Source organism: Desulfobacterales bacterium, from assembly GCA_029211065.1.
Lineage (GTDB): Bacteria > Desulfobacterota > Desulfobacteria > Desulfobacterales > JARGFK01 > JARGFK01.
The window spans coordinates 14,623-72,293 of the sequence record JARGFK010000005.1 but is presented as its reverse complement, the minus strand read 5'-3'; the positions used below and the strand labels follow the sequence as shown (position 1 = coordinate 72,293).

At 51.4% G+C, this 57,671-nt stretch carries 42 protein-coding genes (1 of these 42 running past the window's edge); 23 read left to right on the top strand and 19 right to left on the bottom strand.

The annotated features are described in order from the left end of the window. From P1P89_02365 to nuoE, 17 genes are all read right to left on the bottom strand, one after another. A protein-coding gene (locus P1P89_02365; protein MDF1590334.1) for an ATP-binding protein crosses the window boundary here: on the bottom strand, window positions 1-781 show its beginning. Its footprint begins 989 nt before the window's first position; 781 of the gene's 1,770 nt are visible here — the first part of the coding sequence; its start codon is at window positions 779-781; its stop codon lies off the left edge, out of view. A gap of 174 nt (window positions 782-955) precedes the next feature. Further along, window positions 956-2,236: a radical SAM protein gene (locus tag P1P89_02360; protein ID MDF1590333.1), complete on the bottom strand. Its 1,281-nt coding sequence runs from the start codon at window positions 2,234-2,236 to the stop codon at window positions 956-958. Window positions 2,237-2,462: 226 nt separating this feature from the next. Continuing rightward, window positions 2,463-4,361, bottom strand: a complete 1,899-nt coding sequence (locus tag P1P89_02355; GenBank protein MDF1590332.1) for a GAF domain-containing sensor histidine kinase — start codon at window positions 4,359-4,361, stop codon at window positions 2,463-2,465. Window positions 4,362-4,591: 230 nt separating this feature from the next. Next, on the bottom strand, window positions 4,592-5,602 hold the full coding sequence (gene hypE / locus P1P89_02350; GenBank protein MDF1590331.1) for a hydrogenase expression/formation protein HypE: 1,011 nt from the start codon (window positions 5,600-5,602) through the stop codon (window positions 4,592-4,594). A 94-nt stretch (window positions 5,603-5,696) separates the two neighbouring features. After that, window positions 5,697-6,887: a hydrogenase formation protein HypD gene (hypD, locus tag P1P89_02345; GenBank protein ID MDF1590330.1), complete on the bottom strand. Its 1,191-nt coding sequence runs from the start codon at window positions 6,885-6,887 to the stop codon at window positions 5,697-5,699. 71 nt (window positions 6,888-6,958) lie between these two features. After that, window positions 6,959-9,253 (bottom strand): carbamoyltransferase HypF, encoded by a 2,295-nt coding sequence (gene hypF, locus P1P89_02340; GenBank protein MDF1590329.1) that lies wholly within the window; start codon window positions 9,251-9,253, stop codon window positions 6,959-6,961. A gap of 3 nt (window positions 9,254-9,256) precedes the next feature. Next, entirely contained in the window at window positions 9,257-9,484 is a 228-nt protein-coding gene (locus P1P89_02335; protein ID MDF1590328.1) for a HypC/HybG/HupF family hydrogenase formation chaperone, read from the bottom strand. 355 nt (window positions 9,485-9,839) lie between these two features. Then, the gene (locus tag P1P89_02330; GenBank protein MDF1590327.1) at window positions 9,840-11,327 is read right to left on the bottom strand and encodes a response regulator; all 1,488 of its coding nucleotides are present in this window, start codon (window positions 11,325-11,327) and stop codon (window positions 9,840-9,842) included. A gap of 232 nt (window positions 11,328-11,559) precedes the next feature. Continuing rightward, window positions 11,560-13,575: a cache domain-containing protein gene (locus P1P89_02325; GenBank protein MDF1590326.1), complete on the bottom strand. Its 2,016-nt coding sequence runs from the start codon at window positions 13,573-13,575 to the stop codon at window positions 11,560-11,562. 34 nt (window positions 13,576-13,609) lie between these two features. Then, window positions 13,610-14,020 carry a response regulator gene (locus P1P89_02320; GenBank protein ID MDF1590325.1) on the bottom strand — a complete coding sequence of 137 codons (411 nt, stop codon included), beginning with the start codon at window positions 14,018-14,020 and terminating at the stop codon, window positions 13,610-13,612. Window positions 14,021-14,225: 205 nt separating this feature from the next. Continuing rightward, a complete protein-coding gene (locus tag P1P89_02315) occupies window positions 14,226-14,693 on the bottom strand; it encodes a hydrogenase maturation protease (GenBank protein ID MDF1590324.1) in 468 nt (155 codons plus the stop codon). Window positions 14,694-14,695: 2 nt separating this feature from the next. Next, window positions 14,696-16,126: a Ni/Fe hydrogenase subunit alpha gene (locus tag P1P89_02310; GenBank protein MDF1590323.1), complete on the bottom strand. Its 1,431-nt coding sequence runs from the start codon at window positions 16,124-16,126 to the stop codon at window positions 14,696-14,698. A 13-nt stretch (window positions 16,127-16,139) separates the two neighbouring features. Next, a complete protein-coding gene (locus P1P89_02305) occupies window positions 16,140-16,682 on the bottom strand; it encodes an NADP oxidoreductase (GenBank protein ID MDF1590322.1) in 543 nt (180 codons plus the stop codon). Window positions 16,683-16,730: 48 nt separating this feature from the next. Further along, window positions 16,731-18,752 (bottom strand): molybdopterin-dependent oxidoreductase, encoded by a 2,022-nt coding sequence (locus P1P89_02300; GenBank protein MDF1590321.1) that lies wholly within the window; start codon window positions 18,750-18,752, stop codon window positions 16,731-16,733. Between the two features lie 58 nt (window positions 18,753-18,810). Continuing rightward, complete coding sequence (locus tag P1P89_02295) at window positions 18,811-21,852, bottom strand: NADH-ubiquinone oxidoreductase-F iron-sulfur binding region domain-containing protein (GenBank protein ID MDF1590320.1); 3,042 nt, start codon at window positions 21,850-21,852, stop codon at window positions 18,811-18,813. Window positions 21,853-21,930: 78 nt separating this feature from the next. Continuing rightward, a complete protein-coding gene (locus tag P1P89_02290; GenBank protein ID MDF1590319.1) occupies window positions 21,931-22,314 on the bottom strand; it encodes a (2Fe-2S) ferredoxin domain-containing protein in 384 nt (127 codons plus the stop codon). Window positions 22,315-22,335: 21 nt separating this feature from the next. Continuing rightward, window positions 22,336-22,845, bottom strand: a complete 510-nt coding sequence (nuoE, locus tag P1P89_02285; GenBank protein ID MDF1590318.1) for an NADH-quinone oxidoreductase subunit NuoE — start codon at window positions 22,843-22,845, stop codon at window positions 22,336-22,338. Between the two features lie 696 nt (window positions 22,846-23,541). On the opposite strand from nuoE, the gene P1P89_02280 reads away from it, so the two are divergent. From P1P89_02280 to P1P89_02240, 9 genes are all read left to right on the top strand, one after another. Continuing rightward, entirely contained in the window at window positions 23,542-23,967 is a 426-nt protein-coding gene (locus P1P89_02280; GenBank protein ID MDF1590317.1) for a response regulator, read from the top strand. 4 nt (window positions 23,968-23,971) lie between these two features. Then, the gene (locus P1P89_02275) at window positions 23,972-25,684 is read left to right on the top strand and encodes an ATP-binding protein (GenBank protein ID MDF1590316.1); all 1,713 of its coding nucleotides are present in this window, start codon (window positions 23,972-23,974) and stop codon (window positions 25,682-25,684) included. A gap of 12 nt (window positions 25,685-25,696) precedes the next feature. Continuing rightward, window positions 25,697-26,128, top strand: coding sequence for a response regulator (locus P1P89_02270; GenBank protein MDF1590315.1), 432 nt, complete (start codon window positions 25,697-25,699; stop codon window positions 26,126-26,128). A 123-nt stretch (window positions 26,129-26,251) separates the two neighbouring features. Next, window positions 26,252-26,707 (top strand): response regulator, encoded by a 456-nt coding sequence (locus P1P89_02265; GenBank protein ID MDF1590314.1) that lies wholly within the window; start codon window positions 26,252-26,254, stop codon window positions 26,705-26,707. A 113-nt stretch (window positions 26,708-26,820) separates the two neighbouring features. Then, entirely contained in the window at window positions 26,821-28,401 is a 1,581-nt protein-coding gene (locus P1P89_02260; GenBank protein MDF1590313.1) for a DASS family sodium-coupled anion symporter, read from the top strand. Between the two features lie 223 nt (window positions 28,402-28,624). After that, complete coding sequence (locus P1P89_02255) at window positions 28,625-29,851, top strand: response regulator (protein ID MDF1590312.1); 1,227 nt, start codon at window positions 28,625-28,627, stop codon at window positions 29,849-29,851. 5 nt (window positions 29,852-29,856) lie between these two features. After that, entirely contained in the window at window positions 29,857-30,297 is a 441-nt protein-coding gene (locus P1P89_02250; GenBank protein ID MDF1590311.1) for a response regulator, read from the top strand. 164 nt (window positions 30,298-30,461) lie between these two features. Further along, on the top strand, window positions 30,462-32,597 hold the full coding sequence (locus P1P89_02245; GenBank protein MDF1590310.1) for an ATP-binding protein: 2,136 nt from the start codon (window positions 30,462-30,464) through the stop codon (window positions 32,595-32,597). After that, a complete protein-coding gene (locus P1P89_02240) occupies window positions 32,597-34,003 on the top strand; it encodes a sigma-54 dependent transcriptional regulator (GenBank protein ID MDF1590309.1) in 1,407 nt (468 codons plus the stop codon). Before P1P89_02245 ends, P1P89_02240 begins: the two co-directional genes overlap by 1 nt. Window positions 34,004-34,372: 369 nt before the next feature. Here the strand turns inward: P1P89_02240 and P1P89_02235 are convergent, their stop codons facing one another. Continuing rightward, window positions 34,373-35,908, bottom strand: coding sequence for a PAS domain S-box protein (locus P1P89_02235; GenBank protein MDF1590308.1), 1,536 nt, complete (start codon window positions 35,906-35,908; stop codon window positions 34,373-34,375). Between the two features lie 879 nt (window positions 35,909-36,787). Further along, window positions 36,788-37,045, bottom strand: coding sequence for a CBS domain-containing protein (locus P1P89_02230; GenBank protein MDF1590307.1), 258 nt, complete (start codon window positions 37,043-37,045; stop codon window positions 36,788-36,790). Window positions 37,046-37,739: 694 nt separating this feature from the next. Here P1P89_02230 and P1P89_02225 point away from each other — a divergent pair. The 14 genes from P1P89_02225 to P1P89_02160 all read left to right on the top strand — a co-directional run bounded on the left by P1P89_02225 (window position 37,740) and on the right by P1P89_02160 (window position 57,533). After that, window positions 37,740-39,071, top strand: coding sequence for an SLC13 family permease (locus P1P89_02225; protein ID MDF1590306.1), 1,332 nt, complete (start codon window positions 37,740-37,742; stop codon window positions 39,069-39,071). A gap of 484 nt (window positions 39,072-39,555) precedes the next feature. Next, entirely contained in the window at window positions 39,556-40,602 is a 1,047-nt protein-coding gene (locus tag P1P89_02220; protein ID MDF1590305.1) for a sulfite exporter TauE/SafE family protein, read from the top strand. 161 nt (window positions 40,603-40,763) lie between these two features. Further along, window positions 40,764-41,312 (top strand): hypothetical protein, encoded by a 549-nt coding sequence (locus P1P89_02215; GenBank protein MDF1590304.1) that lies wholly within the window; start codon window positions 40,764-40,766, stop codon window positions 41,310-41,312. A 357-nt stretch (window positions 41,313-41,669) separates the two neighbouring features. Next, window positions 41,670-42,515 carry a response regulator gene (locus P1P89_02210; GenBank protein MDF1590303.1) on the top strand — a complete coding sequence of 282 codons (846 nt, stop codon included), beginning with the start codon at window positions 41,670-41,672 and terminating at the stop codon, window positions 42,513-42,515. Window positions 42,516-42,796: 281 nt separating this feature from the next. Continuing rightward, entirely contained in the window at window positions 42,797-44,476 is a 1,680-nt protein-coding gene (locus tag P1P89_02205; protein MDF1590302.1) for an ATP-binding protein, read from the top strand. Window positions 44,477-44,887: 411 nt separating this feature from the next. Further along, the gene (locus P1P89_02200; protein ID MDF1590301.1) at window positions 44,888-46,276 is read left to right on the top strand and encodes a hypothetical protein; all 1,389 of its coding nucleotides are present in this window, start codon (window positions 44,888-44,890) and stop codon (window positions 46,274-46,276) included. Then, window positions 46,254-47,306, top strand: coding sequence for a histone deacetylase (locus P1P89_02195; protein ID MDF1590300.1), 1,053 nt, complete (start codon window positions 46,254-46,256; stop codon window positions 47,304-47,306). The genes P1P89_02200 and P1P89_02195 overlap by 23 nt, the downstream gene beginning before the upstream one ends. Before the next feature lie 281 nt (window positions 47,307-47,587). Beyond that, window positions 47,588-49,624: an AsmA family protein gene (locus P1P89_02190; GenBank protein ID MDF1590299.1), complete on the top strand. Its 2,037-nt coding sequence runs from the start codon at window positions 47,588-47,590 to the stop codon at window positions 49,622-49,624. Between the two features lie 125 nt (window positions 49,625-49,749). Further along, window positions 49,750-51,486 carry an FHA domain-containing protein gene (locus tag P1P89_02185; protein ID MDF1590298.1) on the top strand — a complete coding sequence of 579 codons (1,737 nt, stop codon included), beginning with the start codon at window positions 49,750-49,752 and terminating at the stop codon, window positions 51,484-51,486. Between the two features lie 405 nt (window positions 51,487-51,891). After that, window positions 51,892-53,694: an ATP-binding protein gene (locus tag P1P89_02180; protein MDF1590297.1), complete on the top strand. Its 1,803-nt coding sequence runs from the start codon at window positions 51,892-51,894 to the stop codon at window positions 53,692-53,694. 13 nt (window positions 53,695-53,707) lie between these two features. Next, a complete protein-coding gene (locus P1P89_02175; GenBank protein MDF1590296.1) occupies window positions 53,708-54,127 on the top strand; it encodes a response regulator in 420 nt (139 codons plus the stop codon). A gap of 133 nt (window positions 54,128-54,260) precedes the next feature. Next, a complete protein-coding gene (locus P1P89_02170; GenBank protein MDF1590295.1) occupies window positions 54,261-54,728 on the top strand; it encodes a response regulator in 468 nt (155 codons plus the stop codon). A gap of 515 nt (window positions 54,729-55,243) precedes the next feature. Then, window positions 55,244-56,995 (top strand): ATP-binding protein, encoded by a 1,752-nt coding sequence (locus P1P89_02165; GenBank protein MDF1590294.1) that lies wholly within the window; start codon window positions 55,244-55,246, stop codon window positions 56,993-56,995. Between the two features lie 79 nt (window positions 56,996-57,074). Continuing rightward, window positions 57,075-57,533 (top strand): response regulator, encoded by a 459-nt coding sequence (locus P1P89_02160; protein ID MDF1590293.1) that lies wholly within the window; start codon window positions 57,075-57,077, stop codon window positions 57,531-57,533. The last annotated feature ends 138 nt before the right edge of the window (window positions 57,534-57,671 follow it).

The following is a 57,671-nucleotide window of genomic DNA, read 5'->3' as shown; positions in this document are numbered from 1 at the left end:
TTTCCATGCCCGGCACATAGGCGGCCGGTTCCAGCAGATCGCCGAAGCCGGGGGTAACGGCCTGATGGATGCCGTCCCGGTTGATAAGATAACCGCTGGCGGGCTTGCCGTGCCTGGAATCCTGCAACAGGTTCTGCAGCTTGTCCGGATAAACGCTGGATCGAATCACATAATAATTCCCATCCACAATCTGTTTCACACCGATGGTAAAATGGGGCTGCCGCCGCAGTCCGAGATAAAGATCCGTAATAATGTAGCTTTTTGACTGACTGATCAGTTCCTTGTACCAGTTTTCCTGGCTGTAATCCTTGTTGCGCAGATGCGGATAGGGGCCGGCATAGCCGGTCTGGATGCCGCTGGAATCTATCAGACCCACATCCACAAAAGCATCGTCGGACCGCATGAGATTGGCCAGATACGATTCCATCATTGTCTGGCTGGGTTCCAGGTTAAAGGCTTTTAAATGGAACAGGTTGAACACATTCACGATTCTTTTCTGCATGAACAGATCGATGGTGTTGCGCTGGCTGTCCGCCACCGCAGAAAGCTGCAGTTTGCTGCTTTCGCGGACATTGGCGTGGAATTCATAGTTGAAATAAATCGTTATCAGGGTGATGGGTATGAGGTAGGCAATCAGCAGCCCCATGAAGAGGGCGTGCTTCAGACGGCGGTGGTAATTTTTGTCCGGCTTCGGATCCGTAAAGGGTTTCGGATCGGATGCATGATTTTTTTCAGTCGTCCGACCAACAGATCCGGAAACACCTGATTCAGATGTTGTCATGCGATATCTCAAAACGGTTGCAGGGTGTCGTTACATAAAATGGCACGATAATACCAAGAGGTGCTTTTTATAACGAAACTCCGGAAAATATCAAGGAGATTCCGGACCCGTCCAAAAATTCGCAGCAAAACAAACCTGCCCCCGATCGTTTGTTCTCAGGCTTTTTCCCCGCTGCTACATGAACCAGTTTTGACGTCCCTTTATCCAGCCTTTAACGGTTTCTATAGTCCACATTTTCAAATCGTCGGCCATATAAAATTTAGGGAAAAGGAGATCTTCATCTGCCGTTATCATGCCGTCTTTAACTGCCTGCCGTACAAGCGGGGTGTAGGGATAAATGCGGATACCGACGGTTATCCTTATGGAGTCGGTATGGAGCGAATCGGCAAATGCAAGGCTTTCTGTTATCGTATCCTTATCTTCCCCGGGACTCCCCAGCAGTAGAAACCCCATTATATGGATATGATATTTTTTTAAGAGATCGCAAATATATCGAACCTCATCCGGGCTGTAGCACTTATTCATGTTTTTAATTATCCGGGCCGAACCGCTCTCAAACCCCAGGCTGACCTCCTCGCATCCGGCCAGCGCCATCTTTTTGACCAGATCCTCGTCCACTTTCCAGGGGTAGAGGATGCAGCGCCATTTCACATTGATTTTTTTCGCGATCATCCGCTCACAAAGCTCCCTGGCGTAGGATTTGGGAAAGTTGAACACATTGTCGACAAAGAAAAATCGGTCAAACCCGGCCGCAACATATTGTGACAATGAATCAACCACCTGTTCCAAATTTCGCTTGTGCAAAACCGGCCCTTCAATCATTGGCGTCGAGCAATAGGAACATTTCATCGGGCACCCCCGGCGGGATTGAAACGGCAGCCATATCTGCTGGCCTTGGAGGTTGGCCGGGGCGCTTAAATGCGCGCCGGGAAGCGGCAGTGGAAAATCGTCCAGATTGAATTTAAAGTTTATTTTGCCCTGAAGGCCCTTTTCCGGCAGGTATAAACCCGGTATTCCAGCAAAGTCCTCTCCCCTTTCAAGTCTTTCCAGCAGTTGAACAAAAGCATGTTCCCCTTGCCCCTGGATTCCCATGTCGGCCCCGAGATATTCAAGGGCGCTTTGAGGGAAAATGCTGTACCCCGCCCCCCCGATGATAAAGGGGCAGTCGGTCTGCTCGCGGCAAAAGGAAACGATCGATCTAACGGGTTCCAGCAGGAACTTGGGCTCCGCTATGTTCTGATCGTCGATATTCCGAACGGAAATCCCGATGGCGTTCGGCCTAAACTCTTTTATGGATGCTGCAAGGACTTCCCTGACATCTTCACGCGCCATTAAATTCAGCAGGGCAATATCATGTCCGGCCATCTGCGTCGCGCTAGCGATACACCCCAGCCCCAGCGGCAGAACCGGCATGTTCATCAATTCGGTATTCGCGGAAATCAGCAAGACTTTCATCAGCTTATGCTCTCCATGGCTATCCCCTCGCGGCGCCCGTCGCCCGCAGATCCGCCCTGCCTACAAAAATGAACCGCCAAGACGCCAAGCACGCAAAGGTTATTTCAGTTTTTTACTGATCGGGTGAAACGATCAGCAAAAAGGCTACCGTCCTGCGGGGCGGATAGCTGCGCTATACATGCTTTGCTCTTACTCAACAACTTTGCGCCCTTCGCGTCTTCACGGTTCAACCCTTATTCTTGCCGGGAAAATTCACCACAAACAGCGAACCCAGCCCTTCTTCGCTTTCAACAATGATCCGTCCGCCGTGCTGATCGACGACTTCCTTGACAAGGGCCAGACCCAGGCCGGTTCCGTGTTCATCTATTGCACGGGCGTTCTCGGCCCGGAAAAATTCAGAAAAGAGCTGCACCCTGGCCGCCGCCGGAATCCCGATGCCGGTGTCGCTGATTTGGATTTTTACCGATCCCTCGGCCGCGGCCGAAAATTCCACCCGTACCTTCCCCCCGGACGGCGTGTACTTGACGGCGTTTGAAACCAGATTTTCCAGCACCTGTTCAACCATATCGCCATCGCCCTGAATGATGGGTAGGGCTTCCGGGACCTGCATCTCAAAAACAAGCCCCTTCTGCCTGGCCTCCTCCTGAAACGTCCGTTCCATCCTCCCGGCCAGAAGGTTCATATCCACCGGTTTGTATTCCGCCTTGCGCCGCTGTTCCCGGCTTCTTGCCAGCACTAGAAGCTCATTGATCATCGCCAGCATCGTACGAACCCGCCGATCGACCCGCCGCAGGTATTCACTTTGGTCCGCGTTCAGCTCGCCCTGATACCCGCCCCGGACCACGTTAAGGATGCTTATGACCGCCGCCAGCGGCGACCGCAGATTGTGCGCCACCCGCATCATGAATTTCGTGCGTTCCTGGATCAGTTTTTCGATGGACTCGTAGGCTTGCGCATTTTCAATGGCCACCGCCACCAGGCCGGCCGCCTGTCTGAAAAAGTCGACTTCTTCGGGCGTAAACCGTTCGGGTGATTTACAATAGGCCCCCAAAATGCCGATTACTTTCTCTTCAACGATAAGGGGGACGAACAGGACCGACTGAATCCGGGCGGCGGCAAGATCTTCCCCGAACTGGAACATTTCCCGCCGGGTCAGGTGTCCGGTTACAAAGGGCTTGCCCTCAATGATCTCTCGGTTCAGCGGACTTTTGTCCACCGCCACGACTTTACTTTTAAATACATCGGCCACCAGTCCGTCGGCCGCCACAAAGCGGAGTTCTTTACCGTCTTCGCTGAGGAGCTTTATGGAAATGCCCACCACGCCCATCACCTGGCCCAGCTCCGCCGTGACGATTTTCAGCACTTGATCAAACTTGCGAATCGAACCGATGGCCTGGGTCATGGCATACAGGGCGTTCAGTTTCCGGTTCAGGCGTTTAAACGCTTCGGACAGATCCACCAGGTTGGATATCCGCTTTCGGAGCATGGTCATGATGGAGGAAGTGAAAAAGGCCGTAATGTAAACCGACGCGCTGAAAAATCCCAAAATGATCATCACGTGCGCAGGCAGATCGATCAGATTGAACGACTTGCCGGAAAGGGCCAGGGGGTGGTGCGCCAGCAGTCCGGTATGCTCGGCCGTAGTAATAGCGATCATGCCGGCCACAACCATGGTTGCAAAACCGTAGCTCGCCCGCGGCGGCAACAGGATCGAGGCAAAAATGACATGGAAGATAAAAAAGAAAATCAGCGGGCTGGCAATGCCGCCGGTAACGTGAATCAGCACAAACATCGCACCGAAATCCAGCCCGAACTGCCAGCGGGTCAGGTTCCGAATGTACTCCCGCTGCTTGACAATGTTCTCTACCTGGGTGCGACTCTTGAAATGAAATACCGTATTATAGATAAATATAAACGTTGCGACGATAAAGAAGGTCCCCAGTGAAAGACCGAAGCCGATTCGCTCGGCAACCACGGCCCCTATCGCAATACTGGGCGGCACAAACCAGCGAAGCTTGATGAACCAGCGCGTCCGCTCTTTTAATTCCTTGAAGACAACGCGTTTCTGTTCATCTATCTCCTCAGGCAAATCCCATTTTTCCTGATTCATATTGTCTTGAGACATATGGCAACTCCTTTTCAGGGGTCAGGTTTCAGCTTTCAGGTGTCGGGGCAAAGCAGTTTGCCCCTTTCTCTTCCTGACACCTGTTTCCTGACTCCTGACTCCAGATAACCGATCCCCGACGCCCGGTCCCCGATCCCTGTAACTACAGTCCATTGCCGACTGCCTACTACTTACTGCTTATTGCCTACGTGTCCTTCCCTGCTCCCTGGTCCCCGATCCCTGACGCCTGACTAGCATATTCTCGGAAGCTGCTCTCCGGTCAGCATGTCCACGATTCGAATACCACCGATGCGGGTCTTTAAACAAACCATTCCGGGATTGTCTGAAACCACCTCTCCAATGATACGCGCATCCAAGCCGTTTGGGTCCGCCTGCATCGCCCCAAGAATTTTTTCGGCATGCGCCGGACCGACAAACGCAAGCAGCTTGCCTTCATTGGCGATATAGAGCGGATCGAATCCCATCAGTTCGCATATCCCCAGGACTTCATTCTTAACCGGAATTTTGTCCTCATGGATGACAACCCCCACATGTGAGCGATCAGCGATCTCATTTAAGGCGGTCCCGACGCCGCCACGGGTGGGGTCCCGCAGCACATGGATATCCCGGCTGACGCCAAGCATCCTTTTTACCAGAAGGTGCAGCGGCGCTGTATCGCTTTTAAGGTCAGACGCAAAGGTCATCCCTTCTCGCTGGGTCATAATAACGACACCATGCTCCGCAATGCTTCCGCTCAGGATAATCACATCCCCAACGCGGGCATGCCGGCTGCCGACGACCACATCTTCAGGAATAACGCCGATGCCGGATGTATTAATGAAAATCCTGTCGGCAGCCCCTTTGGGGACCACCTTGGTATCCCCGGTCACAACGGTTACTCCGGCCGCCGCCGCCGCCTGACTCATCCCCACGAGAATTTTTTCAAGATCCGCAACGGCGAAACCCTCTTCGATCAGCAATCCCACGCTGAGATATTGCGGGGTGGCGCCGCACATGGCGACATCGTTGACGGTCCCGTTGATCGCCAGATCACCGATGCTGCCGCCGGGGAAAAAAATAGGATCCACCGTAAACGTGTCGGTTGAAAAGGCAAGCCGTTTACCCCCCAGCTCCAATTTGGCGCCGTCATCCATTTGCGAGAGAACGGGATTGTCAAAAAGGGGCAGCATCATGTCGGAAATCAGGCGGTGTGACATTTTCCCGCCGCTCCCGTGGTCTAAAAGAATTTTAGCGTTGGCCATCATAAACTCCGGTTCAGCTCAAGGTTTTAGCGAGCATTCTTTTTAATTCTTATCCCAATCTGTTGAATAGGGTTCAGGGGCCGGGGGTCAGGTTTCAGCTGTCGGTGCAAGGCGATTTGTCCCTTTCTCTTCCTGACACCTGATCCCTGACACCTGGGCCCCGGCTTCTGGCCCCTGATCCCTGACCCCCGATCCCTGACCCCTGGTACCTATAATATGCCGCACAGGTCCCCTCACTGGAAACCATGCACGCACCCACCGGATCTTCGGGCGTGCAGACTTTTTGATACAGCGGACACTCCGGCGGAATCTTCCGGCCGGTAAGGATCTCTCCGCAGCAGCAGCCCTTGGGTTCCACCGATTCCGGCACTCTAAAATCAAGCATCTTTTCCGCGTCCAGATCGGAGAATGTCGCCCTGATCTTGAGCCCGCTTTCCGGGATGGTGCCGATTCCACGCCAGGCGGCATCCCGCACCTCAAAAACGTCCTTCATGATCTGCTGGGCCTTTGTGTTTCCGTCAACCGTAACAACCCGGCGATAATCATTGGAAAGCTCAGCCTTGCCGCTTTCGATCTGCCGGATTAGCGTGTAGATGGCCTGCAGGATATCGACCGGTTCAAATCCGGCAACCACGCAGGGGACCCGATATTTCTGAAAAAAGGGAACATACCCCCGGGTACCGATGATGACGGAAACATGGCCCGGCAAGATAAATCCGTCAATGCGTACATCCTGGTTTCCCATCAGTGCAAAAAGCGCCGGCGGAACGCATTTGTGCGCCGAAAAAACAAAAAAATTGTCCAGTCGCATTTCCCGTGCCGCAAGCAGGGTTGCAGCTATGGTGGGTGCGGTTGTTTCAAAACCCACCCCCGGAAAAACCACTTTTTTATCCGGATGCTGTCTGGCAATCTTGAGTGCGTCATCCGCGGCATAAACCATCCGGATGTCCCGACCCTCGGCGCGTTGCTTCTGCAGGGATGACGATGTCCCCGGAACCCGCATCAGGTCGCCGAAGGTTGCGATGATTACTTCATCCAGCCCGGCCATCCGGATAAACGTGTCGATCTCTTTTTGAGTCGTGACACATACCGGGCATCCCGGGCCCGACAGCAATGCGATGGTTTTCGGGAGCATGCCGCGAATTCCGTTCCTGAAAATAGAGACGGTGTGGGTGCCGCACACCTCCATCAGGCGAATCGGCCGTTTGCTCGCACGCCTGATGTTGTCGGCAATACGCCCGGCAATTTCCGGATCCCGGTATTCCTCCATGTATTTAATGCCCATCGGCTCCCTTTCCAATTCAACATTCGATGGTGGACGTTCAATGTTCGGCGTCCATTCAGTAAAAGTCCCCCTCACCCTCCGAGCACTGCAGCGGCGATCACGGCCTGCCCCAGGGATATGCCCCCGTCATTGGCCGGTACCTGGCGATGGCTGTAAACGTCAAACCCTTTATGGCTCAGGGCCTGTTCTAATCCACTTAAAAGTATCGCGTTCTGAAAAACCCCTCCGCTCAGCGCAACCCGGTTCAGGCCGCTGTCGGCTCTGATCGCCCCGCACAGGTCGGTAAACATCCGGATCAGGGTCAAATGGAACCTGGCGCTGATTTCCGCTAGCGGCAAACCTTCCTGGACATCCCGCACAACGGCCCGAATGATGGGTTGCACCATCACCTGATAGATTTCTTCCGATTTCCATTCATAGTCATAAAATACGGGCGTCTTTTCTGATGCCGCCATCTCCAGTTCCATAGCCGCCTGGCCTTCAAAAAACACATGCGTTCGGATCCCCGCGATGGCGGCAACGCCGTCAAAGAGACGACCCAGGCTGGAGGTGGCGGGCGAGTTGATTTTCTTAGTGATCATCTCAATGATTCGCACGATCCGGTTCTCATCGATCGCTTTAAACAGCGGAAGGTCCAGGTTCCATAAAGCCTCGCCGAAAGCGGCATGGAGATAACTGACCGCCATTTTCCAGGGTTCTTTAATGGCGGAAGCACCGGCCGGCAGGGAAACGGTCGATAGGGACGCAGCCCGTTTGAAACCTGCCGGACCCGCGATCAGGATTTCACCGCCCCAGATGCTGCCGTCCGTTCCATAACCGGTTCCGTCAAATGCAAGACCGATCACCTCTCCCTCCAGCCCGTTTTCGGACATACAGCTCACAACATGGGCATGGTGATGCTGAACCTGAAGCTTTTGGCCCTTTTCCTGTTCCTGCACATAGCGGGTGCTCAGATAATCCGGATGGAGGTCGCAGACCAGGATTTCGGGATGGATATCCAGTATCCGCTGCATATGCACAATGGTCAATTTAAAAAAATCATATGCTGCCAGATTCTCCAGATCTCCGATATGCTGGCTCAGAAAAGCCTGATTTCCTTTGGTGAGACAGACCGTATTTTTTTGTTCGGCGCCGCAGGCAAGCACAGGCGGGACCCGGCATTTTAAAAAAACAGGCGCCGGCACAAAACCTCTTGAGCGCCGCATAAAGCGGGTGTCGCCCGCTGTTCGTTTGACGATGGAGTCATCACTGCGCAAATAGATTTCTCTGTCATGGGTTAAAAAATAATCGGCAATATCCGCCAGGCGCGCAAAGGCGTCGTCATTATCGATGGCGATGGGTTCCTCGCTGCGGTTTCCACTGGTCATCACCAGGGCCGTAAAGCCGCAGTTTAAAATCTGATAATGGAGGGGGGTATAGGGAAGCATGACACCGAAATACGTGTTGCGCGGAGAAACCTGTTGCGAAAGGGGATTGGGAATCCGCTTGCGCAGCAGAACGATCGGGCGCTGCGGCGATGTCAGCAGGTTTTCTTCCTCGGCATCGACATGGGCGTAAACAGCGATATCCGACAGATCGGTTGACATCAGCGCCAGCGGTTTCTCTTCACGAAGCTTTCTTTGCCGCAGGCGGGTTACGGCCTCATCGTTTTCAGCATCGGCCGCTATATGAAACCCACCCAAACCCTTGACGGCCAGAAGATATCCTTCTTTTATCAGCGCCGCGGCATGTTCGACGGGATTGGGCGCATCCATCTTTTTTCCGGCACGATCATAAAGGGTGACCTGGGGACCGCACACGGCGCAGGCATTCGGTTGCGCATGGAATCGCCGGTTGCCGGGATCGTCGTACTCGGACTGACAGCTGCGGCACATTTTGAATTTCCGCATGGAGGTGTTGGGACGGTCATAGGGGATATGATCAATAATCGTATAGCGCGGCCCGCAATTGGTGCAGTTAATGAAGGGGTATCGATACCGCCGATCCGTGGGATCGAACAGCTCCTTAAAACAATCGGCACAGATGGAAACATCCGGGGAAATCAGAGTCGAAACGGTTTTTTGGTGTTGGCTTTTTGCGATGGTAAATTTGCGAAAATTCTTCAAGGGTTCATCGCTTGTCACCAGATCGGTTATGCGGGCCAGCGGCGGGCAGCTTTGGATAAGATCCCTGCCAAAGGACTCGATGTCCTCACGGAAACCCTCAACATGCAGGGAAACCCCGGATGAGGTGTTGGCAATCTCGCCTTTCAGCCGGTACCGGTTTGCCAACCCATAAACAAAAGGACGAAAGCCGACCCCCTGGACGATGCCGTTTACCCTGAACTTTCTTGCAATGCATTCCGGCACCATGCTTTTGACGGCCATAAATCACCCATCAAACTCCATCGCAGCGACTTTCCGTAATATTTTCAACGATTCCAGTGCTTCTGATTCGTCAATTTTTCGGATGGCAAAACCGGCATGAACGATCACATAATCGCCGACCCTGGCATCTTCAATGAGGATCAGATTCGTCTCTCTGGTAACGCCTTCAACGTCGATGATCCCCATATTGTTTTCAATCTTCACGATTTTTGACGGTATTGCCAGACACATATTTATTTATTCCTTGAGACAAACCTCGATCGGCCAGTTAGTTTTTGATATAGCCGGTTCAAGGGTTCGGGTGTCAGGTGTCAGGGTTCAGGGCAAAGGAATTTGGCCATTTATTTTTCCATCCCCCGATTTTCCTGGTCTGACTGTTCACTTGTCACTCGTCACTTGTCACTCGTCACTTGTCACTCGTCACTTGTTACTCGTTATTGTTATTCCTTCTCAGCCTCAACCTCAACATTTTCTCTTTCCCCCGACCCCTGATCCTTAATCAGTTGTCACCGCAATGCATTGCTTACTGCTTACTGCTTACTGCTTACTGCTTACTGCCTACTGCCTACTACTTACTGCCTATTGCCTACTTGTCCTTCCCCTGCCCCGGAAGCCAGACCGTGAAGGTGGTGCCTTTATCAAGTTCACTTTCAACTGCGATGCGTCCATGATAAAAATCCACGATGCGTTTGACGATGCTTAACCCGAGCCCGGTGCCGGTAATGAGACTGGTCGCCTCTCTTTTTTCGCGAAAAAATTCCGAGAACAGACGGCTTACGCCATCCTTGCTGATACCGATGCCGGTGTCCGCGACGGAGATCCTCACATAGGGACCGTCCGGCTCAGCCCAAATTCTCACCTGGCCGCCATGTCGGTTATATTTGACGGCATTGCCCACCAGGTTGTTCAGCATCCGTATGAGTTCTTCCCGGTCCGCCGGAACAGCGGGCAGACCGTCAGGAACCTGAACTTCAAGGCGGATCTCGTTCCGGTCGGCAAGGGGCTCTATGAGTTCCTTGATTTCTTTTAATACCCCCCCCATATGTTGCGGGGTGATTTCACGGCGGACGGTCCCCCCCTCCATCCGTGCCATGTCAAGCAAATCACCGACCAGATCCATCAAGGCATGAATACGCTGCTTTGAGCGCTGGATGATTTCGTGCTGCTTTTGACTGTCCTGGACAAACCCGCCGTCGATTGCCGCCAGGTAACCGTCCACGGCCGCCAGAGGGGCCCGCAGTTCATGGGCCACCATATTCATGAACTGGGCCTTGACCTGTTCCACGCGTTTCATGTCGGAAATATCCCTGAGGACCGTAACGGTGCCCAGGAACCGACTGGAAGTGAGATCAATCACCGGAGCCACATTTGCCAGAACCCAGCTTTCTTTTGATTCAAGACTGAGCCGGATCTCATTTGACAGACGTTTTTTCCGGGCTGATGCAGCGGTAATCATCTCGATCAAATCCTTACATTCCAACACCTCTTCCGTTTTTAACGGCGCCCGGATGGATTGAAGGCTGGAAAACATCTTACGCGCTGCCGGATTGTAAAGCACCAGTGCCTGTTCAGCGTTGCATACTATCACTCCGTCGGTCATGCAGTCAATGACGGTGCGAAACTGACTCTTTTCCGTTACGAGTTCAAGCATCCGCCGGCGCCGTTCGGCTTCCAGCCGATTGCGCTCGCGAATAAGACGCACCCGTTCCAAAGCCCGATCCGTCAAACGCAGCAGGTCGTCCGGAGCAAAAGGTTTGGCGATAAAGTCGTACGCTCCGCGCTTGGTGGCTTCCACCGCAGATTCAATGGTGGCATAAGCCGTTATCATGACAAAGACGGTTTCAGGGACCAGCGCCTGGCCCTGGAGCAGGAACTCAAAACCGCTGATGCCCGGCATGCGCAAGTCAACCAGGACCAGGTCGATGTTCGGCTGCTGCTGCAGAAGTTCCAGTCCTTTTTCACCGTTCTCGGCCATCAGGACGATGTGGCCCTGGGAACGCAGCACCCGTTCACACCCGCGTCGGATGCCGGGTTCATCATCCACCACCAAAATTTTGTGGGCTTCAGCTTGCATGGATTAAAATCATTCACATCCCCTTTATAGCGTTGCACCCAGAGTCTACCCACATTGGAATCCGAAGCACCAAATTAGAAATACGAAACAAATCCAAATGACCAAAATTCCAAGGTTCCAAACCTGCTATCGATCGCATCTAATACGTTTGGGCCTTGCGTTTTAAACATGCGGTCATTCGAATTTCGAATTTGTTTCGAGCTTCGATATTCGGATTTCGAATTTAGGACCTCTAAACAACTCTTGTTGGCATATTGGGTTGAACTTCGATATTATCCGCCGGCTCTTCTATCAGGACGTCCGGCAACGGCAATTCAAAAATGATGTCCAGCCATTCATGATACCTGCTCTGCGCATGGATAGCGCCCCCGTGGCGTCGAATGATTTCACGGGTGATAAACAGCCCCAGACCGGTCCCTCGGCCCGGCTGAACTTTTGCAGCGGTTTGCAGGCGTGAAAATTTTCTGAACAACCGATCGATTTGATCAGCCGGCACCCCCGGACCGTCATTCCATACATGCAACTCAGCTTTATCGCCCAGGCGTTTTCCCCACAGTTTTATGACCCCGCCGTCACGGCCATAGCGGGTGGCGTTGCCGAGCAGGTTCTCGTAAACAATTTCCAGAAGCGCCGGATCGGCCTGGACGAACAGGTCCTCCGGAAAATCCACCTCTACCCGCATCCCTGTGGCCTCCAGCCGGCCCCGGAAATTACTCAAGACCGGACGAATCACGTCCGATTCCAGATGCACGGGTCTCGCCCGCACCTGTAATTCGCCTTTTTCTATTCGCGAAAGATTGAGATAATTGAGAGTCATCTCTTCGGCCCGGTTGATGGCCGTGACGACATCGTTGAGGGCCTCTTTCTGTTCTGCGCTGACGTTTCCGATGTAGCCGTCATGCACGGCCAGCAGGTTGATTTTCATTGCCGCGATCTGGTTCTTGAGTTCATGGGTGATAAATTCCAGGGCGTCCAGATAATTCTGAACCCACTCTTTGAGTTCCGTTGCCGTTTGCTGCAGATCATCGCGGCTGTGCTGCAGTTGCCGGTCGCGTTCCTTCAGAGAGCTGACCATCTGATTGAATGCGCTGGTCAGACGGTAGATCTCGTCTCTTTTTGCTTCCGTCGAATAAGATAACTGGTAATTGAGATTGCCGCGCGCAACCTCGTCCGCCCCGACGGTCAACTGGGTAATGGGGCGGGCCTGCCGGGCGCTCAGCCAGAGCGAAAGGGAAACGGCGCATAAAAACACCAGCACGGCCACAACGCTGAACAGGGTCATCGCCTGCCGACGCATATCGTCATAACGTTTTTTCAAGACCCCGACGTACAGCATGCCGACGATTTCTTCGTTCAGGTTCCGCAGGGGTTCGTAAGCGGAAATGTACCAGCTGTCCACCACAAAGGCCGGACCGGTCCACATGTGGCCTTCATTCAGAACCTTATCATAGACCTCAGCGGAGACGCGGGTGCCGATCGCGCGCTTTCCGTCCGGGCCGACGACATTCGTCGTGATCCGGACATCGCCCTGAAATATCGTCACCGTTCCCATGTTCTTTCCGCCGTAAGTGGCGGCCGTAAAGACGTTTTCACGTACAAAGTCAACGAAGTCGAAGTTCTGGTTGATGACGGTTCCCACCCGGACAATGCCGGTCAATTCCTGATGATCGTCCAGAATAGGGGCGGCGGCTTCAAGCACCATGGCCGAAGTGATTTCCCGGGGTCCCCCGGGTTTTGCATGCGGAGTCGACAGGACGGGAATTTTGGTACGCGCGGCCAGCGCGTCGTTCTTGATGGTTAAGGTTTCTAAGGGGAGAATCGAAATACCGGCAGCCGATTTTCTAGTTTGAAGAACGCAGGAAATGACGGGGCTGATGGAAGCCTGGGCGCCCAGGTTATCGCCGGAAGCAGTGGTCAGGATCGTTCCGCGGCTGTCTAAAATATGCAGGAAATCATATTCCAGCTTGATGCGCAGTCCATCCAGAGTGTGCGTATCAACCGCCTGATGGGAAGACAATTTCTCGGAAATGTCGCCTTCGGAGATAACTAGGCAGGCTTTGAGGGCTTCATCGAGCCGTCGCTCCCACATGGCCCGGGCTGTCTTTAACCCTAAAACCACCCGGCGCTCGGCCTCTGATATGACCATCCGCTTGATCAGAAAACTGCCGGCCAGAATGGTGAGGGCGCCTGAAAGCACGACGACCCCGACAAAGGCGCCCAGCAGCCTCACCCTCAACGGCAAGTCCATTATAATTCCTTCATTCGCCCCGGATTGTTGCGCACTACTCGCTTTTCTCTTTGAGCAGCCGCTCAATCGCAGAGAAAAGTTTTTCCGGCTGGATCGGCTTTTCGAAGAACATCGTGACCGGCCAGTCCTCGCCCATAATGTGCTGAAAATTCTCCGGCCCCTGTTCCACCATTTTCTGCGGGAATGAGGTCAGCATGAGTATGGGAATTTTTTTATATTGCGGGCTGCGTTGGAGCTTATAGGCAAGATCGAAACCTTCTGTGTCGGTGGACATCATGACATCCAGAATAATAAGGTCCGGGATTTTCCGCTCCATTTCCGCATACCCTTCCTTACCGTTATAAGCAGCCCGAACCTCGTACGCTTTACTTTCAAGGACAATGCGCATCGAATCAACCAAATCCCTGTCATCGTCGATAATAAGGATGTCTGCTGTGTTTTCCATGGGTTACTCCTAGTGTAATCGGTTCAAGGTTCAGGGTTCACGGTTCACAGTTGCAACGTTCTTCAGGAAAGTTTGTCAACGTGTATCTTTAACGATGATCCCTCAACCCTGTTTGGGTTTCCGGGTTAAAGGGTAATAGCTCCTTTAACTTCGGTTAGTTTCTTCAGCTGTGAACCGTGAACTGTGAACCCTTTAACCCTAATTTTTAATTCTTCTGGCAGATAAACTCTAAAATTTCAAGACTTACCCGATCGGCTGTCCTGGCAGACTCCGGGCTGAGCCCCTCGCCGAATCCAAAATCACTCCCGTGTATCGAAACCAGCCAGGCGGAAGCAGCACGACTGTAAAGCGCCTGCATAAGGCCCAGGAGGAAGGCCGGATCGACATGATGGGTCAGATAGGGAAGCACCTGCATTTCAGGGTAGAGCCGGCGCCATTTCCGTCCGCCCTCCGGGTTGTCGATGGTCGCGTCAACAAACAGGATCTGATCGGCCTCCCGCAAATCTTCAACCAGATCGGCCCCGAGCTGGGGCACTGCCAGAAGGCGCACCCCTTTTTTCTGTTCTAAAGCCCCTTTCAGTTTCTCCACGACATAGGGACCAATGCCGTCATCCCGGCGCTGCCGGTTCCCGTATCCGACAATCCAACACGCCTGTGCTTCAAGGGTCGACACGGCTAATCCCTCCGCAATTCATGCAGAATCTCGCCGCTATGGCCGAAAATCTGGATTTTCAACGCCATCTGGCCAAGGGCATGGGTAGCACATGACAGGCAGGGGTCATAGCAGCGGATCGCGCCTTCCACACGGTTTAGCAGCCCTTCCCGAACATCGCCCTTGTGGATATATTCCTTGGCCACCAGCTCAACCGATCGATTTATGGCGATATTGTTGTGGCCGGTGGCCACAATCAGGTTGGCCTTCTCAATAGCCCCGTACTTGTTGACCCAGTAGTGATGGATCAAGATTCCCCTGGGCGCCTCGATGACACCGACGCCCTCGGCATTGGACGGGTTCGTCGTAATTCGGATCTCAGTCCCACAAACGCGTTCATCTTTCAGGATTTCCTCGGCTCTTTCCAGGCAATTCAGGAGTTCGATCTGGCGGGTGTAATGATACAGCAGGGTGCAGCCCCAGAGTCCGTCCCGGGTCAGGGCCAGGTAGTTCCTGAACTCTTTGTCCGCCCGAGGGGTGCTCATGCCGTCAGCGGCATTCAGCCTTGCCAGGGGTCCCACCCGGTAAGCGCCCTGGGGATACCCTTGGCTTTTGTAAAATGGAAACTTCATATAAGACCAGGGTTCCACATGCTCCCCGATAAATGTCAGATAGTCCTTGGGTTCGAATTCAGCCAGCACCTTCCTGTCGGGGTCTGCGATCCGAATTCTGCCTTCGTACATGTTGGGGCATCCGTTTTCATCCATGAGTCCCACATAATTGGATCTAAAATTGGCAAACCGTTTGACTTCCGCCAGATTTTTCTCTCCCCAGCCTTTAACAATGTCCAGAGCCGTTTCACAGGTGCTGTAAGCTTCGGCAAAACCAGCCAGCAGCCGGTCGCGGTCTTCACGGTGCAGGGTATTGGTGACCCCTCCCGGAATGGCGAATGCGGGATGGACTTTTTTGCCGCCCAGGGCCTTGATGATCTCCTGGCCGAACTTTCTCAATTGGATGCCCTTTACGGCGATTTCCGGAAATTTCGCCACCACTCCCACCACATTGCGCTGGGCCGGATCCGAATCCCATCCCAAAAGGAGATCAGGACTTGCCAGGTGAAAGAAATGCAGGGCATGGGACTGAATGAATTGTCCCATGTGCATTAATTCTCTGAGGAGTTTGCCGGTTGCGGGAATTTCGATCCCCAGGACGGCGTCGCAGGCCTTGGCCGATGCCAGCTGATGGCTGACCGGACAGATGCCGCAGATCCGCTGGGTGATGATGGGCATCTCTTCAAAAGGCCGCCCCTCGCAGAACTTTTCGTATCCTCTGAACTGGGTTACATGAAAATAGGCATCCTGCACCTCGCCGGCTGCATCGAGGTTGATGGTCACTTTCCCATGCCCCTCCAGCCGGCTGATGGGATTGATGGTTATCTTTCTTAGAGTCTTCATATCGGTCGTCTCCTCAATCAAAATGGATCAGCTCTATTGGAAGAACCGGCAGCCGTCCCTGTAAGATTTCAGTTAAACTATGTGCAATGGCTTCCGGCGAGGGCGGGCACCCCGGTACATATACATCCACGGGGACCACCTCATTTACCGGGAGAACCTTGTCCAGCAGAACAGGAAGTTCTGCATGAATGGGCAACACGCCGTTCACCGTGCTTTCGGTCTCAATATAACCCCGCCTGAGAATTTCTTCCGTGGGAATCCAGTTCCGCATCGTGTTGACCCCTCCGAATACCGCGCAATCTCCCCAGGCCACAAGAATCTTGCACTTCTTTCTGAGGTGATGGGTAATTTCCAATTGTTCCTGATTCCCGACGCCGCCTTCGATAATTCCGACCGTTACTTCCGGAAAATCAAAATCTTTAAAATCGGTAATGGGTGTCACCGTTAATTCGATTTTACCCAGGATATCCACCAGGCTTTCGTCCAGATCCAGAAAGGACATATGACAGCCGGCGCATCCCTCCAGCCACACGGTTGCTACCTTCGGTTTTGCCATGAACGACCTCCATTGTTAACAGCTAAAAACTGTTTGGTTAAGCAATTCCTATTTTTTGATTTCGTGTTCGGCCTTTTTGGAAAGGTTTTTCCAGGATTGATACTCCGGTTTAAAGCCGACGCGTTCAGCCAGATTTTTGAATATCTCCCATGAATCCATTACCCCCGCCGGCGCCTGCAGCGTTTTTTGCTTATAGGCGGTTTCATGGCCCTCCACGGAAGTAAAGGTTCCTTCCTCCTCCAGCCATGCGGGTTTGGGGATCAGTGCATCGACCTGGTCGGCCAGGGATTCAGGAAAGTAGGGGCTGATCGCCGCAACAAAGCCTGCGCTTTTGAGTCCTTCCAAAGCCGCAAGATACGAATCGTCCGGTTCGCCGAGAAGGACCAGGCCCGCTTTCCATTTGCTTTTGCCGGGTACTTTGTTCGAAGATGAAATTCCCATCTTCCAGGCGCCGGCGCTGTTGCCGCGGGGTTTTAGGATGATCAGCCGCAGGGTGTTGTCCGGATAAAGCCCCTTCTGCTTTGCCAGACTCGCGATATCAGCCAAGACGGCGGGATCCTCAAGACCGGTAAGTTTTTCGCCCACGACAAATAAGGGGTTTACCGAATCGGAAAAGGCTTTAACCACTTCATGAAAAGCCTTGACGGCATCTGCATCAAGACCCGCCTTCTCCAGGAGTTTACCCCCATCGCCCGACCCCTTTATGCCGGCCTTCAGAGCTCCTATCAGCAGGGGCAGCGCCCCATCCGCCACGGGAATATAATACGTAGCATAGGGTTGAATCGGATCCGTCTCCCCCAGAACAGCCACTTTTTGACTGCGTTGCAAGATCCCCTTGCCCAGGAGGGTTGAAATCATCGGCTGGCTTTGGGAGGGGGCTGCGCCCAGCAGCATGACCATATCGGCTTGCGGGATCATTTTCCATGAGGCTTCCCTGAAAGCTTCCTTCCCTTCCTTATAGACTCCGGCAACGGTCCTGAAATGGGCCCCGTCAAAAGTGTCCACATAGACAGCCGAGCATCCCTGCGTCATGAAATCTCTGAACAATACCAGTTCTTCATTGGATGCCGCACTGGAAGCCAGCCCGAATATGGCTTCGCCCCCCTCTTTCTTTTTAACGTCATTCAGCTTTCCGGAAACCAGTTTAAGAATTTCATCCCAGGTCGACTTTTCCCAGGTGCCATTGCCGGAACGCACCATGGGACTGTCCAGGCGTTTTCCCGTATTTTTCAATGCTTCAAACCGGCCTTTGTAGCAGAGCTGGCCCCGATCCGGACGGCCGTTATCCCCCGTGAGCTTGCCTTCAATGTTGAGCAGGTTATTGTCCTTGACAAAGTTAACGGTCGGACACAGCAGCCCGCACTGGGAGCAAACGGTATCGAGCGGCTGCCAGTCCTTTGAATGCCCCTTGACCGCATAGTGGCTGCGGTAGCGGTTGACCATCGCACCGGTGGGACACACCTGCATGCAGATGCCGCAGCCGTAGCAGCTGGATTGTTCACGGGTTTCGTCTAAATCCATACCGATGAGGTTTTTCGGTCCGCGGTTCTGGAAATTCAGCACCGACGCGCCGACAATCTCCTTGCAGGCGCGCACACACCGTCCGCACAGGATGCAGCGATTATGGTCGATGGCCATATATTCACTGGTAACATCCGTGGGAAACTTATTAAAGGAAAATGCAACCGTCAGATGATCCATCTGCAATTCATAGGCAAGTTTCTGAAGTTCACAATCCCCGCTCTGGGGACAGAACATGCAGTTATGGTTCCTTTCGGCAAAGATAAACTCCATCATGGTTCGGCGGCATTCAAGGATATAATCATTCGTGGTCACCACCGCCATGCCGCTTCGCACCGGCATCACGCAGCTGGCGATCAGCTTGGGAGAGCCGTCGACTTCAACCACGCACATCCGGCATCCGCCCCAGTTTGAAAGCGCCTCATGCTGGCAAAGGGTCGGAATGTCAATTCCGTTTTGCCGGGCCGCTTCAAGGATGGTCAAGCCGTCATCAACCAAGACCTCTTTGCCGTCTATCGAAAGCTTTACCTTATTGACCTTTGTTTCCATGGTATGTTCTCTCCATTTAAAATATCATATAGTCGTCAAGAATATCTGCCTGGCACGCTTATTCAATCTGGATATCGCAACGCAGGCAGCGGCTCGCTTCCGTCAGCGCCGCTTCCTTCGACAACCCCAGTTCCACTTCCCTGAAATCCTTAATTCTTTCCAGACAAGCCACTTCGGGAATGCAGACACGCGGAATCTCCTCGGTTTCTTCCTCCAAGACCATGGGAATTGGGATTTCCTCTTCCACGGGAACGTAGAGCGCTTCTCCATTTTGCAGGCGAACGGCCGCATCGATCTCGGCGGCGGCATGATGCCCGGCTGCCACAGCGCCGACCACCGTATCGGGACCGGTGACCGCATCGCCGCCTGCAAAGACCATCGCAGCGGCGGTTGCAGTCTTTGAACCCTTTACGACTTCAATGAGCTTTCGTTTGGTCACGCCGATCCCCGCCTGCCCGGCATCAAACGGGAAGATTGCTTCCTGACCGATGGCCAGAATCACCTGGTCCGCCTCCAGACTGAACTCGCTGCCGGTGAAGGGCACGGGTTTTCTGCGACCGCTTGCATCAAATTCACCCAAGGTCATCCGCTGGCAGATAACGCTTTGCAGCCGGCCGTCCGCCCCCTGGAATCGAACGGGGGCTGCCAGATATTCAATCTTGATTCCTTCGGCTTCAGCCGCATGAATCTCAACTTCCTGGGCCGGCATGTCTTCGCGCAGGCGCCGATACAGAATAGTCACCGTTTCGGCGCCGAGCCTCAGGGCCGACCGGGCGGCATCGACAGCGGAATTTCCGCCCCCGACGACGGCAACGTGTTTTCCCACCTTGGGATTTCTTCCCAGATTCACTTCCCGCAGGAACTCGATCGCCCCTTCGACGCCTTTCAGTCCATCCCCCTCTACGCCGGAACGTGCGCTGCGCTGGGCGCCGATAGCAAGATAAACCGCATTGTAGGCTACCCGTATCTCATCCCAGGAGACGTCCAAGCCCACCTTGGTATTGTTGCGAAACTCAATGCCGAGGGCCAGGATGTCGGCGATTTCTTGATCGAGAATCTCCCGCGGCAACCGGTAGGCGGGGATGCCCCAGCGCAGCATGCCGCCGGCCTGCGCATATTCATCGAAAAGGGTGACTGCATAGCCCCGCAAAGCCAGATCTCTTGCCGCCGTCAAACCCGAAGGACCGGCGCCGATGACCGCGATCTTTTCTTTGCGGGTTAACGGCGCTTTTTCCTGGCGCGGCCGGGCGGCATTATCGGTAATATAGCGCTTCAGATACTTGATGCCGACGGCTTCATCCACTGTGGACCGGCGGCACTTGGTTTCACACTTATGGTCGCACACCCTGCCGCAAATTGATGGAAACGGATTGGTTTTTAAAAGGACCTTATAGGCATCTTCCAGGCGATCGGCCTTGATTAAAGCCAGGTAGCTGGGGATGTCCATGTTGATCGGGCAGGCATGCATGCACGGGGTCTTGAAAAAGGCCTGACAGACCACCGCCGGGCAGCGATTTTCCCGAATGTGGGCCTCATACTCCTCACGGAAGTAGCGCAGGGTGGAGAGCACCGGGTTCGGCGCCGTTTGCCCCAGCCCGCAAAGCGCCGTGTTTTTAATGACATTGGCCCATTTTTCAAGTTTTTCGATGTCCCCTTCCTTCCCCTTGCCGTTGCAGATATTGGTCAGGATCTCCAGCATCTTCTGTGTACCCGCACGGCAGGGGGTGCATTTCCCGCAGGACTCGTCCTTGCAGAAATCCATGAAGAACCGGGCCATATCGACGGCGCAGGAGTCTTCGTTCATGACGATGAGCCCGCCGGAACCCATGATGGCCCCGAGTTCGGCGACCTTTTCGTAATCCACGGGCGCATTCAGGTGCTGTATCGGAATCATCCCGCCGGAGGGTCCGCCCAACTGGGCGGCCTTGAATTTCTTGCCCTTGGCGATCCCGCCGCCGATGTCATAAACGATCGTGCCCAGGGGGGTGCCCATGGGCACTTCCACAAGGCCGATGTTATTCACATCGCCGGTAAGGGCGAAAACCTTCGTCCCTTTGCTCCTCGTCGTACCCGCGCCGGCATACCAGGCGGCGCCGCGAAGGATAATCTGGCCGATGTTGGCAAGGGTCTCGACATTGTTCAGGATGGACGGACGCTGCCACAGACCCGAGATAGCGGGGAAGGGGGGGCGCGGTCTCGGCATGCCTCGTTTTCCCTCGATGGAAGTCATGAGGGCCGTTTCTTCGCCGCAGACAAATGCCCCGGCGCCCTTGTAAATCTCCAGCTCGAAATCAAAGCCTGTACCCAGGATGTCCCTGCCCAGCAGACCCGCTTCCCTGGCCTGGTCGATGGCGATATTGAGACGGTGGATGGCAAGCGGGTATTCGGCGCGGCAGTAGATGTAGCCTTGATGGGCGCCGATGGCCTTGGCGGCGATGACCATCCCTTCCAGCACAGCGTGAGGGTCGGCCTCCAGTACGCTCCGGTCCATGAAGGCGCCGGGATCCCCCTCGTCGGCGTTGCACAGGACATACTTGATGTCTCCGGGCGACTGCGAGGCAAATCTCCATTTAAGTCCCGTGGGAAACCCGGCGCCGCCGCGCCCGCGCAGACCGGAGTCCAGGACCTCCTTAACGATCTCTTCGGGCGTCATTTCGGTCAGGGCCTTGGCCATTCCGGCGTAACCGTCGCAGGCGATGTATTCCTCGATGATTTCCGGATCGATGATGCCCCGATTGCGGAGAACGCGGAGATCCTGCAGGGCGAAAAACGGAATCTCCTGCATCGTGGGAATGACCTCGCCGGTTACGGGCTCCTTGTAAAGGAGACGCTCCAGCACCCGGCCCTTGAGTAAATGTTCCTCGACCAGCTCCGGAATATCCCCTACCTGGACCATCATATACATGACGCCCTCGGGATAAACGACCATGACCGGTCCCATGGCGCAGAAGCCGTTGCAACCGGTCTCGACGACCTTGATCTCACCGGCCAACCCTCTCTTATCCAGTTCTGCGAGGAGGGCCTTCTTGACTTCGAGACTGCCCGACGCATGGCAGCCCGTTCCTCCGCAAAGCAGCAAATGTGCGCGAAACACCTTCATGATGGATTTCCTCCTGTATCTTCGAGAATATGGCGTATCGATGCCGGTGCGGCGCCAACCGCCCCCGGGCTATTATACCTATTTTACGATCTCGGCTCCCCGGGCCAGCACGAACGGGGTCTGGATCTCGCCTTCCAGAACGTGGCGCTTGAAGATCTGCCGCATCTTGTTGGGGTTCACATATTCGTATTTGATGGGCTCCTGCCCGGTGATTTCAACGGTTACGAGGGGTTCCCGGCTGCACAACCCCATGCAACCCGATGTGGTAACGGCCACATCGGATACGCCGGTTTCTTCGATCGCGCGCATCAGCGCGTCCATCACCTCGCGCGCCCCCGAGGCGATTCCGCATGTTCCCATGTGGACGGTCACCCGTGCGCGGCGATCCCCTTGACGCAGGGCCGTTTCCGCATGCACCCTGTCCTTGATCTTTTTCAAGTCCGCAATTGTCAGTTTTGCCATCGCTCCCACTCCTTAAATGGATTAAATGTAAGGCTCCAGGATGTCCTTGACCTTGGCCGGTTTGACCCGCCCGTGGACGTCGTTGTCCACAACCATCGCCGGACCCAATCCGCAGGCGCCCAGACAGCGCACCGTCTCGAAAGTGAACCGTCGGTCCGGTGTGGTTTCGCCATCCTTGATGCCGAAAGCCTGTGCCAAGCTTTCCGCAATGCGCTTGCCGCCGCGGACGTAACAAGCCGTTCCCAGGCAGGTCCGGATGGTATGACGGCCCCGGGGTTTTATGGTAAAAAATGAATAGAAGGTAACGACCCCATAGATCTCGCTGAAAGGAATCTTGAGACCGAAGGCGACTTTGCGCTGGATGGCCTTGGGTAGATACCCGATCGCTTCCTGAATCTCCTCCAGAACAGGGATGAGGGCGCCCGGCTTCAACTGATGATGTTCAATAATGGCATCTACGGCCGCCAATTGTTCCGGGCTGAATTCCTGCAATTCATCTCGCTCTTGTGCGACTGAGGTATTCGCTGACATGGGTTTCTCCTCTTGGTTGTTCAGATTTAAAAAAATAATTATTTTCAAAAGGTTCCGGTTTGTCGACCGGCAGGCCGGTTTACCGCTATCCTCTCCCGGCTGCCGCCGTCACCCCATCCCGAGCCTTTCGCCTACGGCGTCTGGCTCCTGCCGGCCGACCCAACCGTGGTGATGATAATTCCTAAGATGGAAATTGCCTTTTCCCTTTCATCGAAATACCATTCAAAAACCATGCCGATCCGGATGCCTTTGCGACTTCGTTTTATTATTATTATAACTTTTTGATATCATACATTAAATTTTTAACGCCGGTGTCCTTGACCCGATACCGGCTCGGTCGCCGGCCGGGAAGTGTCTATTCCTGGGAGACAGCCTGACATGAAAATAAGACCCGGCGGCTTTTGCGTCGCCGGCAGACCTGAACCACTCCCCGGCAACTTCCCCTTGCCCGAAATTATGGACCCGGAAAAATGAACGGGGCCTTGCCGTCTTACCGGACATCCTTTTTTTCAGACCGGTCCCTGTTTTACATTCTGTAAAGAAACCCGACACAACCTGTCGTCATCCATACTCAAAAAAATTTTTAAATAAATATTTATTATTTATTTACAAACGGTTACAATCGAATTCATTCTTGAAACAGGCTGGCACAAACCTTGCTGACAGCATTTACAAACACTCTTGCAAGGACTGCCTGTGGAAAGAAAATACACCATCTTAATTGCGGATCGGAATCCGCATGTGCGTGAATTTTTAAGGCGTGAAATGACGGCAGCGGGATATCGGATTATATTGGCGGATAAGGGCCGAGACGTTGTCAAACAGGTATATCAGAACGCGCCCGTCGATCTGCTGATACTGGATCCTGATTTGCCGGATGTGGAGGAGTCCGCCGTGCTCAAAAAAGTTCGCAACCGTATCCCGACGCTTCCGGTAGTCGTGCATACATTGATATCCGATTATGAAACCCACAAAGACCTTGCAAACGCAGCCGCGTTTGTCGAAAAAAGGGGAAGCAGCATCGAAAAACTCAGAGAGGTCGTTTCAGATATCCTGCAGCAGTCGAGCGTTAGGACGGCAGCAGCATCACCCCATAAAAATACAGACACCGGCGGATCCTAATAAAATGAACCGAAAAGACACCCCCAATAATCTTTATTACCACTCATTGACACGTAAGCTGATCCTCATCGTCATCATTGTTTCCCTTACCCCCATGATTCTGGTCATCGGTATTATTCTGGAACAGTTCCGGTCCTCTCACCATGAAAAAGTCCGTGCCCATCTCAAAGAACTGGTCCTGAAGCATAAGCAGCATATTGACGGATTTTTAAATGAAAAGCTGAGCGACCTGCGTTTTACTTCAAAATCCTTCAGCCTTGATGAACTGCGCAATGAAAACTTTTTGCGGGGGAAATTGACCGAGCTGAAAAGAGAATACAACGCTGTTTTTGAAGATCTCGGCCTGATCAACGCGGACGGTTTTCAGGTCGCTTATGCCGGACCGTTTGGATTGGCAAACGCTCTTTATTCTCAATCCGACTGGTTTAAAAAAGCCATCAAAAGCGATTTCTATATCAGCGATGTCTTCCTGGGATTGCGGGGAATCCCCCACTTTATTATCGCAGTCAAACAGAACCGGCAGGGGGATGATTGGATTTTGAGGACCACCATCGATTTTAAGTCCTTTAACTCTCTGGTGGAAAGCATCCGTATCGGCAAAACCGGCTCGGCTTTTATTTTAAATAAAGCCGGCGAATTCCAGACAACGTCTCAAGCCGATGCCGTCGCTGATAAAGAAACGTACCTGCACTTTATCGATAGCGTTGCCAAAAGCAAAGACGGCATTGATATAATTGAAAAAAAAGACGAGGCCGGCCGGAAAAGAATTTTTGTAGCGGCATCCCTCAAGCACGGGGACTGGCTGCTGATATACCGGCAGGACGCTGCCGACGCCTACGCCGATTTCAACCGGACCCAAAAAATCGCCTTGGCTATTTTTCTGCTGGGCGCGCTGGCCATCATCACCATGGCATTCCTGGTATCGAAACGCATGGTCAGCCGGATTGCCAAGGCAGACCGCGAAAAGGAGATGATGAACCAGCAGGTCATCGAAACCGGCAAGCTGGCTTCCATCGGCGAGCTGGCCGCCGGCATCGCCCATGAAATCAATAATCCGGTCGCCATCATGGTGGAGGAAGCCGGCTGGATCCAGGACCTGCTGTCGGAAGAAGAATTCGGGCAAAGTCAAAACCTGGAGGAATTCAACCGGGCCCTCAAGCAGATCAACACCCAGGGCAAACGCTGTAAGGAAATTACCCATAAGCTGCTGAGTTTTGCCCGCAAAACCGATCCGCGGGTGCACGAAGTCCAGATCAACACCTTGATCCAAGAGGTGGTGGGCATTTCCGATCAGCGCGCGAAATACAGCAATGTAACCATTCATACCGATCTTACCCCGGATCTGCCGCTCACCGAAGTCTCGCCAACTGAATTCCAGCAGGTTTTTCTGAACCTGATCAATAATGCTTTGGACGCCATGGAAAAAAAGGGGGGTACGCTCAATATCAGCAGCCGGCTGGAGGAAGATCGCGTGGTGGTCACTGTATCCGACAATGGGCCGGGAATCCCCCGAGAGTATCTTGCCAGGATATTCGACCCCTTCTTTACCACCAAAGCGGTGGGCAAGGGGACCGGTTTAGGCCTGTCCATCTGCTACGGAATTGTTAAAAAAATCGGGGGTGAAATCGACGTCCGCAGCGTTCTGGAGGAGGGCACGACCTTTGACGTCAAGCTTCCGATTTCTAAAAAAACGGAAATAATAAGCGATGCAAAATGAAAGGAGTATCTTATGCCGATAGCCCATGTACTTCTGGTGGATGATGAAGTCCCCTTTGTAGAGACCATGACCAAACGTCTCGCCAAAAGAGATCTTCAGGTCATTTCGGCCTTTAGCGGAAAAGAGGCTTTGGAAAAACTCAAGGAAATCTCCGGGATTGAAGTGGTCATTCTGGATGTCAAAATGCCGGGGATGGACGGTATTGAAACATTAAGGGAAATCAAAAGAAATTTTCCTTTAACGGAAGTCATCATGCTCACCGGTCATGCCACTGTTGAAACAGGTATCGAAGGTATGAAGCTGGGCGCATTCGACTACCTGATGAAACCCTGTGACATTGAAAACCTTCTCACCAAGGTAAAAGAATCCGCCGCCAAAAAAAGAAGCCATGAAAACAAGATCATCGAAGCGCGGCTGAAGGAAATTACGTCACGGCGTCCCTAAGACATAAGAAAAAATGCGCTGATGTTTTAAAATCCCTCCCGGCCTCCCTTTGCCAAAGGGAGGAGCATAATTTCCCCCTTTTTAAAGGGGGTCGGGGGGATTTCTTAAAGCGGGAGTTTGATAATGTCCCCAGATAAACCGCATCTTATCTCAACAGAACCGATCAGACTGCTGCTGGTGGACGATGAAAAGGGCTATGTCAACGTGCTCAGCAACCGCCTGTCACGTCGCAATATGCTTGTCACCAAAACCTATAGCGGCGAGGAAGCCATTCAGGTTGTTCGCAGCAGTGACTTTGACGTTGCTGTTCTGGACCTGAAAATGGAGGGCATGGACGGTATTGAAGTTTTGAAGATTTTGAAAAAAATGGATCCGAATCTGGTGGTGATCATGCTGACCGGACATGGCTCCGAAGAAGCCGCCCGGGAAGGAGTTGCCGCCGGCGCCTTTGACTATCTGACCAAACCCTGCGAACTGGATGACCTGCTGGCCAAGATCCAGGCAGCTTACAGGAGCCGGAAATCGGAGGAAGGCGGGAATAAGGGACCAGTGGCCGGGGACAAGGGATCGGGGGTTTGATCTTAATTGTTGATTGTTGATTTTTGATTGATAGGTTTTTACAATCGCCAATCCTGAATCATCAATCGACCATCGCCTGACACCTGAATTGTTTAATATACAAAGGAGAATATATGTTTTTAAAGTCAAAAGGATTCCAACTCTTTATCGCGCTTTCACTCGGTATCATCGTGCTGCTGCTGCCCCGTCCGGTGGGTACAAAATTCAGGATCACCGGAGATCCGGGCCAGGTACTATTTGAAAACATCCGTCAGCATTTCAGCCTTTTGACCGTTGAAAAAGATCCGGCCAAGGGGTATATCGTCGAAGCTTTAAATCCGGATTCATCCGGATCAAACGAAGAACTGCTGCGCTCAAAGACCGCCGAGCTTAAAATAAAAGGCCTTGCATATGATTACATCAACGGGCTTTCTCCCAAGGCCAAGCGGTTCCTGGCCGTTCTGGCCGTACTGATCTTTCTTTTTATTTCCGAACCGATCCCCCTTGAAATCACCGCCATCTGTATCGGCGTCTTTTTGGTCGTCATGCAAATCAGCAATGTCAAGGACGCCTGGGCGCCGTATATGCACCCGGTGGTTGTCTTTATCATGAGCTGTTTGATCTTCGCCATCGCGCTGGACAAGGTCGATCTCACCAAAAGATTTGGATATTTTATCATCAAGAAAGCCGGAACCAGCGTCGTGCGCTTTACATTTATTCTCTCCATCGGTTTGGGTTATGCATCGGCTTTTATGCACGATGCCGCCGCCGCTGCCATCGGCATCGTGACCATGCTGCCCCTCATGCGAGCCGCCGGGATCGAGCCCCATACCAACACGGCAAAGTTTATGATGCTCTCCCTCCCCTTTGCATGCTCCAGCGGCGGCATGGGAAGCCTGGTGGGAGGCGGCCGCTGTATGGTGTCGGCAGCGTTTCTCAAGGAATTCACAGGAATAGAGATCACATTTTTTGACTGGATGAAGTATGCCATGCCGGCAGCCCTGTTGACCGTACCCGCGGCCGTGGCAATCGTTTATTTTGTCTTCCGACCCGATCCCAAGTACAAACTTCCCAAATTCGACGAAGAACTTGGCCCCTGGACGCCTATGGAGATAAAAACGGTGAGTATTATTGGAATGACCTTCCTGCTGTGGCTGACCAAAGGGTATCACGGCATCGATTATTCCATCACCGGCATGCTGGGCCTTACGGCCCTGGTCCTTTTCAACATCTTAAAATGGGAGGATATTCACACCAACCTGGAGTGGGGAACCGCCCTGTTTATTTTCGGCGGCGGCATTTCCCTGGGGCTTGCCATGGATTCCTCGGGAGCGGCCGCTTATTTCGCCTACCTCTTTTTTCCTTATGTCCAGGGAGGCGGCTGGCTCCTTCTGTTCATCGGCGTCGGTGTCTTCGGCGCCCTGGTGACCAACGCCATGGCAAATGTGGCGGCGGCCGCCCTGATTCTTCCCATCGTCATCCCCATGGCGCAGCTAGAAGGGGTCAATCCCACCATTCTGGCGCTTTGTCTGGGAATGGCGACCTCTTTTGCCATGCTCCTGGTGATCGGATGTCCGCCCAATGCCATCGCTTACAGCTACCGTTACTTTAAATCGTCCGATTTGACCAAGGCCGGGTTGGTCGCCACACCGCTCCTGCTGGGAATACTGATTCTGGTGGCCGGCGTCTGGTGGAAAATACTGGGATTGGTGTGAACGGTTTGCGAGTTGCGAGTTACAGGACTCAAGTGAAAGCTTATTGCAATGGTTAATGGTATCGCGCGGAGACGCAGAGACGCAGAGAATGGCCCAACATGTCAAAGCGACAATTGCAGCTGATTTGCTTTTGCCGAACATCGCGCACCCGGCCCGGGTGTTTTACTGTCTTTGAAGAAAAATATCCTCAGCGTCTCTGCGTCTCTGCGGGAGAAATCAAAACTTGAAACACAACGAACTGTTAGATAATAACCATCATATGGACACCGACATCCGACTATTGCTGGTTGACGACGAAGCCGACTTTCGCCGGGCGCTGGTCCGGCGGTTCGGGCGAAGAGGGCTGAATCCCGAACAGGCCGGAAACGGACAGGAGTGCCTGGCCGTTCTGGCCGACCATCCGGTTGATGTGGTCGTCATGGACATAAAAATGCCCGGGATGACAGGGATTGAGGTGCTGGCCCAAATTAAGGAGAAGCACCTCCAAACCGAAGTCATCCTGCTGACCGGCCATGCCTCCACCCAGGACGGTGTCGACGGAATCAAATCCGGCGCTTTTGATTACCTGACCAAACCCATTGAATTCGAACATCTCCTGAGCAAAATTCAGCAGGCTTATGAAAAAATACTGCGTGAGGAGGAAAAGCGCAAAGAGGCCGAGTTCAGAGCAAAAATGGAGCAACAGATGGCCGCAGCCGAACGCCTGGCGTCGCTGGGCACACTGGCTGTTGGTGTCGCCCATGAAATCAACAACCCGCTGGCCATTATCCGGGAATCGGCCGGATGGCTGACGCTGCTCCTCAAAAGAAAAGAGCTGGCGGAATCACCCTTTAAAAAAGACTTTGAACTGGCGCTCCAGAAGATCGAGAAGGGAGTCGAGCGCGCCAAACGCATTACCCACCAACTGCTGAGTTTTGTCCGCAAACAGGATTCGTCTTTTTCGCACATAAACCTGCCGGAGCTGGCGGATGAAACCATCGGACTGGTTAGGAAGGAAGCCCTGGACAAAGGGATCGCCGTGGAAGTAAAAGCCGAATCTTCTGTCGACAGTATCTGGAGCGATCCTTACCAACTGCGCCAGGTGCTGCTCAATCTACTGTCCAACGCCGTTCATGCCACCGGAAAGGGCGGCAGCATCACGGTGACGATTGAATCCCTCAAGGGCGGCCTTCAACTGACGGTGCGAGATACCGGCACAGGGATTCCCAGGGAAAACCTGAAACATATTTTTGAGCCGTTTTTCAGCACCAAAAATCCGGGGGAAGGCACCGGTCTCGGCCTGTTTGTCACCCGCGGAATTTTGGGCCGCCTGGGCGGCTATATCGAAGTTGAAAGCAGCCTCGGTCAGGGAGCGACCTTTCGTGTGTGGCTGCCGCAGCGGCATGAACCCCGGATGGAATTGCCGGAAGATACGTATGCCGATATACTACAACAAATAAAAGGAGAATAACTGACATGATCAAAATACCGACCAGGGTATTGCTTGTGGATGACGAAGTTGACTTTGTGGAAATGCTCAGCCTCCGGTTGAATGAGGTCGGTGAAAAGGTAACACCGGCCCACAGCGGGAGGGAATGCCTGGATATTCTGGGACAAAAGGTCATCGATGTCGTCATTCTGGATATCCGCATGCCGGGGATGGATGGGATTGAAACGCTGCGGGAGATCAAAAAAAGATTTCCGCTGGTGGAAGTGATGATGCTGACGGGTCACGGAACCACTGAAACGGCGGTGGAAGGGATGAAACTCGGGGCATTCGACTACCTGATGAAACCGGCCGACTTTGATGAATTGCTGCTGAAACTGGAAATCGCCCGCAAACGAAAAGATGAACAGGAAGAGCGCATCAGAAAAGCGGAAGCCAGACTGCTGCTGAGAAAAAGCGGGGATATTTAGTAAAGAATCCTGGCCCAGGGTGTCAAGTTTTGGCTACCCCCGGAGGGAATTTGTTTGTAATTTGGTCTTTGGAATTTGTATTTTTAAACACAATAATCCAAGGCAAATCCGGTTAACTTTGAACTGACCCTGACGGCTCGGTTTTCTATGCTGGAATAAAATTAATGCAACCACCGGGAATCCATAAAAGAATTTTCATCACAGTGACCATTGCGACGCTTGTCCTTTTGGCGTTCGCCCTGGTGATGGGCTTAAAGTCAACCCGTCAGACGCGTGACCTGGTTACCGAACAGTTCAACCAGCAACAACTGATTATTGCCCGCAATGTAAGTCTTTTAATTGAAAGAGAACTGGACTTTTTAAAAAAGGAAATTAAACTCTTAAGTAAAGATATTTCCGCTGAACCATTTGAACCGACGGCCAATCTGGAAATAATCCAGAAAAGCTTCCATCGCGTCATTGAAAGCGGTGTTTGGCGCATAGAAGTCGCCGATCTTCACAGCCGCAACAGCTATCGCTACTTGCCGTACAGTCGTTGGTCTGTTACCGAAGATGCCGATGACATTCAAATCAAACTGCCGACATCGGATCAACCGGCCGGCAGCGATGCTGTCATATCGCAACCGCAAATTAAGCCGCACGGCATCATCCTCACCCTCGCTTTGCCGCTTGCCGGCGATGCATCAAAACTGTTAATATTCAACGTTAACGTTTCATGGTTGCTGACTCCCTTTCTCAGCAGCATCCGTTCCGGTAAAACCGGCTATGCCTGGGTAATCGATCAAAACGGAATCTTCCTTTTCCATCCTGTTTCCGATTTTGTAGGGAAAAACGCCTCCGAAGTTAGAAAAGAAAAAGACCCCAGTTTATCCTATAATGTTATCAATTTTATTCAGCAAGAGAAAATGCTCAAAGGCTTGGAGGGTGTTGACTGGTATATTTCCGGCTGGCACCGCGGCATTATCGGAAAAGTCAAAAAGTTGATCGCCTATACCCCCATTGCCGTATCCGCTAATCCGCCCCAGCAGTGGTCGGTGGCGGTGGTCGCCCCCGTTGCAGAGGTTGAAGGCGCCCTGAAAAAAGGAGCTTTATGGCAATTGCTGCTGCAGGGGTTCGTTCTGTCCGTCATTCTGCTGGGCGCCGGCACAGTTCTGTTTGTTGTCTTGCGGTGGTCGCGAACCCTTGAAAAGACGGTTGCACAACGAACCGCAGAGCTGAAAAAATCAGAAGAAAAATACCGTTCCCTGGTGGAAAGCGCCGAGGACTTTATCTTTACGGTGGATGCTGACGGCCGGTTTCAATCCATGAACAGTTTTACGGCCAATTTCTTCGGCGGCTGGCCTGAAAAGTTTTTGGGCAAACCCCTCAACAGTTTATTTCCCGATGAAATCACCGAAAAGCAGGTTAAACTGGTACGCCAGGTCTTTACGCTGGGAAAAAGCGCCCGGGATGAATTTAAAATAAACTTGGGCGAGACTGAAATTTGGCTTAGCGCCAATTTCATGCCCATCAAAAATGAAGCCGGCGAAACCGGATCGGTCTTATGTATCGCCCGTGACATCACCGAAAGCAAAAATCTGGAGAACCAGTTGATCAATGCCGAAAAACTGGCATCACTGGGGACCCTGGCGGCCGGAGTCGCCCATGAAGTCAATAATCCTTTAGGCGTTATTTTAGGTTTCTGTGACATCCTGCTGCGCAAAACGGAAAAAAACTCGCAGAATTACGAAGATCTGAAGACCATTGAACGGCAGGGGTTTCATTGCAAGGAGGTTGTTGAAAACCTGCTGAGTTTCGCCCGTTTTGGGGAAGGCGACTATGAGTATTCGGATCTCAATCATTGTCTGACGGAGATCATCAAAGTCGTGCGGCATAACCTGGAGATGAATAATATCGAGCTGATCACCCGGTTTGCAGACAATATCCCGCTGGTGAAAGGAGAATTTCGACAACTGCAGCAGGTCTTTTTAAATCTGATCAACAATGCCGTTGCGGCCATAGAGAACGGCGGCGTCCTGCAGATTAAAACAGATTTTGAAAAAGGCAGCCGCAAAGCCGTTGTTCAATTTCAGGACGACGGCATCGGTATTCGTCCCGAAGATATGGATCATATTTTCGAACCCTTTTTTACAACCAAGCCGGAAGGGGCCGGAACCGGACTGGGCCTGTTTGTCAGCTACGGCATTATTTCAAAGTACGGCGGCTCCATTGATTGTGTCAGCGCCACCGAAACCAACCTCGGCAAAAAAAAGGGGACGCTTTTTACCATTAAATTGCTCACGAAACCGCGGGAGGAATAATGGTCGGTAAAATTTTAGTTGTCGACGATGAAAAAGACATGCTGCTGCTGCTGCAGCGGATTATTTCCGAAGAAACCGACCATGAATTGCACACCGAAACCAATCCATTCCGCGCCCTTGATTTGTTTAAAAATAATCATTTTGATCTGGTGATAACCGATTTAAAAATGCCCAAAATGGACGGCATCAAGCTGCTGGAAGAGGCTAAAAAGATCCGGCCCAAGACCTCGGTGGTCATCCTGACGGCGTTTGCCACCATCGATACTGCGGTGGAAGCGATCCGAAAAGGCGCTTATGACTACATCACCAAGCCGTTCCGGCGTGAACGCATCCTCCTGACCATCGACAAGGTCATGAAATGGCAGCAGATGGTCAGAGAAAACCTGGAACTGCACCAGGCCCTGGCGGAAAGCGGCCAGTTCTCTTCTTTGATCGGTTCGACCCGTGTGATGGGCAGTATATTCGAACGCATCCGACAGGTCGCACCCACCATGGGAACCGTCCTGATAACAGGACCCAGCGGGACCGGCAAGGAGCTGGTGGCCCGGGCCATCCATCAGCACAGCTTACGCCGAGCCAAAAATTTTATTACCATCAACTGCACCGCCCTTCCGGAAGAAGTGATCGAAAGCGAGCTTTTCGGACATGTGAAAGGCGCCTTTACCGGCGCCTGGAAGGACAAGAAGGGACTGGTGGAAGAAGCCCATGAAGGCACGCTGTTTCTGGACGAAATCGGCGACCTTTCAACGCGTTTGCAAACCAAACTGCTGCGGCTCCTGCAGGAAGGCGAATATAAGCCGGTGGGCAATGTCAAAACGTTCAAGGCGGATTTGCGCTTTATTGCCGCCACCAACCATGATCTGGCCGCCGACATCCAGGAAAAACGTTTTCGCGAGGACCTATACTACCGCCTGAACGTCATCCGTTTTGATCTGCCGCCTCTTAAGGATCGAAAGCAGGACATCCCCCTGCTCTGTTTTCATTTTCTGAAAAAATACACCCGCATCAATCAGAAGGATATTGGCGACATCTCCACTGCCGCCATGCAGGCGCTGATGGCGCACGACTACAAAGGAAACGTGCGCGAGCTGGAGAATATCATTGAACGCGGCGTCATTTTCTGCCGGGGCGACTCGTTGGAACCGGACGATCTCTCAATTGAAAGCGCCCAAGATCACCTGGCGCCGATAATGGCCCCGAAAATGGCGGACATCTCCTTTAAAGAGGCCAAAGACAACATGATCCAACTGTTTCATAAGTACTATATCGAAGCGCTGCTTCGCAAAAGCGGCGGCAACATCAGCCGGGCGTCTGAGATGGCCGGGATTCAAAGGCAATACCTTCATCGGCTGATGAAGGAAGCAGGGGTGGATGCCGATATGTTCAAAGGTGGAAAGGACATATGATCGGAAGCACTTAGTATCTTAATTAATCGTCTCGAAAGAGTATTGACACATTCGTAAAAAGTCCCAAATCCCGTCATGCCTGCGTAGGAGACTGTGTCGTAATTATAAAAGCCAGAGATCCAAGATTTTTCGTCATTCCGGGCTTGACCCGGAATCCAGAATGTTTTCAAGTGGGTGTTCATCTGGATGCCGGACCAGGTCCGGCATGACGTGGAGAAAAAGAATCCATTTTAACAATTATGACACAACCTCGTAGGCAGGTATCCAGCCACGCTTTAGCGTGGTGAAATCACTGGATTCCGGCTCTCCGCTACGCGCAACCTGCCCCGGTGAAAACAGGGGGCCGGAATGACATATTTAATTGCCGGGTTAATGTGCTTTGCCATCATCCGGATTCTCTTTTCCTCCGGTGGAGTGGAATATATCGAGAATCGTTCTATTAAGGTATGCTTCTTCCCTGTACGTGAGGAATGCCGAATTAAAAGCCGCTGTCACCTGGGCTATCTTTTCATAGGCATTGCCCACTTCGCCAGAGGATTCCTTCAAAGAAGCCAGCGTTTCCTTCATTTGTTTCAAGATGTCGCCGGGAGGTCTTCCGTCGGCATGGGTCCGAACAAGACCATCGAGAGACTTCAAATCTTCCGCCATACACTCCCTTGAGAAGAGCAAAGACGCCAGATGGGTATTCAGGTAGTGACACATGCTTCCGGCCGCATTGCGCAGGACCCTGTTTCTCTGATCCTCCATGGCTTTGGTGATGTTGTGGGCGAGGCCTTCATAATGAACAAGATCTCCGGCATCATTTATTTTTGCCCGGGCAGTGATCGCCACTTCGACAACCTCTCCCGCCCTGTTTTTTAACCTGACACGCTTGCCCGCAACATAACCCTTCTCCCTGAGCTCGGCAACAAGCTCTTTTCTTTCGGAAGGGTCGACATAGGTTTGCATGATATTGAAACCAAGGGCCTCTTCTCTGGTTTTGAAACCGAGAAGTTTGAGACCGGCGTCGTTGATATCCATGAAGATTCCCTCCGGCGTGACGGCGTAGGCCATGTCGTTTGTGGATTGAAAAAAGCTGCGGTATTTTTCTTCACTCTGCTTCAAGGCGTCCAGAGCCTTCTTCTCTTCGGTAATATCCCGGATTACGTGATCGATTCTACGGACCCGGCCCCCGCCCCCTTCGGCATACACGATCCGGCCTTCATCCAAAACCCATTTGACCCCCTTATTGTTACTGACAATCCTGTAGGAAAGATCTGCAAACTCAAGCTCGGAAAGCGATTTGTAGAACTGTCTGACCTTCTCCGAATCTTCGGGATGAACAAATTCCATGATATGTCTATTTCCGGAGCGAAAGTCCCTGAGTGGTATTTCATAGAGGACTTCGGCCGAAGGGTTGATGGCAAGGATTGAAAGATCATGGGGTGAAACTGAAACGACGACATCATTCATGGAATGCAGGATGCTTTCAAACCTGTCCTTCATCTTCTGGAGCTCGATCCGGGTCTTTCTCCTTTCGGTGACATCCGTGAGAGCTCCCAGTATCGCCGGACTTCCGGCGCATTTGATGACGTTCACCTTCATCTCCAGAATGCCGTCTTCTTTAGGCCGCATCATGGTAAAGTCGATCCTGTCGGGAAAACCGCCGGTTGTTATTCTTTCTGCAAAAAACGTCGTTACTGCTTTCCTGTCCGAAGGAACGATCAGTTCCGCAAATTCCGTTTCCAAAACATCTTTGGGGCTTTTCCGGCAGATTTCATAAAAGGCCCTGTTTGCAAACACGATTTTCCCGTCTCTGATAATGACAACACCATCATTGATATGATCTACAATTCCGCGGTAGCCGATGTCCCCATTACAAAAAGCAATTTCTTGCGCATCTGAGGTCGTTCCGTATTTTGCCATCTTTACCTCCGAACATTGTTATATAGAATGTCGTGGTGCATTACTCATCCGTGTTTGTTCAATTCACATGACAGGACGATGCTTTTCTTGAAGCAGCCTTTAGCGTTGCTGTTATAATCAAGTATCAGGATGGGACCATCTCGAAAGGTTGACCGGCCAAAATCAGGCAACGCTTCGTCCTTCGTCCGAGAGCATTACCAATTTGTTACTATTAAATCGGCAATTAAACAGACCCATTCTTCATTACATTTTGTCATTCCCGCGCAGGCGGGAATCCAGTATTATCAACAACTTTTCTGGATTCCGGCTCTCCGCTACGCGCAGCCTGCCCCGGTTAAAACAGGGGGCCGGAATGACATATTTAATTGCCGGGTTAATAACGAACGACTACCGAGTCATTCCCGCGCAGGCGGGAATCCAGTCTATTGACATATATCGAAATACAAATCAATTAACAGTAACATATTTCGAAATCGATATCATCAAATCTTTGGCATTTTTTCATTTTCTATAATCTGTCTCCGAAACTCCAAGCAAAATTGTTCATGCCTGAAGAAATAAGGCAAGACAAATCAGAAAACAAGTGTTGCAGGCGTGCCAAAGACAAGCGAGTGATCTATGGATAACGGTTCCGGAAGACCTCAATCCAGGTGAACTGGCCGGTACCCAGCGACAGTATCTTCACCGGCTGATCAAAGAAACGGGAGTTGAGACAGAGGGGTTTAAAGAGTAAATATCCGACCCCAAAGGAGCCGGCTTTGGTCTAAGCCCAGAGGGCGTGTTTTACGCATAAGTCATTAGCAAAATTCGAAATCCGAATTTGTGCTTCGGATTTTATCTGTTGAGTCTTTTTATACCTTGGATTTTACAAGATCTATGTTATGATTTGTTTCTTTCTCTTGAAAAATAAGCGCGATCTTTCGGGAGCGGTCCTTGCAGACCCAGTTTGCGAAAAGCATCTTCCAGCCGAATCATTCCCACCGGGCGATTGTTGCGAACCACCGCGATCTGGTGGATGCCGTTATTCACCATCAGCTCAACGGCGTGGACAATCTTATCGTTCATCGTTACCGCGGGAGGATACGGCGTGCCTTCTTGATAGGGGACTACTATTTCGATTACTTTTTTTTGGCGCATGGCAGGTTTCCGCTAATGTCAAATGGATAAACAACGGTCGTTTCTATATCTTTGCAAAAGAGGTGCCATTTATTTTAAGCTAATTTTCTCCAGGGTAAATCCGTCCAATTGCTTTTATCAGGCTTAATTTCCCTGTCTTTTCACCACAATCCTGAAAAACGTTGCGATTCGGGAATCGGTGCTAATGATGCATCCGTCTCTTCGGGGTGACACCGGTGTAACCCCCGGGTTGACGCAAGACCCTTGCAAAACGCCCCATAGAAAATCCCCCTTGCCTCCTTTAATAAAGGGGGAATACGCCTCCTCCCTTTTATAAAGGGAGGTCGGGAGCCTGACCGATAACTCCCTCTCCCATCTTGGGAGAGGGTCGGGGTGAGGTTTACCCGCCTACGGCGGCGCCGAAAAAGCGACCAGGGGTGTAACTATCCGAATTTATTTCCCCCCCTCACCTAACCTCTCCCCACAAGGGGGAGAGGAATTATAGGTTATCGGACAGCCTCTCGGGAGGGATTTCAAGAATGCTTGGTTACACGATTTTTTTGGCACATAATTTGCTGTTCTGATGATACCGATCTTTTTTAGAGATATGCTGAAAACTTTCTTGCATTGAAAGTGCTTATAAAATAAATAACCCCTGATTTGTGATGGATGCCCACGTTCTATACAGAGTTGATTTATAGCGAAAGGAGTTGTCATGGAGCCGTTAATGCTTGTAGCGATCATTATCTTTCTGATCAGTATCTTTCTGGTGATCACCGGGTTTATTGATACGGTCATCGCCGCTTTCCTGGGTGTATTCGCCATGATCGTCTTCGGCGTCATGACCGACCTTGATGCCTTCAAGGTGGTGGACTGGAACGTCATTTTTATCCTCATCGGCATCTGGATCATCGCCACCTATCTGGGCAAAACCGGCCTGCCGGAATACATGGCAACCAAACTCCTGATTCTTTCAAAAGGGAATGTGGCCCTTTTCATCACGATGATCGGTACGGCCTCCGGTTTTATCTCGCTGCTGGTGGACAATGTGGTGGTGGTCCTGATGATGGCGCCGGTCTTGTTTGCCGTCAGCCGGGAGTACAAATTCCCGGCTTACGGCGCCATCCTGTTTGTGGGTCTGTGTTCAAATTTCATGGGGACCGGCCTGCTTTTGGGGGACCTGCCGCCCCAGCTCCTGCATTCCGTCACCGGCATTGAATTTGACGGGTTCCTGTGGCATTCCGGCCGACCGTCCTCCTTTTTTGTGCTCACCGCCACCTATGCCTTCGTAATTCTGGTTTTCTATTTCATTTTCGCAAAAAAACTGCGCGGCCAAAAGATGCAGTTTGACCCTGCCGAACAGAACCCAACGAAATACATCAAAAACAATCTCTTTGCCTGGCTGGTCTGCCTGTGCTTTGTCGGGACCATCCTGTCCATGGCATTCCGGCCGGTGTTCGGGGTCCATCTGGGTTGGATCACCCTGTGCGGCGCCGCCATCCTGGTGTTTCTACTGGAAATCTTCAAGAAAAAAGTCGGCAAGGTTCCGACATTTGAAGAAATCCTGGCTGAGCTGGACTGGCGCGCGGTCATGTTTTATGTAAGCCTGTTCGCCCTGGTGGGCGGTCTTGAAAAAGGCGGTGTCATCGAAGCGGTCGCCCACTGGCTTGTTCCTTTTATCCAGTCGAGTCTGGTGTTGGGAACCACCGTTTTGTACTGGGTGTCTGCGGCCATTTGCGGCATTGTCGAGCATGACGCCTATATCCTGACACTGCTCTATGTCATCCGCGATCTATCGGCCCAATCTCCCGACGTCCAGCCCTGGCCGCTCTACTGGGCGCTCTTGTGGGCCGGCACCCTGGGGAGCAACCTGACCATCGCCGGCGCGCCGGCCCTGTTTGTGGCCGTCAACCTGGGAGAAAAAGAAGACGGGCGCAAGGTCCCCCTGAAGGAATTTTTAAGTTACACCGTTATCTATGTCCTCGTCTCACTGGTTGTTTGCTATGCCATCACCATGGCGCTGTGGGTATATCCCTTCATGAAATAGCGCCTCCGCCGACACGCCTTTACCATAGAGGCCTTCCCGTTGTCATAACCGTCCAAAGACAATGGGAAGGCCTTTTCTTATATGGGGCCGGGGAAAAGTGGCTGGATTGATGATTGATGATTGTTGATTTTTACATTAAGAGTTTTCCAATCATCAATCACCAATCATAAATCCCACCCCTGTCCCCTCCGGCATGACGACCGCCGGTCGGCATTGTAACCCCGCAGTTTACAATTTACTCCGGACAAAATCTCAGCGAATTTAAATCCGCGCCAATGATTTATATAACTATCTGAATTCAAACATAAAATTCAAGCGCTAATTGTTTTTTTATTGTTTAAAAAAACATGGCACACAAATTGAATTGATTATGGACGAAGCGATCCTTTGAACAGGCAGTGGTCAATACTTAGAGAGTCGAATGGAGAAAAAATAAAAGTTTAACCAACTTGAAACATACAACAAAACCAAAGGAGGTATTTCTATGGAAAACGTCAAATCAGAAAAAAAAGCTGGCTGGGAAATCGCCCGCGAGCTTGAGGCAAAAAAGCCCACCATAGGCCAAAGAGCCCTTCTGAGCGGCAAACAGGTCCGGATGTTGTTGATGTACTCCTGCGCGTTTATTGGCCTTTTTCTAATTGCAATCTGGCTGGCCGGGAACCCCTTTGAGTTTACGCAAAGGCTCCCTTCGGCTTTTGTGAAAGCCAAGGGATGGATGGGCACCGACAACTGGATGATCATCTGGTGGGTCATTTTAATCTGCGCCTTTTTCGAATACATGGATTCGGCCGGCGGCATGGGTTACGGCACGGCGCTGACCCCGCTGATGCTCATGGCCGGGTTTGATCCCAAACAGGTGGTCCCTTGCGTCATGATCACCGAGATGTTCACCGGGCTGATGGCCGGAGTCATCCATGGCGAGTTTGAAAACGTGGAATGGAAATTCAGCCCCATGAACGAAACCACCAAGCTTGTGATAATCGTGGCCATAATCGGAATGATATGTGTGGGTTTTTCCATTACGGCGGCTTATAAGGTTTTCAAGGTCCATAAGTTCTGGATCAAGCTTTACGTGGCGATGCTGCTGATTGTCATGGGGGTCTGTTCACTGTTGACCTCCAAAACCTATGTTAATTACAGGCCCAAATGGATGTGGATGTTTGCGGCGCTGGCCGGATTCAACAAGGGCATCGGCGGCGGCGGATACGGGCCGGTGGTCACGGTGGGCGGCCTGCTGGCCGGTGTCCCGGTCAAAAGCATGGTGGCGGTCACCTCGCTTGCCGAGGGCGCCACCTGCCTGTTTGCGGTGATCGTGTGGTTTGCGTTGCTCAGCTCCGGTGTGATCGTCGACTACATGCTGCTGCCCTCGTTTGTGATCGGAACGGTGCTGGCCGCTATAGGCGCTCCTTACACCACCCGGGTGCTGCCGGAAAAGTTATGGAAGACCGTGGTTCCGGTTTACTGCTGTATCCTGGCTGTGATCTGCTTCTGGAGGCTGTGGCCTGATATTCAGAAAAGACTCCTTTCCTGACAGGAGATCTTGGGAGCGTCCTGCCGGATCATCGGCAAAGGGACTTGTTGGCGGGTTAACTTCAACAAACAACCGGTGGGCCGGCCTGCAAATATGGGGCCGGCCTACCCAACCCTTTAGTACTGTATGGGGAAAGATCTCATTGACAAAATGGAGTCAAGATGTATAGTAGCGTAATGAAAAGTTCACAATTTTACAATCATGAATCCCCCTTCAAACGCTGGTGGAACAGCCGCAGCTTTATCCAGCAGCGTCTGATCCGGTTCTGCTTTTCCATGCTGGTCATGGTCGTCTGCTTTCCGCTTTATTATCTGGGGCTGTTCGGAGGCGTAGAAGGGCCGTTGAACCCGGCCCGCATCGGCGAACAACTGGCCGGCATGGGGGTTACCCGCACCCATTCCATGCTGCTGTTCCTCTCACTTTTAATCATCGCCGTATCCTGGAACTGGATTTACAACCTGGTCAGCTTGCTGATTGGCGCCCGCCTGACCTGCAAGCGCTCGCTGTCGGACGACGCCGTTTGCGGCGCGCCGGTCAAGCGCAGCAAAATCATCAACAAAAAGACCGGCCGGAAAGTTCCGCAATACATCTGCACTAAAGGGCATAAACGGCCCGATGCCCACTTTCATCCGGTGCGCAAGGGCACCGTCAGTCATAGCATATGGGTTATTTCGCTGGCATTCTGCATCATTGTATTTTTTATGTCATGAAAAAACCGGAAGTAACAAGTCAAAACGCGACTGCCTGCCACAGTCGGCCTCCATGCCGCTCCCTTCTTTCATACGTCTCTGTGAATGCCGGTTTTTTTGTCCTCTGATGCATCAACGCTGCCGCAAAGCAGGGTCTCGAAAAATAGTATGAGAAACTTGATGAATTCGTAAAAAGTCGTATATGCTCTTTTGGCGTCATTCCCGCGAAGGCGGGAATCCAGTGATTCAAAATGGTTCTGGATGCCTGCCTTCGCAGGCATGACGGGAATTAGGACCTTTTACGAATGTGTCAAACTTAATAACCACATTGAAACCGCCGGAATTTCATGCTAAACAATACGAAAAAGGAGCCGTGCCGTGGACAAAAGACCTCACGTCCTGATCGTTGATGACGAAAAGCGCCTTGCCCAGGGCATCGCCAAACTCTTGAACTCAAGAGGAATAGAGGCCCTTGCCGTGTTCAGCGGACGGCAGGCCCTGGAAGCCATCAAAACCGGCAACGAGTTTGACGTGGTGGTTCTGGATGTCAAAATGCCGGGGATGACCGGCATCGACTCTCTCGTGGAAATCAAAAAATTGGCGCCCGGGACCGAAGTCATTATGCTCACCGGCCATGCCTCCCTTGATTCCGGCACCCAGGCCATGCGCTGCGGCGCCTATGACTACCTGATGAAGCCCTGCGACATCGAAAACCTGGTCGAAAAAATCAACGAGGCCTACGAAGTTGAAAGTATCAAACGCCGGCCGGTCCTCTGGCAGCGCAACCTGGTCAAAGATCTTACGCTGTATTCTTTTAAAAAACTGAAACTGGATGACCCCTTAAAAGAAGCCCTGGATATATTCAGCCGCGAAACCAGAAATATGGTGGTGGAAGAGGTATACATTCAGGATCGCGATAATCGATTTCGAGGAACCGTCACCAAACGCGACCTGATTGTCGCGACTGAGGAGGCCCATCCGGGTCGCTCATTTACCTGGCCGGACCTGATGAACAATCCCGATCTGCTTCCTCAAAAACCACTCAAAAGTGTGATGCATACGGTTCCGCCCTTGACCACCACCCCTGACGAACCCCTCACCGATGTGGCCCATCGCATGCTCCAGGATAACGTGCGCTGTATGCCGGTTATTGAAATGGGCAAGGTCATCGGTATCGTCAGACTGCAGGATATTTTCCGGTTTGTGGACCATGAAACAGAGTAAATCAGGAGCCGGGGGTCAGGGGTCGGGGGTCGGAAATGAAGAACAAGTAGGCAATGGACAGTAAGCAGTAGGCAGAAGGCAGATGCTATGGGGCGATTTTAGTGACAAGTTACAGGTGACGAGTGATAAGGCCGAACAGGAGTCGTGGGGATTGGCACATAAAAGGTCAAACCACTTTACCCTGAACCCCGACCCCTGACACCTGAGCCCTCGAATCCTGGACCCCTTTCTTCAGCATCCTCGCCTTCCGGAAAGACAAGATATTCACGCAGGAGATTCTTATGACCCAAGTCGCCGACAAAACATTTTCTTCTCAACAATCGGATTTTCCCTACTTTCGTCGCATATGGAAAAATGTGGTGACGGCCCTGCTGGCGACCTCATTCATCCCCCTGATCGTCATCGGCGGCGGGATGTACCACTACACCTCAACCGTTTTGAGAGAGAAAACCCTGGAAGCGCTGCGCACGGAAGTAACCCATCACAAAAACACGATTGACCGCTTTCTGGCGGAACGCATCATGGATCTGAAACTGCTGTCTAAAAATCTGAGTCCGGAATATCTTGTGCAGCCGGGCGCACTTGAATCCGTTTTTGAGTCCCTGCAAAAAGAACTCCCCTGCTTTCAGGACCTGGGCGTCATCGACGACCAGGGCCGGCATCTCGCCTATGTGGGCCCTTATGAACTCATGTCCAAAAACTACAAGAACACCTTCTGGTTCAAGGCGCTGGAGCGTGACCCCGTATACATCAGCGATGTGTTTTTGGGGTTCAGGAATATCCCTCATTTTGTCATGGCGGTAAAGCAGCAGCGGGGCGACGGGTTCTGGATTCTGCGCGCCACCGTTGATTCGGCTTTCTTCAACGATGTTGTGGCCGAAATCAATCAAACCCAAAAAGGAGACGCTTTTCTGATAAACACAAACGGCATTTTTCAAACAGTCCCCAAACAGGCCGGCCGGCTGATGGGGCCTTCCGATTTTACAAAAATAGAACCCTACCGGGGCCTCCGCCAGCGGGAACAAAACGGTCTGATCAAGGTCATGGTGTGGCTTGAAAAAGTTCCCTGGCTGTGTGTCGTTCAGGTTGAAAAGGAAAAAGTTTTTGCAGACCTTCACCGTATTCGTAATATCGGGATATTCGTGTTTATTCTGGGAAGTATCCTGATTGTGTTCACGGTGCTTCTCACCACCAGCAATCTGATCTCGCGCCTTGAATTCAAACGAAAGAACATCCGGGCGCTGGATCAACGGCTCCAGCATGCCGGCATGCTGGCATCTTCCATGCGCCTGGCTTCAGGTTTATTACTCAACATCAAAGATATGCTGGGAAACATCGATATGGTGGCGCGCTGGATCGAAGAGTTGAGGCAGCAGGATTTAACTCGGCCGGAAAACAAGGCAGAAATTAAAAACAGCCTGGATGAATTACAGTCCCAGGTCGCCGAGAGCCGCGAGTCTATAGACAGGTTTCTTGCCACCACCCGACCGGTGGGACCGTTGATCATGGAAATCGATATCAACGAACTACTTAACAGCCTCATTGAACTCTTTGACCGAGAATTTCATTTTAACAAGATCCGGGTGGTCCGGGACTACCAGGAAACCGCTTTACTCATGCGGAGTGACCCGTCCCGCCTCCGGCAGGTATTTCAGAGCCTGATTTTTAACGCGCTGGCCGCAATCCATCGAGACGGTGAAATTATCTTGAAAACCCGTATCGATAAAGACCGTATCCGGGTTACGGTCACAGATGACGGGCCCGGAATTCCAGACGATGATATCGATAAGATTTTCGACCCGCTCTTTACAACCCAGCATGGGGGCTTGGGCTTGGGACTCTCGCTCAGCCGTAACATTATCGAAAAGCTGGGCGGCCGAATATCCGTCAGGAATGAACCCGGCAAAGGAGCATCTTTTATTGTTGAATTGCCGGCACTGTTTAAATCCGTTATGGAATAAGGATCCGGGCATAGAAGATCCGGTTTTGATTTAAGCCCAGAGGACATGATTTGCGCAAATGCCTTTGACAAATTTCGAAATCCGAATATCGAAATTCGAAACAAATTCAAATATCAAATGCCCGAATGACAAAAACAAAATCATATTCGCGATGGCAGGCACTCCAATTGTTTGGATCATTTGGATTTTGGTCCTTCGGTATTGCCTGCCCTGTTAAATATTTTCGGTCTGGCATCTGATAGGTGCTTTCATCCATGAAGGCGTTTTACTAAAAACTTTTTATGAAGCGCCATTTAACAGGGTAAAGATTTCGAGATTCGTGTTTCGAATTTAAATTTTATAAGGCAGAGACATCTTATCACTGACCTGACCCGGAAGACCCAGTTTTCTATACTGGAATAAACCCACATCATGATCAAAAGAGAAACGATAAAGCAGGCCATTGATGAAATCGCCGCCCGAGATCCGGAAATTGGTTATGCCCTGGATGAAATGCTGGGCATGGGCATGATTGATGCTCCCGCTCCCGGCCAGGAGTCAACCCTTGGCGATGATTTCTACTTTTTTTTTGATGGGGAAAAGGCCCGGGTCAGCCGCTTTCTTTACATCAACAAGGGCTCCGTGCCTATCGAAGAGCGCCTGTTGATCAAATATGGTGAACTGTTAAAGACACAGGAATTGCTTGAAAAAGGCACGTCCATGAATTATCTGGAGGCTGCCGGGGAAATGCGCCTGGCCGGTCTCAGGTTATTGCTGAATCACGAAATCGATTATGCCATTGAGCGAATAAAAAAACAGCTGGTCCGACTGGGCGAACCTTTTCAGACAACGGGTGAAGTGCAAGATTTCACAAATAATCCCCTGGAATATATCTATTCAGGTAAAACTGTAGCTGAACAAAAAAGACGTCTGATTTTTTTTCTAAACGCTCTGAAACAGGACCGGCAGTTGCCAAAAATATCCAAAAACGAAACCGATCCTGCCGTCTTATATCATGGAACCGTCGCTGCGGACATACCGGCTTTTTTTGTACGGTTTCCCTTCTGTCCGGAAAGTTTTTTACAGATTGCCGACATCAATATTGAATTTTTTCATGTCCGCTTTTTTTTAAACCGCCTGATCCAGAATCAATGGCGGCATCTTTATGCCTGCGTGGTGAAAAACAAAATTGTCGGGTTGCTTTATCTTACGTTTAAAGAACAATTTTTCCACAAAAATCTTGAAATCAAGTTTATTGCAACGGCCAGAGCGACTTCGGTAGATGAGATAACGAAAGCAACTCCTTCCATCAGGGGGGTCGGAACGTTTCTGGTTGCCGGCGCTTGGCTTCAATGGAAGACCCGACTGGCCGAAGCCAGAGAGATATTACTGGACTCTGAAATCGGCGCCCGCCGCTTTTATGACGCCATGGGGTTTGTTTCCCGGGGCATGTCCGAATTCATACTGGGAACCCCGCGCGGCTACCTGCTGAACGCCATCGTGATGCTGGCAAACAGCTCCCCGAATATGGACCCGCAAATTTACCGCGAAATCGGAAAGATTCTGCAAAAACAGGTTAAGTCTCTGCGCAGACGCCCAAAAACCGAAAAAGACACGTCCGAAAGAAGCGCTATCATTGAAGCTGCCGGCGAGTTCCTGAAAGTTGAAGCGGCGACCGAATCGGGTGAGGAACTGCTGCGCCTCTTCCACAAATATCGCAAAAAAATACCCGAATCCGACGAATTTCTCCGGATCTATTCCGCCGAGCGAACCCAGGAAAGGGAGGAAAACACGGAACGTGCAGCCGGTTCTCATCACTAAAGACGGGCGCTTTGTAGAGCACCTGGAAAAAATGCCGCATCCGGAAAGCAGTCGGCGGATCAAGGCGACCTATTCTCTTCTGGAAGATGAATCCCTGGTGGGAAAATGCAGGGAGGTATCCCCCCGGCCGGCCACCCCTGACCAGATTGCCCTGGTGCACACCTCCGATTACATCCAGCGGATTGCCGGAAGTGCCGGACGTACGCTCACCTCTTTTGATCTGGACACCCAGGCAACCGAAAAATCATACGACACCGCCTGTCTGGGCGTCGGCGCAGTTTTCAGTCTGCTGGATGAAATTCTGGCCGGAAATGCCAAACGCGGATTTGCCTTTGTGCGCCCCCCCGGCCACCATGCCGAACCGGAAAAGGCCATGGGTTTCTGCCTGTTCAACAATATCGCCGTGGGCGCCCGCTATCTGAAAGAAAACCACGGCATCAAAAAAGTCATGATCGTCGATATCGACGCCCATCACGGCAACGGCACCCAGGCGGTATTCTACGACAGCGACGACGTTCTCTTTGTTTCCCTGCATCAGTTTCCCGGTTTTCCCGGCAGCGGCAATTTCGGCGAGGTCGGCCGGGGCCCCGGTGAAGGCTTTACAGTTAACATTCCCCTGGGAAAGGGCGGCGGCGACCGTGATATTGCCCGCATTATCTATTACCTGATCAACCCCCTGGCGCTGGCGTATGGACCCGAGATCATCCTGGTATCCTGCGGCTTTGACCTTTATTTGCGGGACCGGCTGGGCGGCATGCGGGTCACGCCCGAAGGCTACGCCCTAATCACCTTCTTCCTCCTGAACATCGCCGAAAGCGTCTGCAACGGCCGCATCCTCTTTGTGATGGAGGGCGGCTACAGCATGCAAGGGATTAAGGAATGCGGCCTGCGGGTCATGCAGGAGCTGTGCAACATCCCCACTTTGACACCCAACAGCATCGAAAGAGTGGCCGATGCCAACCCCGCCAAGCTGTCATATCTGAAAAAGGTTTTTGAAATTCAGAAAAAATATTGGAGTAATTTAGGTTGATATAAACAATACACAAATAAAATTTTGAAGACCTGTTTTGCAGGTCGGCGGAAATCTCCCCCGGCCGACAAATCAACCGCTTCCTTTACAAATCTGTTTTTTTTTTATATCATTTGCCCGAACATTGCCGCTTCTCCCCAATTCATCCCGGCCGACAATATGCAGGCAATTGCGCTAAGCAAGGGAGGACACCCGGTTTCACCCTAAACTGATGGCCATTTGGACAGAGGTCCCGCGCACAGAGACCTTTTAAAAATGCCCGATTGCGTTAAAGGTGCCCGATGAAAAAAGCTTTTAAATGGGCCCTGCTGGTCTTTGGTGCTTTTACCGTCCTTTTCCTCGCGGCGGTTATCGCCATCGCATTGTTTTTTGATATTCAGGGACTCAAACCTCATATTGAGCGGCAGCTTTTCGAAACAACCGGCCGCCCGGTTACCCTTAGGGGTGACCTGAAGCTCTCTATTTATCCCTGGGTGGGTCTGTCGCTTTCTGATTTGAGCATCGGCAATCCGTCCGGTTTTGAAGAAAAAGATTTTCTAATCCTGAAATCTCTTGAAGTCCGGGTGAAGCTGCTCCCCCTTTTTAGACGGGAAATCCAGATCAAGCATTTCATCGCAACCTCCCCCCGGATCATACTGGTGAAAAATGCCACCGGCCGGTTCAACTGGAGCGACTGGCGTCCATCCAAAGAGAATACCGTACAATCTGTCCAGGGAGAGCAGACAGCTCCCCATAGGACCGCCTTTAGTCCCAAAAATCTTTTCAACAGCAAATTCTGGCCAAGGTCATTTCACGCCGGTACCCTATCCGTCCTGAACGGATCGATTCTATGGATCGACCACCTTCAAAAAAAAGATCGTCAAATCTCAGAAATTGACATTCACATCAAGGATGCTTCGCTCACACGTCCCATAGACATTCGTTTTGCATGCCGGTTGGATTCCTACCCGCTGACGGGCCAAGGCGCCATCGGGCCCCTGGACAGGGCGATCACCGGCGACTCGCTCCCCCTTGATTTGACATTGCGCCTCCTTGATCAACTGGATATGAATTTAACCGGTCGTATCGATCGTATCTGGACAGGCCCCTTTTTTAATTGTGCGATTCAGGTGCAACCTTTTTCTCCGCGACATTTCATGACCGCCATCAAACAGGACTTTCCCTTTGACTTCAAAGACCCCGGCGCCTTCCGGCAACTGGCCCTTAAGGCCGATCTTGGGGGAGTGGTGAGCAATCTCACCCTTGAAAACGGCGCCTTGCAAATGGACGGCACGGCAATGAAGTTTTCATTGTCCCTCCGCCGCCATCCCCGGTTCCAGGTATCCTTCGATGCCGACATGGACACCTTTGATCTGAACCGCTATCTACCCTCTACGGATCGCAAAAAAAATCCGGCCAATCGCGGCAGGATCTTCGCTGACCTGTTGCGACAGCCCGCCATTGCAGGAACACTCCGGATAAAATCCGTCAATATCGGCAAAAACCGTTTGGCCAATATCCATTTAAACGCCGGCGGCAGCATGGGAAATTATACACTTCGGTTTATTAAAATGGACCTGATGAAAGGAAAAGGAAGCGGCACATTCAGATTCAATTTAAACAAGGCCAAGCCCGCCTTCAAGCTGAAGGGTCTCTTGAAAGGTTTTGAGTCCGACCTGCTGGCGACATCACTCCAACAACAAAAACGCATCAAAGGGCCCATGGACATATCGGCGGATATCACAACGAGCGGGATGACGTTGCCGGAGTGGTCTCGGAATCTGAATGGAACCGTTGCAGTTAAAGCCAACCGGTTGTCCCTCTCCGGACTCGATATCGATGCCATATTAAAAAAATATGAAGAAACCCAGAATTTCGGGCTGATCGGCATCGGCAGTTTTTTTATTATCGGCCCGTTCGGGCCCTTGCTGGCCGCAGCCTATGAAAATGTGGACGCGGCCCTGGCCGTTGGAACCATCGGAGAGGGAGAAAGTCTGATAAAGACATTGATATCGGACTGGCAGATTCAAAACGGAATTGCATCTGCCCGGGATGTTGCCTTTTCTACCGCACAAAACAGAGTTGCCGTAAGCGGTAAAATAAACATTGCCGCCCAGAAATTTAACAATTTAACATTTGCATCGATAGATACAGACGGCTGCATGAAGTTCAGCCAGACCATCCATGGTCCGTTTCATCAGCCCCAAATCGAGAAATCAGATTTTGTAACCAAACACATTTTCGGGCCGTTCCAGTCACTCTACCGGAAAACCCGAAAGCTGGCCGGCGGCGGGTGTGAGCCGTTTTACAGCGGGAGGGTTCCACACCCGGACCGCTAACTCGGTATTTCATGAAAATTTTTAGACTATTTTAAAAAGATCATAATAATTTCCGGGCGAAGGCCTTCCAGTGTTTGACCAAAACCTCGATCTGCCTTATGATGGAGATGAAGGAGCCAGATACCATGAAATATTTGATCCGGTTTTCATTGATGTTGCTATGTTTGTCACCCTTTTATTTTACGGGCCCTGCAGGTGCGCAAGCCACCCCTGCCCCCAAACCGGGAATCGCGAACAGGTTAGACATCATGCTGGTACTGGACAATTCCGGCAGTATGATGAAAAATGATCCTAAGTTTCTGACCCCGGAGGTGGTGACGAACTTTTTAGGCGGCCTTGCTGAAGGGGCCACCCTTGGCATGATCATATTCGACCAGGAGGCACGCCTGCTGGAACCCATCAAGGCGCTGACAAATTCAGTGGAAAAAGCCAAGTTTCTGAAAAGCCTTGAACGGGTCAACTACAAAGGGCGTTATTCCGACAGTCCGGCGGCCATTGAACGGGCGCTGTATGAATTGAAAACCAATGGCCGTCCGGATGCCGCCCGCATTATCATTCTGCTCACGGACGGCATTGTGGACACCGGAGACCCTGCCAAAGACCTGGAAAAGGAACGATGGCTCAAAGAAGACCTGACCCTTGAATGTAAAAAAGAAAAAATCCGTATTTTCGGCATTGCCTTTACCGACAAAGCTGATTTCAGCCTGATTCAGACCTTGGCGTTTAAGACCGGCGGCGAGTATTACCGGACTTTTCAGGCTTCAGAAATTCAAGGTGTCTTTACAAAAATCAACGACGCCATCAGCAAGCCGATGCCCCAACCGGCTTCGGCGCCTGTAGCCGCACCGCCCGAAATTCCCACGGCTGAGCCGGTGGCTGCGGAGGCGGCGGGAACATCACCAAGGCCGGCTGAAGCGCTCTCCCCAAAAGCGGAACCGGCCCCTGTCCCCCCCAAGGCGGAAAACCGGATTTTTGCTTATATCCTGGCAGGGGCGGCCTTATTCCTGGGCGCCGTCATTTTTGTGATCGTCCTGGCCAGAAGATCAAAAACAACTTCGCCGGCTGACCTGTTAAGCGGCCTTAGCGGCCACGCCCTGAAGAAGAAAGCATTCATGCCCCGGGCCGAACTGATTGACGTCAAAAACATCACTTCCCAGGAAACAATTAAAATCGACAAAAAGATTTTTACCATCGGCCGGGATGCCAAAAATGCCGTTACCATTTCAAAAGACACGGTTTCGAGCTTTCATGCCGCCATCGAATACCGCGACGGCTTTTTTTACCTGGAAGATCAGCGCAGCAAGAATAAAACCTTCTTAAACGGCAAGGAAGTTTCGCCCCACAATCCCCTAAAGCTGAAAAGCGGTGACGTCATTTCTTTCAACATATTCAAATTCATATTCCTGCTGCCGGATCTGATTCCGGCCGGCAAAACCGTCATGGACTTCGGCGGAGAATCCGAATTGACCCGGACCCGGGACCTCACTGAAAAAATCCCCGCTTCCCCCGGGAAAGATTCCGGCCTGCCCCAGGCCATGCTCATCGACATTAAAAATGTTACCGGCCGGAAAACCATCATGCTGGATAAAACAATCACCTCCATCGGCCGGGGCGTCCACAATGACGTGGATATACCCAAGACATCCATCTCCGGTTCCCATGCGACCATTGAATACAAAAACGGCAACTTTTTCCTGGAAGACCAGCGCAGCAAAAACACCACCCGCCTGAACGGCACGGCCGTCGAACCTTTTTCTCCCCAGAAGATCAAAAGCGGTGATGAAATCACCTTCGACATTCATAAATTCATTTTTCTGCTGGAACATCAGACCCCCACCGGTGATACGGAAGAAAGTTTATAACTGGAAAGTATTTCATTCGCCGCTGTCACCCTCCGGGTTACATTTTCAACACCCCTTCCCTTGTCAAAATCCAAACCACTTTAACCGAATGATTTATCTGACGATTATCAGCCCTTTTTAGGGATTATCTGCCAAACAAAGGTGACACATTCGTAAAAAGTCCCAAATCCCGTCATGCCTGTGTAGGCAGGCATCCAGCCACGCTTTAGCGTGGTGAAATCACTTGATTCCCGCCTTCGCGGGAATGACGAAAAAGGCGCATTATCGACTTTTTACGGGACCATCAAAGATAAATTTTCCACCGTGTTTTAAGGTCCTTTTTCAAATCTGATTCTGGCACAATTTTTGAATACTATTTGGGTATATCGTTCCGAAAATTTACAACCCGGTCAATGAGGGACCAGAATGAGAAACGGATTTCAAGCGACGGACAACAGCCAGCCAAACGGCAGCGAAAAGCAAAGGAAAACACACTATTCCAGGCTGTTTCGAAGGTTTATTTTACTGACCATCGTCTGTTCGCTGATTCCGCTGCTGCTGGTGGGCTGGGGCATCAACATCCATTATACCCGCTTTTCCAATGAACGCATGATCAATGCGTTTCAAATCCAGGTCGAATATCATCGTAAAATCATCGAATTGTTTTTAAAGAAGCACAGTTCCAAACTTCACCTGATCGCCCAGTCCCATCCAAAGGACTATCTGCTCAGCGGGTCCAACCTCAATAATATTTTCGAAATATTAAACCGGGAGTACCGCTCCTTTACCGACCTGGGCATTATCGGCGCCGACGGTTACCACTTGAAGTATATCGGTCCTTACGACCTCATGCCTAACAACTATGCCGATACGTTCTGGTTCAAGGAAGTGATGGAAAAAGACCTTTTTATCAGCGATATGTTTATGGGTTTCAGAAAAGTGCCGCATTTTATTATCGCCGTTACCCGGCTTGAAAAGGGGGAAAAGTGGATTCTCAGGGCCACCATCGAAACGGAAGTATTCCGCTCCCTGGTTGAAAACGTCCGGATCGGCAATACCGGTGAAGTCTATCTCTTAAACACGAAGGGTATTTTCCAGACCAGCCCCCGATTCAGCGGAAAGATCATGGACAAGGCCCCCACGCCCATAGAAAGCTTTCGAGAAGGAATCAATGTCCGCATCATTGAAAAACATACCGACCACCACGGCAAAAAATACCCGCGCCAGATATACAGTCAAACCTGGTTGAAGGACCCGCCCTGGCTGCTGGTGGTGAAACAAAATTATGACGAGGCCTTCAGCGAAGTCAACCATGCCAATTATGCCACCTTGATATTACTGCACCTGAGCGCCCTCATCATTTTAATCGTTGCGGTTTTTATCACCCGGCACATGATAAGCGTCATCAAAAACCGGGATGATGAAGCCGACAAATTGAACCGGCAGCTCCTGCAAACCAGCAAGCTGGCATCCATTGGAGAGCTTTCAGCCGGTGTCGCTCACGAAATTAATAATCCCCTGGCCATTATTTTAACGGAAAAACAAATCCTGCTGGACATGACGAACGACACCGCCGCCACCACGCCGGAGATCAAAGGGCAGTTGTCGGAATCCCTGGAACAGATCGATGTTCAAATCAAGCGCTGCAAACGTATTACCCATGGTTTGTTACGGTTTTCCCGTCGCACCCAGTCGGTCATTGAAACCATCAACACCAATCAGTTTATAAGTGAAGTGATTGAACTGCTGGAGCGGGAAGCCGGGTCCGGCGGCATCAAATTTTTTACAGATTTTGAGGAAAACCTTCCCAACATTCTGTCGGACCCCTCCCAGCTTCAACAGGTGATGTTAAACCTGATAACCAACTCCATCGATGCCCATGACGATAAGGCCTACGGCAGCATTCATGTTCGTACCCGCTCGAATAATCAACAGGGCGTGGAAATAGTTGTAGCCGATACCGGGATGGGGATTTCTCCTGAAAACATGGATAAGATATTCGATCCGTTTTTTACGACCAAACCGGTGGGAAAAGGAACCGGCCTGGGGCTTTCCATCTGTTACAGCACGATTAAAAATTTAGGCGGGGATATTTCCGTTTGGAGTGAAGTCGGCAAAGGCTCTGAATTCAAAGTTTTCCTGCCTTTCAGTCCGCCGCCGCATTTACTGGAGGGCACGGCCGACAACCCGAAAGACTATCAAATGGATATTGCGACTGTTTCATCTTAAGGAGGAACTGTATATGCAAAAAGGAAAAATCTTACTGGTCGATGATGAAGTCGCCTTTACCACCTCCATGGCGAAACTGCTGCGGGCAAAGGGCTATCAGGTGACGACGGCCGGCACCGGCAAAGAGGCAATTGGTTTTCTTGAAGCTGAAAATTTCGACGTGGTCGTGCTGGATTTAAAAATGCCGGGCATGGACGGCATGGCGACCCTTATAGAAATAAAAAAACTGAAATTGCATACCGAAACCCTGATCCTGACCGGCCACGGATCCATTGATTTGGCCCTGGAATCTTTTAACCTGGGGGCTTACGACTTCCTGACCAAACCCTGCGCCCTGAATGATTTGCTCAATAAAATTGAAGGCGCCGGGAAAAAAAAGGATGTGACCGAGAAAAGAGATTTATTAGACGGGATGATTCGAATCAAGGGGTGATAGACTGGTCGGAATTCACCCGGAAACTAATTTATCCCGTCTGGACAGTAGATAATACCGAGATGAGACTCAAGGATATTTGTCGGCAGACAATTTTTGAATGCAGTTTGCATTACATTAAGGAGGAGATATTATGAAGGGAGCTAAAATTTTACTGGTAGATGATGAGGTCGTATTTACGGATAACGTCACAAAATTGCTGACAAGCAGGGGATACCGCGCCTCTGCCGTCAACAGCGGGGACAGCGCCATTCGTCTCCTTGAAAAAGAAAACTTCGATGTGATTGTGCTGGACCTGAAAATGCCGGGCATGGACGGCCTCGCCACTTTAAAGGAAATCAAAAAAATAGGCCTGTTTACCGAAACCCTGATCCTGACCGGCCACGGGTCGATTGATTCGGCCCTGGAAGCAATCAAGCTGGGGGCGTACGATTACCTGACCAAACCGTGTGAAATTGACGAGTTGGTGGCTAAAATCGAAGGGGCTTGGGAAAAGAAAGACGACCAGGAAAAAAAAGATATCGAAGAAAAAATCCACAAACTGGTGGAATCGCCTGCGTCTGCTTTTGACCTGTTTCCCAAAAACAAAAAGAAACGCTAAAAGTTTCGCTCCGGCGAATGTTGACACATTCGTAAAAAGTCCTAAATCCCGTCATGCCTGCGAAAGCAGGCATCCAGCCACGCTTTAGCATGGTGAAATCACTGGATTCCCGCCGCAGTTTATCCCGCACTTAATGCGGGGCGGAAATGACGATAAAAGCGTATTTTCGACTTTTTACGAGACCATCAATGTTGGCAAGGCCAATTGTTTTCTTTTCCGCAAACGACTTTACAAGCTGTAAAAAATACCGACACCCGCAAGGGATATCCGATTCAGGGCTTCCTGGTTTTTATATGTTTCTATAATTATTTTAAATGGTTATCTGGCAATATGCCGTCTTTTCATTTTGGCATAGAGATTGCTTTTTATGGGGACGGGATCGTTGAAAGCCTTCACGAAACACTTAACATATGAGACCATTGAAAAATGCACAATTTCGTTCAAGTTCAAGGAAGGCGATCCCGCCTCGGCGGGATTAACCACAGGAATACATGGAGTATTTCGAGGATGAAAATTTGAGTCTGACGCAGAAATTGAGCGAAAGGGGGTGTTTTGCAAAGGTCTCAACAGGCAACCACTTGAAGCCTAACCACTACAGCACCATTCGAAAGATCATTCTCATTAGTATGATCCTGGTGCCCTTTATTCCCTTTATTTTAGTTTTGATCACCGGTTATTATTATTTTGCAACCGCTTTGGAAACCAGCAAGATTGCCAGCATGAAGCGGATTGTCAACGATCATCGCCAGATGATCGAGTCCTTTCTGAATGAGCGCAGGGCCGATCTGGAATTTGTGCAAAACGCATACCCGTTTGAAGAATTAGGCCGGCCGCAAACCCTGGCCAGGGTTTTCCAACTGCTCCAAAACAAATCCAATGCGTTTCAGGATCTGGGGATTTTTGACGAATCCGGTGTTCACGTCGCCTATCATGGACCTTATGAATTAAAAGGAAAAATGTATCGCCACACCGAGTGGTTCCAAAACGTCATCAGACACAACTATTATATCAGTGATATTTTTTTGGGATACCGCCAGGTTCCCCATTTTATTATTGCCGTTGTACGTAAGGAAAACAACCGCAAATGGGTCATCCGGGCCACCATCGACACCCTGATGTTCAATGATCTGGTAAAAAAAATACGCATCGGCGCCACCGGCGAAGCTTACATATTGAACGTCGACGGTATCCTGCAGACGGACCGGCGTTCCGGCGGGCATCTGATGGAGCAGGACAGCGGGCACCGGCCCCACCTTGTCTATCATGAAGATATCAGAATTTTCATCGATAAGGACGCTGCGAAACATAATTTCCTGTACGCCACCACCTGGCTGAAAAACTGGCAATGGCAGCTCGTGGTCCGGCAGGAAAAGGCGGACGTCTTTAAAGCACTCAGGACTGCTACCTACCTGATTGTTATTATTTCCGTTGTCGGGGGTGTCCTTATCATCGGGGTGGCATTTTTTCTGACGGATCGAATTGTCAGACGAATGCAGCAGTTGGATGCTGAAAAGGACCAGTTAAGCGAACAGCTCATTCGGGCCAGCCGCCTGGCCGAGCTGGGTGAAATGGCGGCCGGTTTTGCCCATGAAATCAATAACCCGCTTCAGATCATCAAAAATGAGCAAACCCTGATTGAAATGCTGACGGCTGAATTAAAACAAAAAGGCGAGCTGAAAGAATCCGAAAATCTGATTGAAATTGAAGATTCCTTTAAGCAGATTAATCTTCAGATATCGCGCTGTGCTGAAATTACCCAGGCGATTCTCAAGTTCGGCCGAAAAACCGAAGCAGCTTGGCAGGATATCGAGCTGAACAGTTTCATACCCGAAATTACCGCCATGGTAGCCAAAAAAGCGAGCGTCAACGGCATTGCCATCAGGCAGCACATTCCGGATGCCCCCCTCTGTGTTCATGCCGACCCTACCCAACTGCAACAGGTCTTTCTGAATCTTTTCAACAATGCCATCGATGCCGTCATAGAGCGGCATAAAGGCAATGGCGGCGAAATATCGGTAGAGACGGTTGCGACGGATAACAGCCGTGTCAGCATCCGGATCCATGACAATGGCTGCGGGATCAGCCCTGAAAATTTAAAGAAAATATTCTCTCCTTTTTTTACAACCAAACCGGTGGGCAAAGGAACGGGCCTGGGGCTTTCGGTTTGTTTCGGCATCATCAACAACCTGGGCGGATCCATGCAAGTCAGCAGCGATCTGGAGAGCGGAACAACCTTTACGTTAAGCCTCCCCGCAGGCAAGTCATAGCGGGTTTGGAGAAATCAGGCTTCATAAGCCTGGGACTGTTTTTGTTTAATGGAAATAATTCTTATCCGGGAGTAAAAAAATGGAAAAAATGAAAATGATGCTGGTGGACGACGAAGAACGGTTCCTCGTCACCACCAGGAAGTTACTTACAAAAAAAGACATTGAGGTCGTTACGGCGACAAGCGGCAAGGATGCGCTTGAAATTTTGCGGCAAAAAAATATTCATGTGGTTATCCTGGATGTTAAAATGCCCGGCATGGACGGCATTGCCACGCTAAAGGAAATTAAAAGCCGTTTTCCATTGGTTGAGGTCATTATGCTGACCGGTCATGCCACGGTAGAATCCGCCATTGAAGGGCTAAAATCAGGGGCCACGGATTATCTGATGAAGCCCACCGGCATTGATGAACTCATCGGCCGGGCCGAGGAGGCATTTCAAAAACGGCAACGGCTGGAAGAAAAAATCCGGATGGCCCAGACGCGGAAGTTCATGAAGTCTCCCCGGGATATTCTCCGGGAGGCGGAAAAGCCCGAATAGGGACCGGGGGTCAGGGATCGGGTTTCAGGGGTCGGGGATGAAGAGCAAGTAAGCAGTAGGCAGTAGGCAGTAGGCAGTAGGCAGTAGGCAGTAGGCAGTAGGCAGTAGGCAGTAGGCAGTAGGCAGTAGGCAGTAGGC

Bases quoted from the DNA above. Each gene is read 5' to 3' on its own strand.
- P1P89_02360 (MDF1590333.1), bottom strand. From the start codon at position 2,236: ATGAAAGTCTTGCTGATTTCCGCGAATACCGAATTGATGAACATGCCG.
- P1P89_02355 (MDF1590332.1), bottom strand. From the start codon at position 4,361: ATGTCTCAAGACAATATGAATCAGGAAAAATGGGATTTGCCTGAGGAG.
- hypE (MDF1590331.1), bottom strand. From the start codon at position 5,602: ATGGCCAACGCTAAAATTCTTTTAGACCACGGGAGCGGCGGGAAAATG.
- hypD (MDF1590330.1), bottom strand. From the start codon at position 6,887: ATGGGCATTAAATACATGGAGGAATACCGGGATCCGGAAATTGCCGGG.
- hypF (MDF1590329.1), bottom strand. From the start codon at position 9,253: ATGGCCGTCAAAAGCATGGTGCCGGAATGCATTGCAAGAAAGTTCAGG.
- P1P89_02335 (MDF1590328.1), bottom strand. From the start codon at position 9,484: ATGTGTCTGGCAATACCGTCAAAAATCGTGAAGATTGAAAACAATATG.
- P1P89_02330 (MDF1590327.1), bottom strand. From the start codon at position 11,327: ATGCAAGCTGAAGCCCACAAAATTTTGGTGGTGGATGATGAACCCGGC.
- P1P89_02325 (MDF1590326.1), bottom strand. From the start codon at position 13,575: ATGGACTTGCCGTTGAGGGTGAGGCTGCTGGGCGCCTTTGTCGGGGTC.
- P1P89_02320 (MDF1590325.1), bottom strand. From the start codon at position 14,020: ATGGAAAACACAGCAGACATCCTTATTATCGACGATGACAGGGATTTG.
- P1P89_02310 (MDF1590323.1), bottom strand. From the start codon at position 16,126: ATGAAGACTCTAAGAAAGATAACCATCAATCCCATCAGCCGGCTGGAG.
- P1P89_02305 (MDF1590322.1), bottom strand. From the start codon at position 16,682: ATGGCAAAACCGAAGGTAGCAACCGTGTGGCTGGAGGGATGCGCCGGC.
- P1P89_02300 (MDF1590321.1), bottom strand. From the start codon at position 18,752: ATGGAAACAAAGGTCAATAAGGTAAAGCTTTCGATAGACGGCAAAGAG.
- P1P89_02295 (MDF1590320.1), bottom strand. From the start codon at position 21,852: ATGAAGGTGTTTCGCGCACATTTGCTGCTTTGCGGAGGAACGGGCTGC.
- P1P89_02290 (MDF1590319.1), bottom strand. From the start codon at position 22,314: ATGGCAAAACTGACAATTGCGGACTTGAAAAAGATCAAGGACAGGGTG.
- nuoE (MDF1590318.1), bottom strand. From the start codon at position 22,845: ATGTCAGCGAATACCTCAGTCGCACAAGAGCGAGATGAATTGCAGGAA.
- P1P89_02275 (MDF1590316.1), top strand. From the start codon at position 23,972: ATGAACCGAAAAGACACCCCCAATAATCTTTATTACCACTCATTGACA.
- P1P89_02270 (MDF1590315.1), top strand. From the start codon at position 25,697: ATGCCGATAGCCCATGTACTTCTGGTGGATGATGAAGTCCCCTTTGTA.
- P1P89_02265 (MDF1590314.1), top strand. From the start codon at position 26,252: ATGTCCCCAGATAAACCGCATCTTATCTCAACAGAACCGATCAGACTG.
- P1P89_02260 (MDF1590313.1), top strand. From the start codon at position 26,821: ATGTTTTTAAAGTCAAAAGGATTCCAACTCTTTATCGCGCTTTCACTC.
- P1P89_02250 (MDF1590311.1), top strand. From the start codon at position 29,857: ATGATCAAAATACCGACCAGGGTATTGCTTGTGGATGACGAAGTTGAC.
- P1P89_02245 (MDF1590310.1), top strand. From the start codon at position 30,462: ATGCAACCACCGGGAATCCATAAAAGAATTTTCATCACAGTGACCATT.
- P1P89_02240 (MDF1590309.1), top strand. From the start codon at position 32,597: ATGGTCGGTAAAATTTTAGTTGTCGACGATGAAAAAGACATGCTGCTG.
- P1P89_02235 (MDF1590308.1), bottom strand. From the start codon at position 35,908: ATGGCAAAATACGGAACGACCTCAGATGCGCAAGAAATTGCTTTTTGT.
- P1P89_02230 (MDF1590307.1), bottom strand. From the start codon at position 37,045: ATGCGCCAAAAAAAAGTAATCGAAATAGTAGTCCCCTATCAAGAAGGC.
- P1P89_02225 (MDF1590306.1), top strand. From the start codon at position 37,740: ATGGAGCCGTTAATGCTTGTAGCGATCATTATCTTTCTGATCAGTATC.
- P1P89_02220 (MDF1590305.1), top strand. From the start codon at position 39,556: ATGGAAAACGTCAAATCAGAAAAAAAAGCTGGCTGGGAAATCGCCCGC.
- P1P89_02215 (MDF1590304.1), top strand. From the start codon at position 40,764: ATGTATAGTAGCGTAATGAAAAGTTCACAATTTTACAATCATGAATCC.
- P1P89_02205 (MDF1590302.1), top strand. From the start codon at position 42,797: ATGACCCAAGTCGCCGACAAAACATTTTCTTCTCAACAATCGGATTTT.
- P1P89_02200 (MDF1590301.1), top strand. From the start codon at position 44,888: ATGATCAAAAGAGAAACGATAAAGCAGGCCATTGATGAAATCGCCGCC.
- P1P89_02190 (MDF1590299.1), top strand. From the start codon at position 47,588: ATGAAAAAAGCTTTTAAATGGGCCCTGCTGGTCTTTGGTGCTTTTACC.
- P1P89_02185 (MDF1590298.1), top strand. From the start codon at position 49,750: ATGAAATATTTGATCCGGTTTTCATTGATGTTGCTATGTTTGTCACCC.
- P1P89_02180 (MDF1590297.1), top strand. From the start codon at position 51,892: ATGAGAAACGGATTTCAAGCGACGGACAACAGCCAGCCAAACGGCAGC.
- P1P89_02175 (MDF1590296.1), top strand. From the start codon at position 53,708: ATGCAAAAAGGAAAAATCTTACTGGTCGATGATGAAGTCGCCTTTACC.
- P1P89_02170 (MDF1590295.1), top strand. From the start codon at position 54,261: ATGAAGGGAGCTAAAATTTTACTGGTAGATGATGAGGTCGTATTTACG.
- P1P89_02160 (MDF1590293.1), top strand. From the start codon at position 57,075: ATGGAAAAAATGAAAATGATGCTGGTGGACGACGAAGAACGGTTCCTC.